The 55569-nt window shown below is 74.0% G+C and carries 55 protein-coding genes (1 of these 55 only partly in view); 29 read left to right on the top strand and 26 right to left on the bottom strand.

Annotated elements, in window-relative coordinates:
* The 4 genes from ABT014_RS08270 to ABT014_RS08255 form a co-directional block, all read right to left on the bottom strand.
* Positions 1-476 carry the start of an NAD-dependent epimerase/dehydratase family protein gene (locus ABT014_RS08270; RefSeq protein ID WP_350637859.1) on the bottom strand. It extends 478 nt beyond the left edge of the window, so only the first 476 of its 954 coding nucleotides appear in the window; the start codon lies at positions 474-476; the stop codon falls past the left edge of the window.
* Complete coding sequence (locus ABT014_RS08265; protein WP_350637858.1) at positions 473-1642, bottom strand: hypothetical protein; 1170 nt, start codon at positions 1640-1642, stop codon at positions 473-475. The genes ABT014_RS08270 and ABT014_RS08265 overlap by 4 nt, the downstream gene beginning before the upstream one ends.
* Positions 1642-3255: a DUF3492 domain-containing protein gene (locus ABT014_RS08260; protein WP_350637857.1), complete on the bottom strand. Its 1614-nt coding sequence runs from the start codon at positions 3253-3255 to the stop codon at positions 1642-1644. Before ABT014_RS08260 ends, ABT014_RS08265 begins: the two co-directional genes overlap by 1 nt.
* 381 nt (positions 3256-3636) lie before the next feature.
* The gene (locus ABT014_RS08255) at positions 3637-4545 is read right to left on the bottom strand and encodes an alpha/beta fold hydrolase (protein WP_350637856.1); all 909 of its coding nucleotides are present in this window, start codon (positions 4543-4545) and stop codon (positions 3637-3639) included.
* Between the two features lie 208 nt (positions 4546-4753).
* Between ABT014_RS08255 and ABT014_RS08250 the strand changes: the two genes are divergently transcribed.
* The 3 genes from ABT014_RS08250 (at position 4754) to ABT014_RS08240 (ending at position 6208) form a co-directional block, all read left to right on the top strand.
* Positions 4754-5425, top strand: coding sequence for a TetR/AcrR family transcriptional regulator (locus tag ABT014_RS08250; RefSeq protein ID WP_350637855.1), 672 nt, complete (start codon positions 4754-4756; stop codon positions 5423-5425).
* 122 nt (positions 5426-5547) lie between these two features.
* Positions 5548-5775, top strand: coding sequence for a DUF3107 domain-containing protein (locus ABT014_RS08245; RefSeq protein WP_350637854.1), 228 nt, complete (start codon positions 5548-5550; stop codon positions 5773-5775).
* Between the two features lie 148 nt (positions 5776-5923).
* The gene (locus tag ABT014_RS08240) at positions 5924-6208 is read left to right on the top strand and encodes a hypothetical protein (protein ID WP_350637853.1); all 285 of its coding nucleotides are present in this window, start codon (positions 5924-5926) and stop codon (positions 6206-6208) included.
* A 13-nt stretch (positions 6209-6221) separates the two neighbouring features.
* On the opposite strand, the gene ABT014_RS08235 is transcribed toward ABT014_RS08240, so the two are convergent.
* Positions 6222-6974, bottom strand: coding sequence for a ferritin-like fold-containing protein (locus ABT014_RS08235; RefSeq protein ID WP_350637852.1), 753 nt, complete (start codon positions 6972-6974; stop codon positions 6222-6224).
* A gap of 648 nt (positions 6975-7622) precedes the next feature.
* Between ABT014_RS08235 and ABT014_RS08230 the strand changes: the two genes are divergently transcribed.
* The 6 genes from ABT014_RS08230 to ABT014_RS08205 all read left to right on the top strand — a co-directional run bounded on the left by ABT014_RS08230 (position 7623) and on the right by ABT014_RS08205 (position 13819).
* Positions 7623-9542 (top strand): DEAD/DEAH box helicase, encoded by a 1920-nt coding sequence (locus ABT014_RS08230; protein ID WP_350637851.1) that lies wholly within the window; start codon positions 7623-7625, stop codon positions 9540-9542.
* Between the two features lie 185 nt (positions 9543-9727).
* A complete protein-coding gene (locus ABT014_RS08225) occupies positions 9728-10591 on the top strand; it encodes an alpha/beta fold hydrolase (protein WP_350637850.1) in 864 nt (287 codons plus the stop codon).
* Between the two features lie 489 nt (positions 10592-11080).
* Positions 11081-11227 (top strand): DUF8834 family protein, encoded by a 147-nt coding sequence (locus ABT014_RS08220; RefSeq protein WP_350637849.1) that lies wholly within the window; start codon positions 11081-11083, stop codon positions 11225-11227.
* Between the two features lie 256 nt (positions 11228-11483).
* A complete protein-coding gene (locus tag ABT014_RS08215; RefSeq protein WP_350637848.1) occupies positions 11484-12122 on the top strand; it encodes a DUF6758 family protein in 639 nt (212 codons plus the stop codon).
* 37 nt (positions 12123-12159) lie between these two features.
* Positions 12160-13008: a PHP domain-containing protein gene (locus ABT014_RS08210; protein ID WP_350637847.1), complete on the top strand. Its 849-nt coding sequence runs from the start codon at positions 12160-12162 to the stop codon at positions 13006-13008.
* Between the two features lie 196 nt (positions 13009-13204).
* Positions 13205-13819: a MarC family protein gene (locus ABT014_RS08205; protein ID WP_350637846.1), complete on the top strand. Its 615-nt coding sequence runs from the start codon at positions 13205-13207 to the stop codon at positions 13817-13819.
* A gap of 32 nt (positions 13820-13851) precedes the next feature.
* On the opposite strand, the gene ABT014_RS08200 is transcribed toward ABT014_RS08205, so the two are convergent.
* Positions 13852-14496, bottom strand: a complete 645-nt coding sequence (locus ABT014_RS08200) for a suppressor of fused domain protein (protein ID WP_350637845.1) — start codon at positions 14494-14496, stop codon at positions 13852-13854.
* Between the two features lie 419 nt (positions 14497-14915).
* On the opposite strand from ABT014_RS08200, the gene corA reads away from it, so the two are divergent.
* A complete protein-coding gene (gene corA / locus ABT014_RS08195; RefSeq protein ID WP_350637844.1) occupies positions 14916-16028 on the top strand; it encodes a magnesium/cobalt transporter CorA in 1113 nt (370 codons plus the stop codon).
* Positions 16029-16089: 61 nt separating this feature from the next.
* Here the strand turns inward: corA and ABT014_RS08190 are convergent, their stop codons facing one another.
* Positions 16090-17028: a DMT family transporter gene (locus ABT014_RS08190; protein ID WP_502894898.1), complete on the bottom strand. Its 939-nt coding sequence runs from the start codon at positions 17026-17028 to the stop codon at positions 16090-16092.
* A 120-nt stretch (positions 17029-17148) separates the two neighbouring features.
* Here ABT014_RS08190 and ABT014_RS08185 point away from each other — a divergent pair, with 120 nt between their 5' ends.
* The 4 genes from ABT014_RS08185 (at position 17149) to ABT014_RS08170 (ending at position 20978) form a co-directional block, all read left to right on the top strand.
* Positions 17149-17688 (top strand): pyridoxamine 5'-phosphate oxidase family protein, encoded by a 540-nt coding sequence (locus tag ABT014_RS08185; RefSeq protein WP_350637843.1) that lies wholly within the window; start codon positions 17149-17151, stop codon positions 17686-17688.
* A gap of 167 nt (positions 17689-17855) precedes the next feature.
* The gene (locus ABT014_RS08180) at positions 17856-19145 is read left to right on the top strand and encodes a magnesium transporter MgtE N-terminal domain-containing protein (protein ID WP_350637842.1); all 1290 of its coding nucleotides are present in this window, start codon (positions 17856-17858) and stop codon (positions 19143-19145) included.
* Positions 19146-19242: 97 nt separating this feature from the next.
* Positions 19243-19761, top strand: coding sequence for a DUF1003 domain-containing protein (locus tag ABT014_RS08175; protein WP_350638095.1), 519 nt, complete (start codon positions 19243-19245; stop codon positions 19759-19761).
* A gap of 56 nt (positions 19762-19817) precedes the next feature.
* The gene (locus ABT014_RS08170; protein WP_350637841.1) at positions 19818-20978 is read left to right on the top strand and encodes an Mrp/NBP35 family ATP-binding protein; all 1161 of its coding nucleotides are present in this window, start codon (positions 19818-19820) and stop codon (positions 20976-20978) included.
* A 24-nt stretch (positions 20979-21002) separates the two neighbouring features.
* Here ABT014_RS08170 and ABT014_RS08165 read toward each other — a convergent pair whose 3' ends face one another.
* The 5 genes from ABT014_RS08165 to sigE form a co-directional block, all read right to left on the bottom strand.
* Entirely contained in the window at positions 21003-21407 is a 405-nt protein-coding gene (locus ABT014_RS08165) for a hypothetical protein (RefSeq protein WP_350637840.1), read from the bottom strand.
* 114 nt (positions 21408-21521) lie between these two features.
* Complete coding sequence (locus ABT014_RS08160) at positions 21522-22232, bottom strand: hypothetical protein (RefSeq protein ID WP_350637839.1); 711 nt, start codon at positions 22230-22232, stop codon at positions 21522-21524.
* Positions 22233-22370: 138 nt separating this feature from the next.
* On the bottom strand, positions 22371-22796 hold the full coding sequence (locus ABT014_RS08155) for a sec-independent translocase (RefSeq protein ID WP_350637838.1): 426 nt from the start codon (positions 22794-22796) through the stop codon (positions 22371-22373).
* A gap of 151 nt (positions 22797-22947) precedes the next feature.
* Positions 22948-23886: a zf-HC2 domain-containing protein gene (locus ABT014_RS08150; protein ID WP_350637837.1), complete on the bottom strand. Its 939-nt coding sequence runs from the start codon at positions 23884-23886 to the stop codon at positions 22948-22950.
* Entirely contained in the window at positions 23883-24593 is a 711-nt protein-coding gene (gene sigE / locus ABT014_RS08145) for an RNA polymerase sigma factor SigE (RefSeq protein ID WP_502894897.1), read from the bottom strand. Before sigE ends, ABT014_RS08150 begins: the two co-directional genes overlap by 4 nt.
* Positions 24594-24881: 288 nt before the next feature.
* On the opposite strand from sigE, the gene ABT014_RS08140 reads away from it, so the two are divergent.
* On the top strand, positions 24882-25550 hold the full coding sequence (locus tag ABT014_RS08140) for an O-methyltransferase (RefSeq protein ID WP_502894909.1): 669 nt from the start codon (positions 24882-24884) through the stop codon (positions 25548-25550).
* Between the two features lie 112 nt (positions 25551-25662).
* Here ABT014_RS08140 and ABT014_RS08135 read toward each other — a convergent pair whose 3' ends face one another.
* On the bottom strand, positions 25663-25830 hold the full coding sequence (locus ABT014_RS08135; protein WP_350637835.1) for a DUF3117 domain-containing protein: 168 nt from the start codon (positions 25828-25830) through the stop codon (positions 25663-25665).
* Between the two features lie 303 nt (positions 25831-26133).
* On the opposite strand from ABT014_RS08135, the gene ABT014_RS08130 reads away from it, so the two are divergent.
* Positions 26134-26934, top strand: a complete 801-nt coding sequence (locus tag ABT014_RS08130) for an enoyl-CoA hydratase-related protein (protein ID WP_350637834.1) — start codon at positions 26134-26136, stop codon at positions 26932-26934.
* Between the two features lie 61 nt (positions 26935-26995).
* On the opposite strand, the gene ABT014_RS08125 is transcribed toward ABT014_RS08130, so the two are convergent.
* Complete coding sequence (locus ABT014_RS08125; RefSeq protein ID WP_350637833.1) at positions 26996-27598, bottom strand: DNA-3-methyladenine glycosylase I; 603 nt, start codon at positions 27596-27598, stop codon at positions 26996-26998.
* Positions 27595-28023: a DivIVA domain-containing protein gene (locus ABT014_RS08120; RefSeq protein ID WP_350637832.1), complete on the bottom strand. Its 429-nt coding sequence runs from the start codon at positions 28021-28023 to the stop codon at positions 27595-27597. The genes ABT014_RS08125 and ABT014_RS08120 overlap by 4 nt, the downstream gene beginning before the upstream one ends.
* A gap of 157 nt (positions 28024-28180) precedes the next feature.
* Between ABT014_RS08120 and folP the strand changes: the two genes are divergently transcribed.
* Positions 28181-28993: a dihydropteroate synthase gene (gene folP, locus ABT014_RS08115; RefSeq protein WP_350638093.1), complete on the top strand. Its 813-nt coding sequence runs from the start codon at positions 28181-28183 to the stop codon at positions 28991-28993.
* A 33-nt stretch (positions 28994-29026) separates the two neighbouring features.
* On the opposite strand, the gene ABT014_RS08110 is transcribed toward folP, so the two are convergent.
* Together ABT014_RS08110 and dapE are read right to left on the bottom strand one after the other, a co-directional pair.
* Complete coding sequence (locus ABT014_RS08110) at positions 29027-29839, bottom strand: LOG family protein (protein ID WP_350637831.1); 813 nt, start codon at positions 29837-29839, stop codon at positions 29027-29029.
* Between the two features lie 102 nt (positions 29840-29941).
* Positions 29942-31012: a succinyl-diaminopimelate desuccinylase gene (gene dapE / locus ABT014_RS08105; RefSeq protein ID WP_350637830.1), complete on the bottom strand. Its 1071-nt coding sequence runs from the start codon at positions 31010-31012 to the stop codon at positions 29942-29944.
* Positions 31013-31223: 211 nt separating this feature from the next.
* On the opposite strand from dapE, the gene ABT014_RS08100 reads away from it, so the two are divergent.
* The gene (locus ABT014_RS08100) at positions 31224-32252 is read left to right on the top strand and encodes a VldE C-terminal domain-containing protein (protein ID WP_350637829.1); all 1029 of its coding nucleotides are present in this window, start codon (positions 31224-31226) and stop codon (positions 32250-32252) included.
* A 360-nt stretch (positions 32253-32612) separates the two neighbouring features.
* Positions 32613-33350 carry a hypothetical protein gene (locus ABT014_RS08095; RefSeq protein ID WP_350637828.1) on the top strand — a complete coding sequence of 246 codons (738 nt, stop codon included), beginning with the start codon at positions 32613-32615 and terminating at the stop codon, positions 33348-33350.
* A gap of 98 nt (positions 33351-33448) precedes the next feature.
* On the opposite strand, the gene dapC is transcribed toward ABT014_RS08095, so the two are convergent.
* The gene (gene dapC / locus ABT014_RS08090) at positions 33449-34594 is read right to left on the bottom strand and encodes a succinyldiaminopimelate transaminase (protein ID WP_350637827.1); all 1146 of its coding nucleotides are present in this window, start codon (positions 34592-34594) and stop codon (positions 33449-33451) included.
* Between the two features lie 17 nt (positions 34595-34611).
* Positions 34612-34938 carry a ferredoxin gene (gene fdxA, locus ABT014_RS08085; protein WP_350637826.1) on the bottom strand — a complete coding sequence of 109 codons (327 nt, stop codon included), beginning with the start codon at positions 34936-34938 and terminating at the stop codon, positions 34612-34614.
* Between the two features lie 128 nt (positions 34939-35066).
* On the opposite strand from fdxA, the gene ABT014_RS08080 reads away from it, so the two are divergent.
* Both ABT014_RS08080 and ABT014_RS08075 read left to right on the top strand, forming a co-directional pair.
* The gene (locus ABT014_RS08080; protein WP_350637825.1) at positions 35067-36080 is read left to right on the top strand and encodes a GNAT family N-acetyltransferase; all 1014 of its coding nucleotides are present in this window, start codon (positions 35067-35069) and stop codon (positions 36078-36080) included.
* A 123-nt stretch (positions 36081-36203) separates the two neighbouring features.
* Positions 36204-37082 carry a transglutaminase family protein gene (locus tag ABT014_RS08075; protein ID WP_350637824.1) on the top strand — a complete coding sequence of 293 codons (879 nt, stop codon included), beginning with the start codon at positions 36204-36206 and terminating at the stop codon, positions 37080-37082.
* An 18-nt stretch (positions 37083-37100) separates the two neighbouring features.
* Here the strand turns inward: ABT014_RS08075 and ABT014_RS08070 are convergent, their stop codons facing one another.
* The 5 genes from ABT014_RS08070 to ABT014_RS08050 all read right to left on the bottom strand — a co-directional run bounded on the left by ABT014_RS08070 (position 37101) and on the right by ABT014_RS08050 (position 42952).
* Complete coding sequence (locus tag ABT014_RS08070; protein WP_502894908.1) at positions 37101-37673, bottom strand: response regulator transcription factor; 573 nt, start codon at positions 37671-37673, stop codon at positions 37101-37103.
* Positions 37674-37702: 29 nt separating this feature from the next.
* Positions 37703-38959: a sensor histidine kinase gene (locus ABT014_RS08065; RefSeq protein WP_350637822.1), complete on the bottom strand. Its 1257-nt coding sequence runs from the start codon at positions 38957-38959 to the stop codon at positions 37703-37705.
* Positions 38960-38967: 8 nt separating this feature from the next.
* Positions 38968-39690 carry an ABC transporter permease gene (locus tag ABT014_RS08060; RefSeq protein WP_350637821.1) on the bottom strand — a complete coding sequence of 241 codons (723 nt, stop codon included), beginning with the start codon at positions 39688-39690 and terminating at the stop codon, positions 38968-38970.
* Positions 39687-40658, bottom strand: coding sequence for an ABC transporter ATP-binding protein (locus tag ABT014_RS08055; RefSeq protein WP_502894896.1), 972 nt, complete (start codon positions 40656-40658; stop codon positions 39687-39689). The genes ABT014_RS08060 and ABT014_RS08055 overlap by 4 nt, the downstream gene beginning before the upstream one ends.
* A gap of 173 nt (positions 40659-40831) precedes the next feature.
* The gene (locus ABT014_RS08050) at positions 40832-42952 is read right to left on the bottom strand and encodes a S9 family peptidase (protein ID WP_350637819.1); all 2121 of its coding nucleotides are present in this window, start codon (positions 42950-42952) and stop codon (positions 40832-40834) included.
* A gap of 303 nt (positions 42953-43255) precedes the next feature.
* Between ABT014_RS08050 and ABT014_RS08045 the strand changes: the two genes are divergently transcribed.
* From ABT014_RS08045 to ABT014_RS08010, 8 genes are all read left to right on the top strand, one after another.
* A complete protein-coding gene (locus tag ABT014_RS08045) occupies positions 43256-43450 on the top strand; it encodes a DUF2304 domain-containing protein (RefSeq protein WP_350637818.1) in 195 nt (64 codons plus the stop codon).
* A 29-nt stretch (positions 43451-43479) separates the two neighbouring features.
* Positions 43480-44379, top strand: coding sequence for an N-acetyl-1-D-myo-inositol-2-amino-2-deoxy-alpha-D-glucopyranoside deacetylase (mshB, locus tag ABT014_RS08040; RefSeq protein WP_350637817.1), 900 nt, complete (start codon positions 43480-43482; stop codon positions 44377-44379).
* Positions 44376-44837, top strand: coding sequence for a DUF6113 family protein (locus ABT014_RS08035; RefSeq protein ID WP_350637816.1), 462 nt, complete (start codon positions 44376-44378; stop codon positions 44835-44837). The genes mshB and ABT014_RS08035 overlap by 4 nt, the downstream gene beginning before the upstream one ends.
* 303 nt (positions 44838-45140) lie before the next feature.
* The gene (locus ABT014_RS08030; RefSeq protein ID WP_350637815.1) at positions 45141-47384 is read left to right on the top strand and encodes a hypothetical protein; all 2244 of its coding nucleotides are present in this window, start codon (positions 45141-45143) and stop codon (positions 47382-47384) included.
* Positions 47385-48009: 625 nt separating this feature from the next.
* Positions 48010-48975, top strand: a complete 966-nt coding sequence (locus ABT014_RS08025; protein WP_350637814.1) for an ABC transporter permease — start codon at positions 48010-48012, stop codon at positions 48973-48975.
* A 49-nt stretch (positions 48976-49024) separates the two neighbouring features.
* On the top strand, positions 49025-50095 hold the full coding sequence (locus ABT014_RS08020) for an ABC transporter permease (RefSeq protein WP_350637813.1): 1071 nt from the start codon (positions 49025-49027) through the stop codon (positions 50093-50095).
* 65 nt (positions 50096-50160) lie between these two features.
* Positions 50161-52245, top strand: a complete 2085-nt coding sequence (locus ABT014_RS08015) for an ABC transporter ATP-binding protein (protein WP_350637812.1) — start codon at positions 50161-50163, stop codon at positions 52243-52245.
* Positions 52246-52380: 135 nt separating this feature from the next.
* Entirely contained in the window at positions 52381-54081 is a 1701-nt protein-coding gene (locus tag ABT014_RS08010) for an ABC transporter family substrate-binding protein (RefSeq protein ID WP_350637811.1), read from the top strand.
* 179 nt (positions 54082-54260) lie between these two features.
* On the opposite strand, the gene ABT014_RS08005 is transcribed toward ABT014_RS08010, so the two are convergent.
* Both ABT014_RS08005 and ABT014_RS08000 read right to left on the bottom strand, forming a co-directional pair.
* Positions 54261-55277 carry an ABC transporter ATP-binding protein gene (locus ABT014_RS08005; protein WP_350637810.1) on the bottom strand — a complete coding sequence of 339 codons (1017 nt, stop codon included), beginning with the start codon at positions 55275-55277 and terminating at the stop codon, positions 54261-54263.
* Positions 55270-55569: oligopeptide/dipeptide ABC transporter ATP-binding protein (locus tag ABT014_RS08000; protein ID WP_350637809.1), on the bottom strand; the 300-nt coding region annotated here is incomplete at its 5' end. The genes ABT014_RS08000 and ABT014_RS08005, both read right to left, overlap by 8 nt.

Here is a 55569-nt window from a genome sequence, read left to right as displayed (position 1 = left end):
CCGACCACGTCGAAGATCCGCAGCACCAGCGCGTCCAGCCCGGAGGCGAGCACCAGCTCCGTCCCGGCCAGCTTGGAGACACCGTACGGGCCGACCGGCCGCGGCTCGGTGGTCTCCGGGATCGGGCCGCCCGCCTGCACCGGCCCGTACTCCGCGGCCGAGCCGATGTGCACCAGCCGGGCCGGCTCCCGGCTGCGCCGGATCGCCTCGCAGACGGTCGCCACCGCCAGCGTGTTGGCCTGGATCAGCAGCCGCGAGGTGCCGTACGTCGCCCCCGCGCAGTTCACCACCACCTGCGGGGCCACCGCGTCCAGGAACCGGGCCAGCGCGCCGGGGCTGCCCGCCGTCAGGTCGAACCGGATGTCGGCCGAGTCCCGGCGGCCGAGCACGGTGACCTGCATGCCCGGATCGGCCAGCAGTCGCTCGGCGACGCGGCGGCCGATGAAGCCGTCCGCGCCCAACAGCAGCACCCTCATCGGGGGTGTCCTTCCCTGAAGCCCGGGGCGCGCACGCCGCGGGCGGTTTCTCTCGGACCACGGCCGTGCGGCCGTGGTCCGGTGGCTCGGCCGGGCGGGCCCGGCCGGTAGGAACCCGGGCGGCCGGAGGCCACCCAGGCGTACGGGAGGAGCAGCAGCCCGACCGTGCCGCAGGCCGCCAGCCGGGCCGCGGCGGCCGGGAACGCCCCGGTGAGCAGCAGGGCCGCCACGCCCGCCACCGGCAGGGCCACCGCGGCGGGCGCCGGGTGTTCACCCCGCAGCAGGGCGGTGGCCAGCACCAGCAGCAGCGCGACCGCGGCCTGGGCGGCCCACTGGGTCGCGCCCGCCCGGTGCGCGGCGCCGTGCAGCAGCCCCCCGGCGGGGCCCGGCCCCGGTGCCAGGGCGGAGGCGGCGGCCAGCGCACCGAAGGTCAGCACCGCGAGCACGGCCAGGTGCAGCAGCACGGCGACCGGCAGCACCGGCCGCATCCGGCCCCGGAACTCCGCCATCGTGCGGGCCGAGCCGAGATGGCCCCGGCCCGTCCGGCGCAGCCAGTCGGCCGACCAGGCCGCCGACCCCAGAGCCAGCACCGCGACCGCCGCCAGCAGGGCGTCCGCACCACCGGCGCCGGTGACCGTCGGAGCCAGCAGCAGGGCGATCCCCAGCCCGTACCCGCAGCGCACGGCCCGGCTGCCGGCCGGGGCGGACCGGGACAGCGGCACGGCGGCGAGCAGCAGCAGGGCGAGGGCGACCGGCCGGCCGAGGCCGGGCAGCGCCGACCCGACGAGCAGGAGCAGCGCGGCCGGCAGGCCGTGCCGGACGGCGGCGCCGGTGGCCCGGCCCCAGCTGCGGGCCCAGGGCGCGGGGCGCTCGGCCGGGGCCGGCTCCGGCGGGCGGCGCGGCACCCGGGCGTACAGCTCCTCGGCCAACCCGAAGACGTCCGCGTGCCGGTAGTGGCCGGCCGTCCCGGCGCCGATCCCGGCGTCCTCCAGGGCGGCGGCGATCTCCAGCGGGTCCACGGCCTGCTCGCACACCGCGCGGTGCCGGGCGATCAGCTCGCGCACCGGGTCGGCGGGCGGGGTCCCGGTGGCGGGATCGGGCGCTCCGCCGGGCGGGCCCGTGGCCGGGCGGGCGGGCGCGCCGGCCCTCGGCGGTGGTCCGGGCATCAGAGCGCCTCGGCCAGGGCCCCGGGCGCGGCCGCGTCGTCCGCGGGCCGCTCCCGGCCGCCGTCGGGCGCGGCCTCGGGCGGCTCGGGCTCGGCGCCCGCGCCGGCCACCCAGTACTCGGCGGGCCGGGCGAAGGGTTGCAGCCGCTCGCCCGCCCCGGCCGGGAAGGCGGGCCAGCGCGAGACCAGCTCCAGGTAGATGTCCCGGAAGGCGGTGATCACCGGCTCGACCGCGAACCGTTCCTGCGCGCGCAGCCGGCCCGCCAGGCCGAGTCTGGCCCGGCGCTCCTCGTCGCCGAGCAGTGCCAGGCAGGCGCCCGCCAGCGCCTGCGGGCTGCGCGGCGGCACCAGCAGGCCGGTCGGCCCGACCACCTCGCGGGCCACCCCGACATCGGTGGCGACCACGGCCCGGCCGCTGAGCATGGCGTCCGCCAGCAGGCGGGGGCTGCGCTGGGCGAGCGCCGAGAAGACCACCACCCGGCCGGCCTGCCAGGCCTCGGCCGGCGTGCCCGGGCGCCCCTCGAAGGTGACCGCACCGGCGACGCCGAGCCGCTCGGCGATCTCCTCGCAGTGCAGGCGGTACCCCGGCACCCCCTCCTCGCCGTACATCCGCAGCACCGCGCCGGGCAGCTCGGCCCGGACCTGGGCGAACGCGTGCAGCATCAACTCCGGGTCGCGGCCCGGCTCCAGGGCCCCGGCCCAGACCAGCGCGGGCTCCGGCGGCTCGGCGCCGGCGACCTCCCGGGCGACCGCGGGGGTGCCCTCGTGCACCACCCTGATCCGGGCCGGATCGGCGCCGCAGCGCTGCTGCCACTGCTGGTCGTAGGAGCTGCCCGGGGTGAGCACCGCGGCCTGCCGGTAGGTCTCCTCGGTGAGCAGCCGGAAGAAGGTCAGCAGCAGCGCCCGGACCGGCCAGCGGTAGGGCGCGGTGCGGTAGCTGCGGTACTGCTCGCGCAGGTGCAGCCCGTGCTCGGTGACCACGAACGGGATGCCGTGCAGCTGCTTGGCGACCAGCGCGGGCAGCGCGGCCGGGCCGCCGCCCACCACGTGGCACAGGTCGGCCGAGCCGAGCGCGCCGGGCCCGGTGCCGTACCAGTCGGCCGACAGCGGGCGCAGGCACTGCTCCAGCAGGTCGGCGGCGACCAGGACGTCGCGCACCAGCGGCTGGCCGGCCGCGGTGTCCGCGCCGGGCGAGCGCCAGACCTGCTCCAGCACCCGCTGGGCGGCCCCGGAGGCGAGGAAGGCGGGCAGCGCGCCGTCCGCCCCGGCCAGCTCGGCCAGCCGGTACAGCCCGGGGCCGAAGGAGGCCCGCTCGCCCGGCAGCACCAGGGCGCGCACCAGCTGCTCGTACGCTTTGCGGTACGACCGGCGGCGGTGCGCCGAGGGCCCGCGGCCGGCCGGGCGGCGGCCCCACATCGGCAGCTCGTGCACCGCGGCCAGCCCGCGCACCGGCGGCCGGACGGGGCCGGGCTCCGGCTCCTCGGCGCGGGCGCCGCGGGCCAGCAGGTAGAGCTGGAACTCGTGCTCGACCAGCCCGTCGGCCAGCCGGCCGCACCAGCTGTCACCACGCTTCGCGTTCGAATAGGTGCTCTCGGTGAGCAGAGCGATGCGCACGACGCCTCCAGAGCAGAGCGTTCGACCTGGGTTCAACGACTACGACACAGGGAGCCTGATCAACCAGCGACACCAATGCTCAGCAAGGAAACGGCCCCGGGCGGCGCCGCGACCACTCCCCGTGGCCCCGGCTCCCGGCTCCGCTGTTCAGCCCCCTCGGACCCCGACCGGGCCCCGACGGTCACTGCTCCCCCACACCTGTTCGGTCTGACACCACGAAGGTAGAACGACCCGCCGCCCGCACCTCGCTCACCTGCCTGGTAGCCACCTGAACGAGTGAACAAGCGTGACCGCGGACCGCCTGCGGCGTTCACCCGGACCGGCGGACACCCGCCACGGGCGGCCGTTCCCGCCCCGACCGGGCCCCGCCCGGCGCCCCGCTCAGGCCTCCGCCAGCAGCTCCCGGACGGCCCGGCCGACCCGCTCCGGGTGCTCCATCATCGCCACGTGCCCGGAGTCCGGCAGCACCAGCAGCCGGGCGTCCGCGAACGCCTCGCAGGCCCGCCGGGCGCACCGGTACGAGACCAGCTTGTCCTTCAGCCCGTACACCAGCAGCACCGGCACCCGCACCTGCGCGGCCTGCCGCCACAGCGACTGCTCGCCGCGCTCGGTGTACGCCGACACCACCCCGCGGGCCGAACCGGCCAGCACCGCCAGCGCGTACGGCAGCGCCATCCGCCGCCGGTACTCCTCGACCGCCCGCGCCCGCTGTGCGGCCGGTATGGCCGACGGGTCCGCGTACACCAGCCGCAGCAGGCTGTCGGTGGCCGCCTCGACGCTGCGCCGGCGGTCCGGGGCGCGGCCGAGCAGCGCGGGCAGGCCGGGCACCGCGAGCAGGCCGGTCGGCCAGGCGCTGCGCTGCGGGGGCAGTTCGGGCAGGGCCGGCGAGATCAGGGTCAGGCTGCGCACCAGGTCCGGCCGCAGCGCGGCGACCCGGACCGAGACCGCCCCGCCGAGCGAGTTGCCGAACAGGTGGACCGGCCCGCGGCCGGCGTGCTCCAGGTACCCGATCACCGCCCGGGCGTGCCCGGAGACCGAGAGGTTGCCGTCCTGCGGCGGGGTGGACCAGCCGAACCCGGGCAGGTCCAGCGCCTCGCCCGCGACCACCCCGGACAGCTCGGCCATCAGCGCGGCCCAGTTGTCCGCCGAGCCGCCGAGACCGTGCACGTAGAGCGCCGGCGGCAGCCCGTCCGGGGTGCCCCGCAGCGGGCCGCGGACCGCCAGCTCGGCCCCGGGCACCCGTACGGTTCGGAACGATTCGGCCTCGGTCTCCAGCTGTTCGGCGCTCATGGAGCACGATGGTAGTAAGCCGGTACCCGGCCCCACCGGCCGCCGGGCCGGATCTCACCCTGTGGACAGCGCGGATCCGGACCGTATTGTGGGCTCCCGACAAGGCCGTTTCTACGTTTTACTCGGCTCTGCCGGGAGCGGACCCGGTTACCCAAAAGTAGAATCAATGGCTCTGCCAGCCATGTCCGACCGTGAAGTGAGGAGCGCCGTGACGGCCATCCAGGAGGCGCAGGAGCGCCCGCGCGGTGCTCGCCTGCCGCGAAGCGCCCGCCGTGAACAACTGCTCGGCGCGGCCCAGGAGGTGTTCGTCGCCCAGGGCTACCACTCGGCCGCCATGGACGACATCGCCGACCGGGCCGGGGTCAGCAAGCCGGTGCTCTACCAGCACTTCCCGGGCAAGCTGGAGCTCTACCTCGCCCTGCTCGACAAGCACTGCGACGCCCTGGTCGACGCGACCCGCGAGGCGCTCGCGGCGACCACCGACAACAAGCAGCGGGTCGCGGCCACCATGGAGGCGTACTTCCACTACGTCTCCAGCGAGTCCGGCGCGTTCCGGCTGGTCTTCGAGTCCGACCTGACCAACGAGCCCGCCGTGCGCGAGCGGGTGGAGCGCGCCAGCGACCTGAGCGCCACCCTGGTCAGCAAGGTGATCGCCGAGGACACCGACCTCCCCGAGGCGGAGGCCAAGCTGCTGGCCGCCGGCGTCTGCGGCCTGGCCCAGATCACCGCCCGCTACTGGCTCTCGCAGGGCCAGGAGATCCCGCGGGACGAGGCCGTCCGGCTGGTCGCCAGCCTGGCCTGGCGCGGGCTCAAGGGATTCCCGATGCACCCGAACGACCAGGACCCGGACCAGGACGACGAGTCGCCCGCGGACAGCTGATCAGCGGACCTTCGCCGCACGGCCCGAGCCGTGCTCTAAGGTGAAGCCGTACGGCGCAAGGACCGCGGACACCCGTTCGAGGTGGTGCGCAAGGCTGTTGCAACCCCGGAGGGATGGAAGCCGTGGAGGTCAAGATCGGCGTGCAGAACACGCCCCGAGAGATCGTGCTCGAGAGCTCGCTCAGCGCGGACGAGGTCGCGAGCGCGGTCGCCAAGGCGCTGGAGGGCACCGAGAAGCTCCTCTCCCTCACCGACGAGCACGGCCGCCGCATCCTCGTCCCGGCCGAGCGCCTGGCGTACGTGGAGATCGGCGAGCAGGCCGCGCGCAAGGTGGGCTTCGGCACCCTCTGAGGCGCCCCGCGGGCGCCCAGGTCGAACGGCGGTGGCCGTCCCCCGAGCGGGGGGCGGCCACCGCCGTTCGCACGTCCGGGGCGTACCCCGGCCGCGCACGGGGTAGGGCGAGTACGGCACCCACCGCGCGAACCCCGGGAGGCAGCCCGTGTACGTCGAGACGATCGCCTACGCCCTGATCGGCCTGACCGTCGGCATCGGCGCCGTGGTGCTGCTGCCGAGCTGGTTCCCCACCGCCCGGGCCGTCACCGTCTCGACCGCGCTGGTCGCCGCCCTGCTCGGCGGGGTGATCTCCCGGTACGCCTTCGACGGGCGGCTCCCGGCCGCCGCCCTCGCCGTCTCCGCGGTCAGCGCGGTGCTCCTGGTCTCGGTGCCGGCCCGGCCGGACCGGCCCCGGCGGCGGTCCGGCAGCCACCGCCGCCGGCCCGCCTGATCGGTCGCGGGCCTCAGGAGGCCAGGCCGAGCGCCGCCATCCGCCGGGTGTGGGCCTCGGTGATCCGGTTGAACATCTTGCCGACCTCGACCAGGTCGAAGCCCTGCACCTGGGCGCCGCCCACCAGCAGGTTGGACAGCGCGTCGCGCTCGGCGACCACCCGCTGCGCCTGGCTGAGCGCCTCGCCCATCAGCCGGCGGCCCCAGAGCGCGAGGCGGCCGCCCACCCGGGGCTCGTCCTCGATCGCCTGCCGCACCCGGTCGACCGCGAAGGCCGCGTGCCCGGTCTCGGCCATCACCCGCAGCACCAGGTCCCGGGTGTCGTCGTCCAGCCGGACGGCCACCTCGCGGTAGAAGTCGGTCGCGATGGCGTCCCCCACGTACGCCTTGACCAGGCCCTCCAGCCAGTCGGAGGGAGCGGTCAGCCGGTGGAAGGCCTCCAGCGGCTCGACGAACGGCGTCATCACCTCGGTCGGGTCCGCCCCGACCTCGGCGATCCGGTCGTGCAGCAGCTGGTAGTGGTGGAACTCGGCCGAGGCCATCCGGGCCAGCGCGGCCTTGTCGACCAGGCCGGGGGCGAACTTGGCGTCCTCCGCGAGCCGCTCGAAGGCGCTCAGCTCGCCGTACGCGAGCGCGCCGAGCAGGTCGAGCACGGCCGCCCGGTAGCTCGGGTCCGCCGCGCAGCTCGCCCAGTCGCCGATCGAGCCGGCCCGCTGCGGGGTGGTCGGGTCGGTCGGGGTGCCCTCGCCAGATTCCTGAGTCTCCATGGCACGTCACCTTAGACCGCCGGACCGCCCGCCACCGGCCCGGCCGCCCGGCCGGACCCCCGCCCACCAGCCCGAGTAAGCCGCGTCACGTGTTCGAGTCGGCGCTGGACTGTATGGTGGTAGTGAGGCCTGGTGTACTCGCGCGGCCCGTCCTGCCGGACAGGCCGCGCAGACGTGCTCCGTGCAGACGTTTCTGCGCGGGGGCAGGCACTCACGTACGCGGATGCCCGGTCGGAGACCCGATCGGCTCCGACCATGGCCTGGACTTCGGGCCTTGGCACCGCATCAGTGGCCGAGCGAGGGCCGCCGCGGACCGCGCCACGGCGCAGGTCCCGCGCCGACCCCTCACGGGAATCCTCCCCCACGCCGCCGGACGACGCGCCCTTCACCGGGCCGCGCGGGTCAGCAGGCAGCAGGGACCGGCGCGGTGTGCGACCCACAGCTGTGAACCGTGGCCCTTCGACGGCCCGCCGCAGCGGTATGGCCGCCCGCCGCCCTCTCGCTCTCGGCCCCCCATATGGAAGAGGCAGCACCCTGTCCACCACCGCTGAACCCATCAAGACGACGTTCCGGGACCTCGGGATCCTCCCGGAGACCGCCGAGGCCCTGGAGGCCGTCGGCATCGTCCATCCCTTCCCCATCCAGGAGATGACCCTCCCGGTCGCGCTGACCGGGCACGACGTCATCGGCCAGGCCAAGACCGGCACCGGCAAGACGCTCGGCTTCGGCCTCCCGCTGATCGAGCGGGTCGTGGTCCGGGCCGACATCGACGCCGGCCGCGCCACCGAGGACCAGCTCTCCGACAGCCCGCAGGCCCTGATCGTGGTCCCGACCCGCGAGCTGTGCACCCAGGTCACCAACGACCTGCAGACCGCCGGCAAGGTCCGCAACGTCCGGGTCCTCGCGATCTACGGCGGCCGGGCCTACGAGCCGCAGGTGGAGGCGCTCCGCAAGGGCGTCGACATCATCGTCGGCACCCCGGGCCGGCTGCTCGACCTGGCCGGTCAACGCAAGCTGGACCTCTCGCAGGTCCGCGCGCTGGTGCTGGACGAGGCCGACGAGATGCTCGACCTGGGCTTCCTGCCGGACGTCGAGAAGATCATCACGATGCTGCCGGCCAAGCGGCAGACCCTGCTGTTCTCGGCCACCATGCCGGGCCAGGTGATCAGCCTCGCCCGCCGGTACATGAGCCAGCCGACCCACATCCGGGCCGCGGCGCCGGACGACACCGGCCACACCGTGGCCAACACCACCCAGCACATCTTCCGCGCGCACTCGCTCGACAAGGTCGAGATGGTCTCGCGGATCATGCAGGCCGAGGGCCGCGGTCTCGCGATGATCTTCTGCCGCACCAAGCGCACCGCGGCGGACGTCTCCGAGCAGCTGACCAAGCGCGGCTTCGCGGCCGGCGCCGTCCACGGCGACCTCGGCCAGGGCGCCCGCGAGCAGGCCCTGCGGGCCTTCCGCAGCGGCAAGGTCGACGTCCTGGTCTGCACCGACGTCGCCGCCCGCGGCATCGACGTCGAGGGCGTGACGCACGTCATCAACTACCAGTGCCCCGAGGACGAGAAGACCTACCTGCACCGGATCGGCCGCACCGGCCGGGCCGGCGCCTCCGGCACCGCCGTCACCCTGGTCGACTGGGACGACATCCCGCGCTGGCAGCTGATCAACAAGGCGCTGGACCTGAAGTTCCCGGAGCCCGAGGAGACCTACTCGACCTCGCCGCACCTGTACGAGCTGCTGAAGATCGCCCCGGGCACGACCGGCGTGCTGCCGCGCTCCGAGCGCACCCGGGCCGGCCTGAACGCCGAAGAGGTCGAGGACCTCGGCGAGACCGGTGGCCGCGGCGCCCGTGGCGGCAGCGGCGGCAGCGGCGCGGGCGGTCGCTCGCGCGGCGGTCGCGGCGGTGCCCCGGCGGTGGCCGCGGAGCCGGAGGCCACCGAGCGTCCGGCCCGCAAGCAGCGCGAGCGCCGCCGCACCCGCGGCGCCGCCCGCGGTACCGAGGCGGCGGTCACCACCGACGCTGCGGTGTCCGACACCGTGGCGGCCGCGGCCGCGCCGGCCGTCCAGGCCCCTGCCGAGGAGGCCCCGCGCCGCGCCCGGACCCGGACCCGGAAGGCCGCGGAGCCCAAGGCCGAAGCCGTGGTCGAGGCCCCGGTGGCCGAGGCGGTCGAGGCGGTCGAGACCCCGGCCCCGCGCCGCACCCGGACCCGCAAGACCGCCGCCGCCGCGACGGCCGCGGAGGCCGTCGCCGAGGTGGCAGCCGCCGCCCCGGCCGTCGAGGGGGAGCCCGCCGAGGCCGCCCCGCGCCGCCGCACCCGCGCCCGCAAGGCCGCGGAGCCCAAGGCCGAAGCCGTGGTCGAGGCCCCGGTGGCCGAGGCGGTCGAGGCGGTCGAGACCCCGGCCCCGCGCCGCACCCGGGCCCGCAAGACCGCCGCCGCGCCGGCCGCGGACGCCGTGGTGTCCATCCCCGCGCAGGAGGGGGAGCCCACCGAGGCCGCCCCGCGCCGCCGTACCCGCGCCCGCAAGGTCGCGGAGCCGGTCGAGGTGACGCCGGAGGGCTGAGCCCCCACCCGCAGGACCGCCCCGGGCGGGCCGGATCACCGATCCGGCCCGCCCGGCGGCGTTCCCCCCGGCGGCCGGCGCCCCCGCCCCACCTGCGGCGTTTCCACCGCCCCGGCGGCCTTCCGGCGGGCGCCCGCGCCGTAAGCTCGGACCACCCGATCCCGGTACCGGAGGAGCCCGCCCCGATGAGCACCCCGCCGTTCCTGACCCTGCCCGGCTGCGCCCGGGCCCTGCGGCTGCCGACCGCGCGCGGGGAGTTCGCCGCGCTGGTGGCCGAGCCGGCCGGCGCGGCCCGCGGCACGGCGCTGCTGGTGCCCGGCTTCACCGGCAGCAAGGAGGACTTCATCGCCCTGCTGGAGCCGCTGGCGGCAGCCGGCCACCGGGTGGTGGCGGTGGACCAGCGCGGCCAGTACGAGACCGGCGGGCCGGCCGACCCCGCCGCGTACGCGGTGGCGGAGCTGGGCCGGGACGTCCGGGCCCTGGCCGAGGCCCTGACCGAGACCCTGACCGACGGTGGTCCGCTGCACCTGCTGGGCCACTCCTTCGGCGGCCAGGTGGCCCGGGAGGCCGTACTGGCGGCCGAGGGCCCGCTGCCCTGGGCCTCGCTGACCCTGCTGTCGACCGGGCCCGGCCCGATCGACCCGGCCGAGGCCGCCCGGACCAAGCTGCTGGTCGACGCGCTCGTCACCATGGAGCTGGAGCCGATCTGGCAGGTCATGCAGCAGATGGAGAAGGCCCCGGCCGAGCCGTTGGCGGCGCCGGTCGCCGAGTTCCTGCACCGCCGCTGGCTGGCCAACGTGCCGCAGGCGCTGTCGACCATGGGCAGCCACCTGGTGTCCGCACCGGACCGGGTGGGCGAGCTGGCCGAGGTCCGGCTGCCCAAGCTGGTGGTGTCCGGGGTCCAGGACTACGCCTGGCCGGTCGAGGAGCAGGCCCGGATGGCGGAGCGCCTCGGCGCCCGGCTGGTGGTCGTCGAGGGCGCCGGCCACTCCCCCAACGCCGAGCAGCCGGCCGCCACGGCCGCCGCCCTGGCGGCGTTCTGGGGCTGAGCCCGCCCCGCCCGTCGACCCGCGGACCGGCGTAGCCCGGCCGCGGTCCTTCGTACCCCACCACACCCGCCCGCACCCCGCGCCGGCAGCGGTCCGCCGCAGCCGGTTCACCGGGGCGTCACAAGTCACGCGACAAAAGTCGTTAGCTCGGGTAATATTTGATTCTGTCCGGGAATCAGTACGCCCGCCCACCCCTGTCGACCGCCCCTGCCCGGGGCCGATCCGCGCTGCCTCGCCGACGAGGTCACCCGAAACCGGGATGTGACGGCCGGGCAATCGACCGGAAGCACCGATCCGGCACCGTCGTGATCGAGGCTCCGCCACCGCACCCGGTGCTCCAGGGCTCCGACGCACGGCCGCCGGAGCACCACCGCCGACGGGGGAGCGATGCGGGCACCCGCAGCGACGACCGGACAACCGCCCGCACCAGGGCCGAGCCAGCCTCGGCCGACGACGCCCCGGACACCGGGGCCAGGAAGGGAGAGGCCCATGCGCTTCGAGATCCTCCGCCTGGACGGCGCCCAGGGCGCCACCACCGACCGCCTGATCGCCGACGCGGAGACCGTCCGCGAGTACCTCAAGGCCGCCGAACTGACCGGCGAACGCCTCTACATCCGCCCGTGCAAGGCGATCTGACCGGAGCCGGACCGGCCGACGCCGCGTCCGACCCTCCGATACCCGACTGACGCCCCGCCTCCACCTCGTGGACGACGGGGCGTCGGTGCGTCCGGGCACGGCCCCCCACCAGCCCGGTGTTTGGCACCGCGACTCCCGGGACATGCCCTACCTCGGCCGCACCCGCCACCGGCCGCACCCGGCCGACTGGCGCGACGCACCACGTACGGGTGACCGTCCTTGACGCGGCGGACCGGAGGGAGGACCGTTGTCGGCTATGAGGGGCGAGCCAAGCTGCCCGAGGTGCGCCGGTCGGGTCCGCGCCCCAGGCCTCTTCTCCGACACCTGGCAGTGTGACCAGCACGGCGGCGTCTACCCGATGCAGCCGGTGCTGCCCCCCAGCGTGGAAGCCCTGAGCGTGGCCGTGGCCCGCTCCCAGGTGCCCGTCTGGCTGCCCTGGCCGCTGCCGGTCGGCTGGCTGTTCACCGGCATCTCGCACGCGGGTGACGACCTCTCGGGCGCCCGCGCCACCGCGGTCGCCTGCTCGGGCCCGGCCCCGCTGGGCGGGTTCGGTGAGCTGATGCTGGTCGCCGAGGAGCTCGGCGTCGGCCTCGGCGCCCGGTACGCGGGGCTGCCCGGCCCGGATCCGGGCGATTCGGTCTCGCTCTACAAGCCCGCCGACGCCAAGCTGATGGCGGCCGGCCGGCCCACCCCGATGTTCCACGTGCCGGAGGCGCCGCCGGACCGCGCGGTGTACGTCGGCGAGGCCCGCGGCCTGTGGCTCTGGGCGATCGCCTGGCCCGAGCAGTCCGCCCTGCTGATGCACGACGAGCTGGTCATCACCGACCTGCGGGACGCGGGCGCCGAGCTCGGCCTGCTCCCCTGCGGAGCCCTCTCCCCACGCCTGCTCGGCTGACTATCCTGGGGCCACCCGACCCACAGGAGCCCCGCCCGTGCGCATCGACCTGCACGCCCACAGCAACGCCTCCGACGGCACCGACACCCCGGCCGAACTGGTCGCGGCAGCGGTGGCCGCCGGGCTGGACGTGGTCGCGCTGACCGACCACGACACGGTGGCCGGGCACGCCGAGGCCGCCGCGGCGCTCACCGACACCGGGCTGACCCTGGTGCCGGGCGCGGAGCTGTCCTGCCACACCGATGGGATCAGCCTGCACCTGCTGGCGTACCTCTTCGACCCCGCGGAGCCGGCCTTCGCCGCCGAGCGGGAGCTGGTGCGCACCGACCGGTTCCGGCGCGGGCGGGCGGTGGTCGAGCGCTGCCGCGAGCTGGGGGCGCCGATCACCTGGGAGCAGGTGCAGCGGATCGCCGGCGACGGCTCGGTGGGCCGCCCGCACATCGCCAGCGCGCTGGTCGAGGCGGGGGTGGTGGCCACCGTCTCGGACGCCTTCACCGCCGAGTGGCTGGCCAACGGCGGGCGGGCCGACGTCCGCAAGCACGAGACCGACCCGGTGACGGCCGTCCGGCTGGTCCGGGCCGCCGGCGGCGTGCCGGTGTTCGCCCACCCCGGCGCGTCCAAGCGCGGTGACACCGTCTCCGACCAGGTGATCGCCGAGCTGGCCGAAGCCGGCCTGGCCGCGCTGGAGGTGGACCACACCGACCACGACGAGCCGACCCGGGCCCGGCTGCGCGGCCTGGCGGCCGAACTCGGCCTGCTCACCACGGGATCCAGCGACTACCACGGGCACCGCAAGACGGTCCGGCTCGGCGAGTGGACCACCGATCCGGCGGTGTACGAGGCGCTGGTCGCCCAGGCCACCGGGGCCCGCCCGCTCACCGGCTGAGCGCCGGCGGCACCACCGGCCCGCACCACCGCCCGTCACCACCGGACGCCCCACCCGCTGCCCGCTGCCCGGCCCGCCGCCGATCCGTCAGGCGGCCGAAATCGTGCATCTCATGACAGACTCGGACAATCCTCCCCATGGTCCTCCGAGTCGAGAGCCGCGAGATGAGCGAGCAGCAGCAGGGCCGGGCCGACCGGTGAGCCTCTTCGACACCACCGTGTTCGGCTCGCTCTTCGTCACCCTCTTCGTGATCATGGATCCGCCGGGGACCATCCCGATCTTCCTCGCGCTGACCTCCGGCCGGGCCGCCCGGGTGCAGCGCAAGATGGCCTGGCAGGCGGCCGCGGTGGCGCTCGGCGTGATCACCTGCTTCGGCCTGTTCGGCCAGCAGATCCTGGACTACCTGCACGTCTCGATCCCCGCGCTGCAGGTCTCCGGCGGGATCCTGCTGCTGCTGATCGCCCTCGACCTGCTGACCGGCAAGATCGAGGAGCCGACCCAGACCAAGGACGTCAACGTCGCGCTGGTGCCGCTCGGCACCCCGCTGCTGGCCGGCCCGGGCGCGATCGTCGCGGTGATCCTGGCGGTGCAGAAGGCGGACGGCGGCGCCGAGTACGCGGCCGTGTGGACGGCGATCGTCGCGATGCACGTGGTGTTGTGGCTGACCATGCGCTTCTCGCTGGTGATCATCCGGATCATCAAGGAGGGCGGTGTGGTGTTGATCACCCGACTCTCCGGGCTGCTGCTCTCCGCGATCGCCGTCCAGCTGGTGGCCAGCGGGGTGTTCGCGTTCATCAAGTCCTACGACTGACCCGCCCCCGGGGCGGTCCGGGTGGCGGCGGGTCAGTCCAGCGGCACCGCGCGCCGCTGCGGGTCGCGCAGGTCGGTGCCGTGCCGCAGCCAGCGCTCCTCCAGGGCGGCGGCGCCCTGCACCCGCTTGAATGCGGCCTCGTTGGGGGTCATCGGCAGCAGCGGCAGGAAGCGCACCGGGTCCGCCGGGTCGGCCAGCTCCAGGTCAGCCACCAGGCCGCCCGGCTCGGCCACCAGGACCGAGGTGAACGGCGCGCCCGGCCACAGCGGGTCGCCCACGTCCAGCGATCCTCCCGGGGCCACCACCAGGCCCTCGACCTGCGGGGTGGCGGCGAAGGTGGCCAGCGTGCGGAGCACCTCGTCGCGCCCCCCACGGACGCTGAGCACCAACTCGGCCCGCGGCCCGCGGACCGGATCGGCGACCACCGCGGACGGGTCCGCCATCGGCGCCGCCGCCATGCCCAGCGTCGCGTACCGGACCAGCCCGTCGCCGTCCGGGCCGAAGCGCAGCACCTCGATCCGGTCGGCCCCCAGGAAGGTGACGGAGGCCCGGCCGGCCGGCTCGCCGAAGGTGGTCAGCAGCCGCGCCTCGACGGCCGCGAGCACCGCCGCGCGCGAGAGGTCCGACGGCTCGTCAGGGGAGGAGAAATCACCGAACAGCGGGAAATCGTGCGACATGCAGGCGACCTTAGCGCCCGGCCGCGCGGGCAGGTTCGGGCACACTCCAACACGGCCGCACTCATAGCTGTTAGTGTGAGGAGATGGCTACCCGGGTCTTCTGACGCCCGGAGCCGCGGCATGAAGGAGGTGGTTGCGGTGGATACCAGCCGACCATGCAGTACCGGCAGCTCTGCCCGACCTGCTCGCCTCCTGCGCCGCCAGCGTTGATCTCGCGGTAGACAGGCCGGCGTACGCGCGGTCGGGAGAGCACCTTCCCCGGAGCCGAACCGTCCAAACTCCGCCCCTGGCAGGTTTCCTGGACACCCCGCAGCCTGCCCGCTGCACACCGGCCCCGGCATCCACCGGTGTTCCCGCCGTCGCATCCGGCCCTTCCCAGCACCGCCGTGCGACGGCCCCTGCCCAAGGAGCCTGCTGCCATGTCGATGATCAACAGCCTGCGCGCCGCCGTCCGTCCGGGCCGCCGCCGGACGGACCCGTACGACCCGATGCACCCCGGCAACCCCACCTCGGCGGTCGTCGACTGCGCGGTCTACCAGCACGGCAAGCGGGCCGGCGAGGCCTGCAGCCCGCGCGAGGCGGCGCGACTGGTCAAGCTGTTCCGGCAGGAGGACGAGGGCTCGTTCAGCTGGATCGGCCTGCACGAGCCCACCGAGGCCGAGTTCGAGGGCATCGCCCAGCGGTTCGGCCTGCACCCGCTGGCCGTCGAGGACGCGGTGCACGCGCACCAGCGCCCGAAGGTCGAGCGCTACGACAACGTGCTCTTCGCGGTGTTCAAGACCATCCGCTACGTCGACCACGACCAGCTGACCCCGACCAGCGAGGTGGTCGAGACCGGCGAGCTGATGGTCTTCGCCGGCCGGGACTTCGTGATCACCGTCCGGCACGGCGGGCACAGCTCGCTGCACGAGCTGCGGCACCGGCTGGAGGCCGACGCCGACGGTTCCGGGCTGCTCGCCAAGGGGCCGGCCGCGGTGCTGCACGCGATCGCGGACCAGGTGGTCGACAACTACCTGCTGGTCGCCGACCGCCTGCAGACCGACGTGGACGAGATCGAGTTCGACGTCTTCGCCAACAAGGGCGGCCGCGGCGCCGACGTCGGCCGGGTCTACCAACTCAAGCGCGAGGTGCTGGAGTTCAAGCGCGCGGTGGCGCCGCTGCTGCGGCCGATGCAGCTGCTCTCCGACCCGCTCCAGCGGCTGGTCGACCCGGACATCCAGAAGTACTTCCGGGACGTCGCCGACCACCTGGCCCGGGTGACCGAGCAGGTGCACGGCTTCGACGAGCTGCTCAACTCGCTGCTCCAGGCCAACCTCGCCCAGGTGTCGGTCGCGCAGAACGAGGACATGCGCAAGATCACCGCGTGGGCGGCGATCTTCGCGGTGCCCACCATGATCACCGGCATCTACGGCATGAACTTCGACTACATGCCGGAGCTGCACCACAAGTACGGCTACCCGCTGGTGCTCGGCAGCGTGCTGGTGATCTGCGTCGGGATGTACCGGGGCTTCCGCCGCAACGGCTGGCTGTAGCGGCGGGCCCGGTCCGGCCGGTGCGGCAACGGGGCCGGGCGGATCGGCCCGGCCGCCGTGGTCAGCGGCGGCCGCCGCGGGCGACCAGCACCAGGCCGACCAGGATCAGCCCGACCGCCGGGTAGGCCGCCACCGGCGGCCACTGGCCCAGCCAGAACGCGGCGATCAGGGCCGCGCCCGGCGTCTCCAGCAGGATCGCGGTCGAGGTGACCGAGGGGCCGAGCGTGCGGACCACCCGGTTGCTCAGCGAGTGGCCGAGCAGCTGGGCGGCGACCATCAGCAGGGCGATCTGCCACCAGACCCCGGCCGACCAGCCGGACAGCCCGATCCCGGTCAGCAGGCAGGTGCCGAGCAGCACCACGGCGGTGGTGGCGTAGCAGATCAGCGTGTACGCGGTGGTGCTGACGGTCCGCCGGACCTCGGCGCCGAGCAGCATGTAGCCGGCCGCGGCGAGGCCGGCGAGGAGTGCCAGCGCGTCGCCGCGCAGCGCGCGCGGGGAGAGCGACAGGTCGACCCCGGTCAGCACCAGCACGCCGAGGAAGGCCACGCAGGTGCCGAGCCAGACCAGCCGGGGCGGGCGGTGGCCGAGCAGCCGCAGCAGCAGGATGGTCCACAGCGGGGTGGTGGTCACCAGGGCGGTGGCGGAGGCCACCGAGGTCATCCGCAGGCTCGGCATCCAGAGCCCGAAGTGCAGCGCCAGCAGCGCCCCGGCGGCCATCGCGAGCAGCAGCGCCCGCCGGCCGATCCCGCGCAGCTCGGCCCGGTGGCGCAGCAGCGCGTACGGCCCGAGGACGCCGACCGCCATGACGTTGCGCCAGAACGCGATGGCCAGCGCCGGGGCGGCGGTGGCGCTGATCAGCGGGGCCGAGAGCGAGATGCCCCCGACCGAGACGGCGAGCAGCAGCAGGTCGACGCGGGGCAGCGCGGGCGGCCGACCGGCGGCGTCGCCGGCCCGGGCCGGGGCGGCTGCGGTGACCTCGTCGGTCGGGGCGGCAGGCACAGCTCTCCTCGGGAGGGGAGGGACGGAACCCGACCACGGTAAGGCCTCTCACCGCCCCATGGCACTGACGTCCTGCCCGGTGAGACGGGTGGTGGACGCCCAGGCCGTACGCTGTCCGCCATGGAGCCTTCGACCACCACGGCAGCCGACCTCCTCGACCGCGCTCTGCTGGAGGAGGCCGCGAAGAAGTCCGGCCTGCTCTGGGTGCGGGCCGAGGGGCAGCAGCAGGCGCGTGCCGTCTGGCACGCCTGGCACGACGGCGCGGTGGTGGTGGTCGGCGACGGTGCCGAGCAGCCGCTGCACGGTCTGGCCGCCGGGTCCACCGCCACGGTGACCGTGCGCAGCAAGGACAAGTGGGGCCGGCTCACCAGCTGGCCGGCCACCGTCGGCGAGCTGGCACCGGGCAGCGAGGCCTGGCAGGGCGCGGTGGAGGAGCTCAAGGGCAAGCGGCTGAACGCCCCGGACACCGACACCATCGGCGAGCGCTGGGCCCGCGAGTGCCGGGTGCTGCGGCTGGCCCCGGCCGGCCCGCTCGGCGAGCAGCCCGGGGCGATGCCGGACGGCTCGCTGGTGGCCGAGCCGATGCCGTCCCCGGCGACCACCCGGCTGGCGATCCCGGCGGGGCTGCCCAAGCTGCTGCTGAAGCGCCGCAAGCGCTGAGCCGCGGGCGGGTCGGGGCCGTCCCCGGTGGCGGCCCGTCACACCCCGCCGCTGGTCGGCGGGCTGCCCGGTGGCCGCGCGGGTAGCCTGGGCCCGTCAGGCCGCCGCGCCGGTGCGGGTCCGGGCGAGGCGGTACGGGTCCGAGCGGGTCGGAGAGGGGAGCAGCCATGGCGGGGCCGGGCAGCCGGGTCTTCATCTCCCACCTCTCCGGGGTCGCGGTCTTCGACCCCAACGGCGACCAGGTCGGCCGGGTGCGCGACGTGGTGGTGTCGCTGCGGATCGGCGGACGCCCGCCGCGGGTGCTCGGCATGGTGGTCGAGGTGGTCGGCCGCCGCCGGATCTTCCTGCCGATGACCCGGGTCACCAGCCTGGAGTCCGGCCAGGTGCTCACCACCGGCGTGATCAACATGCGCCGGTTCGAACAGCGCCCCTCCGAGACGCTGGTGCTGGCCGAACTGCTGGACCGCACCGTCACCCGGGTGAAGAGCCGCGAAGAGGTCACCGTCCTGGACGTGGCGATGGTCCAGACCCGGGTCCGCGAGTGGGAGATCAGCAAGGTCTTCGTGCAGGTCGGCAAGGTCGGCCGGCTGCGCAAGGCGAAGGGCGAGACGCTCACCCTGGACTGGTCGGCCGTCACCGGCTTCTCGCTCGCCGAGGAGGGCCAGGGCGCGGCCAACCTGCTCGCCACCTTCGAACAGCTGCGTCCGGCGGACCTGGCCAACGTGATGCACCACCTGTCCGCCAAGCGCCGGGCCGAGGTGGCCGCCGCCCTCGACGACGACCGGCTGGCCGACGTCCTGGAGGAGCTGCCCGAGGACGACCAGGTCGAGATCATCGGCAAGCTCAAGGACGAGCGGGCCGCCGACGTGCTGGAGGCGATGGACCCGGACGACGCCGCCGACCTGCTCTCCGACCTCCCCGAGGAGGCCGCCGAGCGGCTGCTGCGGCTGATGGAGCCGGAGGACGCCGCCTCGGTGCGCCGGCTGCTGTCGTACGAGGAGGACACCGCGGGCGGGCTGATGACCACCGAGCCGATCGTGCTGGAGCCGGACTCCACCGTGGCGGAGGCGCTGGCCCGGGTCCGGATCTCCGACAACAAGCCGGCGCTGGCGGCCCAGGTGTACGTCTGCCGGCCGCCCACCGAGACCCCCACCGGCAAGTACCTCGGCACCGTGCACTTCCAGCGCCTGCTGCGGGAGCCGCCGTACACCCTGGTCGGCTCGATCGTCGACGACGACCTCGACCCGCTGCCCGCCGCCACCCCGCTGCCGCTCATCACCAGCTACCTGGCCGCCTACAACCTGGTCGCCGCCCCGGTGGTCGACGAGGCGGACCACCTGCTCGGCGCCGTGACGGTGGACGACGTGCTCGACCACCTGCTCCCCGACGACTGGCGCGAGGCGGCGCTGCACGGCGACACCCACGAGCACGAGAGCGAGGCGGCCGGTGGACGCTGACCGGAAGCGGCGCGAGGACGGCCCGCGCCAGCGGCTCCAGGGCGACCTGCGGCAGCTGCGGCAGCTGCGCGAGCTGCGGGTGCGCGAGGGCACCCGGATGCAGCGCACCGAGAGCCCGAGCGGCAGCGCCCGGATCCGGCTCGACCAGCCGCGCACCGGCCGGCCCGGCCTGATCAGCCTGCCGGCGTACGACCCGGAGGCCTTCGGCCAGCTCTCCGAGCGGATCGCGCGCTTCCTGGGCACCGGGCGGTTCATCGTCTGGATGACGGTGGTGGTGCTGGTCTGGGTGGTCTGGAACACCCTGCTGCCGGACAGCGTGCACTTCGACGACTACCCGTTCATCTTCCTCACCCTGATGCTCTCGCTCCAGGCGTCCTACGCGGCCCCGCTGATCCTGCTGGCGCAGAACCGGCAGGCCGACCGGGACCGGGTCAACATGGAGCAGGACCGGGCCCGCAGCGACCGCAACATCGCCGACACCGAGTACCTGACCCGGGAGGTCGCGGCGCTGCGGCAGGGCCTCGGCGAGGTCGCCACCCGGGACTTCCTGCGCTCGGAACTCCAGGGACTGCTCAAGGAGCTGGACGAGCGCCGGGGCGCCCCCGAGGTGCTGTGACCGTCGGCACGTTACCGGGGGGTCGGGGGCCCGGCCGGGCGCCGTACCATCAAGGCATGGCCAACGAGACAGAGGTTGCGGCCGGCGTGACGGAGGAGTCCGTACGCAAGGCCCTGGCGACGGTGCACGACCCGGAGATCAACCGTCCGATCACCGAGATCGGGATGGTGAAATCCGTCGAGATCGCCGACGGCGGCGCGGTCCGCGTCGCGGTGTACCTGACCGTCTCCGGCTGCCCGATGCGCGAGACCATCACCAACCGGGTCACCGAGGCCGTCGGCCGGGTGCCCGGGGTGAGCGGGGTCGAGGTCGATCTGGACGTGATGAGTGACGAGCAGCGCAAGGAGCTCTCCCAGCTGCTGCGCGGCGGTGCCCCCGAGCGGGAGATCGCCTTCGCCAAGCCCGGCACCCTGACCCGGGTGTACGCGGTCGCCTCCGGCAAGGGCGGGGTCGGCAAGTCCTCGGTGACGGTCAACCTGGCCGCCGCGTTGGCCGCCGACGGCCTCAAGGTCGGCGTGGTCGACGCCGACATCTACGGACACAGCGTGCCCCGGATGCTGGGCGTGGACGGCCGTCCCACCCAGGTCCAGGACATGATCATGCCGCCGGCCGCGCACGGCGTGAAGGTCATCTCGATCGGCATGTTCACCCCGGGCAACGCCCCGGTGGTGTGGCGCGGCCCGATGCTGCACCGCGCCCTCCAGCAGTTCCTGGCGGACGTCTACTGGGGCGACCTGGACGTGCTGCTGCTCGACCTGCCGCCGGGCACCGGTGACATCGCCATCTCGGTCGCCCAGCTGGTCCCGAACGCCGAGATCCTGATCGTCACCACCCCGCAGATGGCCGCCGCCGAGGTGGCCGAGCGGGCCGGCACGATCGCGCTGCAGACCCACCAGAAGATCGTCGGCGTGATCGAGAACATGTCGGGCATGCCCTGCCCGCACTGCGACGAGCTGATCGACGTCTTCGGCACCGGCGGCGGCCAGACCGTCGCCGACGCGCTGACCCGCTCGGTCGGCGCCAGCGTCCCGGTGCTGGGGTCGATCCCGATCGACGTCCGGCTGCGCGAGGGCGGCGACGACGGCCGCCCGGTCGTGCTCGCCGCCCCCGACTCCCCCGCCGGCGCCGCCCTGCGCACCATCGCGGGCAAGCTCGGCGGCCGCCAGCGCGGCCTGTCAGGCCTCTCCCTCGGGCTCACGCCCAAGAACAAGTTCTGAGCCGCCTGGCCACCGGCCCGCGGGTCAGGCGGCCAGTTGCTCGACGGTGGGACGGGGCGGTTCCGGGGCGTGTCCCGGGGCCGCCCCGCGCTTGCGTGGGCGGGGCGCCGTGAGCGGGGTGGGGCGGGCGGCGCTCCGGTGCGGTGCGGCGGCGGGCGCGGTGGTACGGCCGCGGGCCACGCAGAGCATCACGTAGCAGGTGCGGACGGCGCCCAGCGCGAAGGCTGCCCCGAGCCCGGCCCACAGGAGCGGACCCCGGGTCAGCGCGTACCCCGCGAACAGCGCGTAGGTCGCCAGGTTGACCGTGAGCAGGGGCCAGCCCGAGTCGGTCCTGGCCCGGTCCAGGCGTTGCCAGGTCGTGCGCGGCCCGCCCAGGGGGTACGGGCCGAACCGCTGCTTGAGCGTGGGTCGTTGAGGTCGCTGCGCCATGGCACCCATGACACCGCCGGCCCGCGGGCCCGCGCAACGAACCGGCCGATGGTTTGGCAGGTGTCGGCGCGCGGGCCGGTCGGGCGCGATACGGCGGGCGGCGCCGGCGGGCGCTCAGCGGCCGCGGTAGACCCCGAGGTCCGCCACCGCGCCGAACCCCACGCCGTACGCGCTGACACCCCGCCCGTAGGCGCCGAGCAGGACGCCCGGGGCCTCGCCCGCCAGCACCCAGCCGTACTCCGACTCGCGGTAGCGGAACGGCTGCGGCAGGCCGCTCACCGGCAGGGTGAGCGAGGACCAGCCGGGGCCGTCGAGGTCGTCGGCGAGGTCCCAGGCGAGGGCGGACTGCTGGTCCATCCAGTCCTGGCGCAGCGCCCGGTCGAGCTGCCCCGGCCAGGTCGCGGCGAGCAGGCCGGAGCCGGCCAGCCAGGCCGCCGAGGAGGCCGAGGTGGCCTCCAGCGTCCCGGTGTTGTCGGCGCTGCGGCGCCCGGGTCTGCGGGCGACGGTGACCACCACGGCGAACCGGCGGACGTCGCGGGCCTCCGGCTGCTTGGCCGGCTCGTCGCCGTGGCCCAGCGTGCCGTAGTCCGCGCCCGCGTCCTGCTGCGGGGTGCGGATCCCCGGTCCGGCGCCGACCTGGCCGAGCCAGCGCCGGCCGGTCCAGCCGTCGTCCAGCCCGTACCAGGGGAAGTCGGCCGCCTGGTAGGGCGCCATCGGGTCCACCGGCTCGGCCGGCTTCCTGCCGCCCGTCACCGGGTGCTCCGGCCCGGGCGCACCGGGCGCCCCCGCCGGGGCCGTCCCCACCGTACGACTCGTCGCGTCCATCCGGCCGCCTCCTCCACACAGGTCTCCGTCCCGCGGCGCGCTCCGGATCGGCGCCCCCCGCGGCATTCAGCACAATAGCGGCGGACACGGCTGCGCCCCGCTCAGCCGGGTGGCCGGGCGGGGCGCGGAGAGCGCTTCTCAGGTGGCGTCGAGGTCGTACGGCGGCCGCTCGTCGGCGGCCAGCGGGGTGGCCGGGCTCTTGGTCAGGTTGGTGGCCGGGGCGGCTGCCGCGGCGGCCGTGGCGGCGCCGGCGGGCTCGTCGTTCAGCACCGACTTGAGGTCCAGGCCGTCCTTGAGCTCCTTGAAGCCCAGCGGGTCCTCGGTGCTGCCGAGCAGCTGCTTGCGGACGAAGGTCTTCGGGTGCAGGTCCTGGAACTCGAAGTCCTGGAACTCCGGGCCGAGCTCGTTGCGGATGTCCTCCTTGGCGCTGTCCGCGAACGACCGGATCTTGCGGACGAAGCCCATGGTGTCCTGGATCAGCTTGGGGAGCTTGTCCGGACCGAAGATCACCACGGCCATCACGAGCAGGGTGATGACCTCGAGTGGGCCTATGTCAGTGAACACGTAAGCTCCCCAGCTCCTGATGACGAACCCGATGAGCTCTGCGGACAACGGTCAGTACAGCGTAATGGCCACCGGCCGATCCGTGCCCCTTCGCACGATGAAGCGGTGGTGAAGAGCTTCCCCGCTGCCCGCCGGCCACTGCCCGGGCGGCTCAGCGCAGCAGCTGGTTGGGGTATCCCACCGGGGTGGCGGCCGGCTGCGCGGGCGGCTGGGCGGCCCGCGGCGGCTGCTGGCCGGTGTCCGGGGAGGGGGACGCGGCGCGGTACCGCACCGGGTAGTCCACCGGCATCTCGGCGGTGACCGGCAGGACGGCTCCGCTGCCGGGGCCGCGGACCGGGGTGACGGTGGTGCTGTGCTGCTCGTCGCCGACGCCGGCGCCGACACCGCCGAGCGTGACGGCGGCCACCGAGAAGGCCCCGGCGGCGGCGAAGACCAGGCGGCGCCCGCGCGGGGCGGCCGGGCGCAGCAGCGGGACCTCGGTGGCGGCGGCCAGCGGGCGCACCGAGGGCAGCAGGCCGCGCCGGCCGGTGCCGAAGGGCTGCGGACCGGGGCGCTCGGCCCGGGGGTCGACGCCGGGTATCGGCGCCTCGGCCCCGAGCGCTCCGCCGCCGAAGGAGGAGCCCGCGCCACGCCCGAAGGAGCCGCCGGTCAGCCGGCTGCCGCCGAAGGTGCCCGCGGCGGCCTCGGCGGCCGCCGGCGGCACGCTCTCGCCGCCGCCCGGGCCGTCGCGGTGCTCGTCGTCCGGCAGGGCGGCGACCGCCATCAGCCGGGACATCAGCAGCGAGGAGGGTGCGGGGGTGCCGGTACGGGTCAGCAGGTGCTTGACGGCGCGGCCCTCGTCGGCCTCGGCCAGGCACTCGGGGCAGGTCGCCAGGTGGGCCTGGACGCGCTCGCGGGAGTCGTGGCCGAGCTCGCCGTCGAGGTAGGCGGAGAGGCGGTCACCGAGGTGGTGCTCGTCGGCGGCCGGTTCGGGCGGGCGGCCCGGGCCGGGGCGCAGCCCGACCGTGCCCTCCTCGCTGCGCCGGCCCAGCTGGAGCCGGCCCGGCCCGCGCCGGGCGCGGCCGGACTCGGCCGGACCGCCGCCGCTCACGAGCCCCCCCGGTCGCTCTCACCGGTCGGCACGGCGCCGACCGGCAGCGGCTCCTCGGAGCCGCCGCGCCGGGCGCGGCCGGGCACGGTGCCGGGGGCGCGGTGCTTGAGCGCGGCGCGCAGGTGCGAGCGGCCGCGGTGGATCCGGCTGCGGACGGTCCCGAGCTTGACGCCCAGGGTGGCCGCGATCTCCTCGTACGACAGGCCCTCGATGTCGCAGAGCACCACGGCGGCCCGGAACTCCGGCGCGAGGGTGTCCAGCGCCTGCTGGACGTCGGCGTCGAAGTGGGTGTCGCTGAAGTGCTGGGCGGGGCTGGGCTCGCGGCTCGGCAGCCGCTCGGCCGCGTCGTCGCCGAGGGCGTCGAAGCGGATCCGCTGCCGTCGGCGGACCATGTCGAGGAAGAGGTTGGTGGTGATCCGGTGCAGCCAGCCCTCGAAGGTGCCGGGGGTGTAGGTCGACAGCGAGCGGAAGACCCGGACGAAGACCTCCTGGGTCAGGTCCTCGGCGTCGTGCTGGTTGCCCGTCAGCCGGTAGGCCAGGCGGTAGACCCGGGCGCTGTGCGCCTCGACGATCTCCTCCCAGCTGGGCGGCGTCCAGCCCTGCGCGTCGGGCCCCTCTGCGAAGGTCGCGCGCGTGGCGGCGACCTCGGCCACCGGGTGGTCGGCTGCGGTCGACGTGTCCAGGGGGGTTTGCACAGACTGGTTCATCACGGGCTTCGGCGTACGGGCCGACGTGGTGCCGCGGAAGTGCCGCCGCACAGGGACGTCGCCCTCGGCCACACCTCCTCGGTCGGCTCTTCTGCCCAGCAGGGCCACCACCATATCCACCTCACCCGTCGGATCCGGATAAGAGCGCTCGAGTACCACCTGACCGGGCGGGCCCGCGGCCCGCGCGGGGTCGGTGCGCACCCGGATCGCCGCTCCCGTGAGGTGACAACGGCCGGTCGCCGAACGCGGTTCCCGCCCGGCCAGTAGTGTGTGGCTGAAAATGTCGACATCAGGTCGGCATCCGCCGCTCGGGGAGAGGCAGCCATCACCGACTTCGGGCCCGCGCGCGCGGCCCTCGCGGACACCTACGTGGGCGAGGACGCGGTGCTGACCTACGCCCGGTCCCTGTCCGCGCGGACCGGCATCCGGGCGATCGGCCCGAGCGGCGGGGCGTGCCTGCGGCTGCTGGCCGCGGCACTGGACGCCAAGGCGGTGGCGGAGATCGGCACCGGCACCGGCGTCTCCGGGGTCTACCTGCTGCGCGGCATGCGGCCGGACGGCGTGCTCACCACCGTCGACTCGGAACCGGTGCGCCAGCAGTACGCCCGCGAGGCGTACCACGCGGCCGGCTTCGCGGCGAACCGGTCCCGGTTCATCCCCGGCCGGGCGCTGGACGTGCTGCCCCGGCTCGCGGACGGCCAGTACGACCTGGTGTTCTGCGACGGCGACCCCGCCGAATCCCAGCAGTACCTTGCAGAATCGTTGCGGCTGCTGCGGCACGGCGGGATGGTCTGCTTCGAAGGGGTGTTCCAGGAGGGCCGGCTGGCCGAGCCCGACCAGCACGACCCGCAGACGCACGCCGTGCGGGAGCTGGTCCGCGAGGTCCGGGAGAGCGAGCTGCTGCTGCCCGCGCTGCTCCCGGTCAGCGACGGGCTGCTGTGCGCCGTCAAGCGCTGACCCCGGACCGGCACCGGCGAAGCCGCCGGCCCCGGGCATGCGAAGGGCCCGCGTCCTGCTCGGACGCGGGCCCCGCACACAGCTCCGGGAGACGAGGGCAGCTCCCGCTAGGTCAGTCGCAGACCTTCTTCAGCGCCTCGCCCAGCTCCTCGGCCTCCTGAGGGGTGAGTTCCACCACCAGGCGCCCACCGCCTTCCAGCGGAACGCGCATGATGATGCCTCGCCCCTCTTTGGTGACCTCGAGCGGGCCGTCGCCCGTCCGCGGCTTCATGGCCGCCATGCTCGTTCCCCTTCCTGCAACCGCGCAGCTCCGTACCGGAAGTCCGTCCACCGCCGGTATCGAACGCATTGATCGGAAGCCATTATCCCGCATGCGGCGCCCCGATGACCAACATCGCCCTCGCCAGCGGGCCCGGCAGGCCCTCCGGAGGCGTCCGCGGGCGGGGTCCCGGGCGCCCCGGGCGGTGTTCGACACGCTGTCGCGGGGTGCGATACCTCACACTCCCCAGGGCGCCCCGGCCTCCGTCATGCTGGCCTGGATCCGTGCAAGGACCGCCCCACGACTCCCGGGAGCCCTCAGCCCATGACCGACTCCGTGCTGTACGACATCGACCGCGGCCTGGCCGTCATCACGATCAACCGGCCGGAGGCGATGAACGCCCTGGACGTGCCCACCAAGGTCGCGCTGCGGGACGCCGTGACGGCGGCCGGCGAGGACCCGGCGGTCCGCGCGGTGCTGCTGACCGGCGCCGGGGACCGGGCGTTCTGCGTCGGGCAGGACCTCAAGGAGCACCTGGGTCTGCTCAAGCAGGCCGAGGAGACCGGCTCGGCGCCGCTGAAGACCGTCTCGGAGCACTACAACCCGCTGGTGCGGGCGCTGACCGGGATGCGCAAGCCCACGGTGGCGGCGGTCGGCGGAGTGGCGGCCGGCGCCGGCGCCTCGCTCGCCTTCGCCTGCGACTTCCGGATCGTGGCCGACACCGCCGGGTTCAACACCGCGTTCGCCGGGATCGCGCTCACCGCCGACTCCGGCGCCTCCTGGACGCTGCCCCGGCTGGTCGGCCACGCCCGGGCCACCGAGCTGCTGATGTTCCCGCGCACCGTGAAGGCGGCGGAGGCGTTCGACCTCGGGCTCGCCACCCGGGTCGTCCCGGCCGCGGAACTCGCCTCCGTCGCGCTGGAGTTCGCCCGGGAGCTGGCCGAGGGTCCGACCGTGGCGTACGGGGCGATCAAGGAGTCGCTGGCCTACGGCGCCGACCACTCGCTGAGCGAACTGCTCGACAAGGAGGACGAGTTGCAGACCCTCGCGGGCGACAGCGAGGACCACCGGATCGCGGTGCGGGCCTTCCTGGCCAAGGAGAAGCCGGTCTACCTGGGCCGCTGACCCGCGCCCCGGGCGGGGCACCGCCCCCGCTCCCGCGCCCCGGCCGCCGCCCGGGCCCGGCTCAGGCCCCGGCGGCCTCGGGGTGCGGCGGGCGGTCCGTGCGCACGTGGCAGTCGACCAGGTGGTCGTCGACCAGCCCGCAGGCCTGCATCAGCGCGTACGCGGTGGTCGGGCCGACGAAGCGGAAGCCGTTCTTCTTCAACTCCTTGGCCAGCGCCGTCGACTCCGGCGTGACGGCCGGCACCTCCGCGAGCGTGCGGGGGGCCGGCCGGTCCGGACCGGCGGCGAAGCGCCAGACCAACGCGTCCAGGCCGCCGTCGAGTTCGCGGGCGGCCCGGGCGTTGGCGATGGTCGCCTCGATCTTCGCCCGGTTGCGGATGATGCCCTCGTCCTGCAGCAGCCGCTCGGCGTCGGCCGGTCCGAACTCCGCGACCTCGGCGATCCGGAAGCCCGCGAACGCCGCCCGGAAGCCCTCCCGGCGGCGCAGGATGGTGATCCAGGACAGCCCGGACTGGAAGGCCTCCAGGCTGATCCGCTCGAACAGCGGGTCCTCGCCGTGCACCGGCCGGCCCCACTCGGTGTCGTGGTAGACCCGGTAGTCGTCGGCCGACTCGCCCCAGGGGCAGCGCAGCAGCCCGTCGGGCCCGGGCACCGCCCCGCTCAACGCTCGCCCGACCGCTCGCCCGACCGGTCGGCCGGCTGCCGGCCGGCGGCCTCGGCGCCGCCCACCACCTTGGCGAAGTCCTCCAGCCCCGGCAGCGGTTCCGCGCCCGGCTCGCCCTCGGCGCCGGCCTCGACCGCGCCGCGGACCACCGCGGCCGCCTCCAGCTCGGCGATCCGCTCGTCGCGGTGCGCCAGCTCGGCGGCCAGCCGGTCGAGCACGTCGTCCACCTCGTCCATCCGGTAGCCGCGCAGCGCCATCGGCAGCCGCAGGCCGTCCACGTCGAACCGGTTCAGCGGGCGGTCCTGCGGGAACCTGACCGTCATCCGGTCGTGCTCCGCCTCCGGCAGCGTGCCACCGCCGCCCAGCGCCACCAGCGCGGCGCCGCCGACCACCACGGCCATCGCCACCACGATCACCCAGAACACGAGCTGTCCTCCAGAGTTCCCGGTCGGCCTCGACAGAGGTGGGATCATGGACCCCGGTAGGCCGGGGCCCATCATTGCACCCGGAGAAGCTGTGGAGGAGACACCGGTGGCACTGCGCCTTGGGCCGCGAGAGTTCGGCGACGACGAACTGGTGATCATGGCCATCGTCAACCGGACCCCGGACTCCTTCTTCGACCGGGGCGCGACCTTCGCCGACGAGGCCGCCTTCGCCGCGGCCGACCGCGCGGTGGCCGAGGGCGCGGCCATCCTCGACATCGGCGGGGTCAAGGCCGGGCCGGGCGAGGAGGTCACCGTCGAGGAGGAGCTGCGCCGCACCGTGCCGTTCGTGGCGCAGCTGCGCGAGCGCCACCCGGCGGCCGTGATCAGCGTGGACACCTGGCGCCACGAGGTCGGCGAGGCGGTCTGCGAGGTGGGCGCGGACCTGCTGAACGACGCCTGGGGCGGGGCCGACCCGAAGCTCGCGGAGGTCGCCGCCCGGTACGACGTGGGGCTGGTCTGCACCCACGCGGGCGGCGCCGAGCCGCGGACCCGGCCGCACCGCACCGGCTACCCGGACGTGATGGCCGACATCCTGGAGGTCACCGTGGGGCTGGCCGAGCGGGCCGCCGCGCTCGGGGTCCGCCGGGACGCGCTGATCATCGACCCGGGGCACGACTTCGGCAAGAACACCCGGCACTCGCTGGAGGCCACCCGGCGGCTGCCGGAGATGACGGCGACCGGCTTCCCGGTGCTGGTCTCGCTCTCCAACAAGGACTTCGTCGGCGAGACCCTGGACCGCCCGGTCGACCAGCGGTTGCTGGGCACGCTGGCCACCACCGCGGTCTCCGCCTGGCTGGGGGCCCGGATCTACCGGGCGCACCAGGTCGCGGAGACCCGGCAGGTGCTCGACATGGTGGCCTCGATCCGCGGCACCCGGCCGCCGGCGGTCGCCCGGCGCGGGCTGGCGTGAGCGCCGGCGGCCGGCCCCGGTCGGCGGCCGGTCTCAGGCCGGGGTGCCGTTCGGCCGGCGGGTCGCTTCCAGGATCTTGAGCACGTCGTCGATCTCGTCGGTGACGTGGAACAGCTCCAGGTCCGCGGCCGAGGCCTTGCCCTGGGCGACCAGGGTGTCGCGCAGCCAGTCGACCAGGCCGCCCCAGTAGGCGGTGCCGAAGAGGATCACCGGGAACCGGGTCACCTTCTTGGTCTGCACGAGGGTCAGCGCCTCGAACAGCTCGTCCAGCGTGCCCAGGCCGCCGGGGAGCACCACGAAGCCCTGCGAGTACTTCACGAACATCGTCTTGCGGACGAAGAAGTACCGGAAGTTCAGGCCGAGGTCGACGAACTCGTTCAGCCCCTGCTCGAACGGCAGCTCGATGCCGAGGCCGACGCTCAGCCCGCCGGCGTCCGAGGCGCCGCGGTTGGCCGCCTCCATGGCGCCCGGCCCGCCGCCGGTGATCACCGCGTAGCCGGCCTCGGAGAGCGCCCGGCCGATGGCCACGCCGGCCGCGTACTCGGGCGAGTCCACCGGGGTCCGGGCCGAGCCGAAGACGCTGATCGCGGCCGGGAGTTCGGCGAGCGCGCCGAAGCCCTCGACGAACTCGGAGGTGATCCGCCAGACCCGCCACGGGTCGGTGTGCAGCCAGTCGGTCGGGCCGGTGGTGTCCAGCAGGCGCTGGTCCGTGGTGCTGGTGCCGACCTGGTCACGGCGCAGCAGCACCGGGCCCTTCTGCTTCTCCGGCCAGGGCTTCTTGCGCTCGGGCGCGCCGAACTCCTCCGGCCCGGTCCCGTCGTTCGTGTCATCTCCTGTGGCTGTCATGACGAAACCCTACGCCTGCGATGACGTCTTTTCGGGAAACGCCGGAGGGCGTCCGGTGAAACCGCCGGCCGCGCCCCGTACGCCCCGTGAGCCCCGCCGGACTCAGCCCAGCCAGCCGCGCAGCCGCTCCTCGACCTCGGCGATCGCGGTCAGCGAGCAGTGCTCGTCGCGCTTGTGGGCGAGGTTGGGGTCGCCGGGGCCGTAGTTGACGGCCGGGACGCCGAGGGCGGTGAACCGGGCCACGTCCGTCCAGCCGTACTTGGCCCGGGGCCGGCCGCCGACCGCGGCCAGGAAGTCCTGGGCGGCGGGCCGGCCGAGGCCGGGCAGCGCGCCGGGCGCGGAGTCGGTGACGGTGACCTGGTAGCCCTCGAACACCTCGCGGACGTGGGCCTGCGCCTCTTCCTGCGAACGGTCGGGCGCGTAGCGGAAGTTGACGGTCACCACGCACTCGTCGGGGATCACGTTGCCGGCCACCCCGCCGTCGATCCGGACGGCGTTCAGGCCCTCGCGGTACTCCAGCCCGTCGATCTCCACCGTGCGCGCCCGGTACCGGTCGAGCCGGGTGAGCACCTCGGCGGCATGGTGGATGGCGTTGTCGCCGAGCCAGCTGCGGGCCGAGTGGGCCCGGGTCCCGGTGAGCGTGACCTGCACCCGCAGGGTGCCCTGGCAGCCGCCCTCGACCACGGCGCCGCTGGGCTCCAGCAGGACCGCGAAGTCGGCCTCCAGCCAGTCGGGCCGGTGCGTGGCGAGGTGGCCGAGGCCGTTGCGGGAGGCCTCGATCTCCTCGCAGTCGTAGAAGACGTAGGTGAGGTCGCGGTTGGGCTCGCTCAGCGTGGCGGCCAGCCGCAGCTGCACCGCGACGCCGGACTTCATGTCGGAGGTGCCGCAGCCGTAGAGCAGGTCGCCGTCCACGTACGAGGGCAGGTTGTCGGCGATCGGCACGGTGTCCAGGTGGCCGGCCAGCAGCACCCGCTCGGTGCGGCCCAGCGTGGTGCGGGCGACCACGTTGTTGCCGTACCGCTCGACGGTCAGGTGCGGGAAGGCGCGCAGGGCCTCCTCGACCGCGTCGGCGAGCGGCTGCTCGTCGCCGCTGACGGACGGGAAGTCGACCAGCTGCGCGGTCAGGGCGCCGCCGTCGAGGGTCAGGTCGAGGCGCGGGTTCGGGCTGCTCATGGTCGCCCAGCCTATCGGTGGCCGCCCGCCCGGGGCCCGACCGCCCGGGCCCGGCGCGGGCGGGGTGGCGGGCCGGGTGAGAGCGCGGTGGCGGGCCCGCGCCGGCCGTCGGTGCGCAGGTCGGCGGGGTGGTCCGGCAACCGGGGCGGGGCACCCGGGCGTCCGACTGGGTACGGTGTGCGGGCGGTGTGATCGGACGAGAGGAGCTCAGGTGTCCGAGGAGACGGGCGGCGGACCGGGCGGCTCCGGGCGCAAGCGGCGGCGCGGCCGGCCGCTGCGGCGGCTGGCGACCGGGTTCGTGGCCCTGCTGGTGGTGGCCGGACTGGTGCTGTACCTCAACCGGGACAAGCTCTCCGCGCCGCCGGAGGGCTGCCGGATCGACACCGCCGCCGGCTCCGGCACGCTGGACCTGGTGCAGGCCGCCAACGCCGCGACGATCACCGCGGTGGCGCTCTCCCGCGGGCTGCCGGAGCGCGCGGTGACCATCGCGCTGGCCACCGCGATGCAGGAATCCAAGATCCACAACCTGGACGGCGGCGACCGCGACTCGGTCGGCCTGTTCCAGCAGCGCCCGTCCCAGGGATGGGGCACGGCGGCCCAGATCAAGGACCCGGTCTACGCCACCAACAAGTTCCTGGACAGCCTGGTCAAGGTGCCCGGGTACGCCCGGCTGCCGCTCACCGACGCGGCCCAGCAGGTGCAGAAGAGCGGATTCCCGCAGGCGTACGCCAAGCACGAGACCAATGCGACGCTGGTGGCCGCCGCGCTGACCGGACGCGAGCCGGCCGCGCTGACCTGCGTGGTGCACGAGCTCTCCGGCCCGGCGCCGGCCGCCCCGACCTCCTCGCCGCCGGCCTCCGCCGCGGCCCCGGCCGCCGCGAGCGCCTCCCCCGCCGCCGGCCAGCAGCCGGTCGGGCTGACCGACCGGGTGCGCCGGGAGTTCGGCCGGGCGGTCTCGGTGGCCCCCGCCCCGAAGGCCGGCAAGGACCCGCGCGAGATGCTGGCGCTCACCCCGCAGCCGACCGCGACCGCCGACTCCGGGCCGAACGCGACCCGGCAGGCCGGCTGGGCGGTCGCCCAGTGGGCGGTGGCGCAGGCCCAGGACCTCGGGATCGGCAGCGTGGTCTACGACGGCAAGGTCTGGCGGGTGGACCGGCCCAAGGACGGCTGGAAGGCGCAGACCGAGAGCTCGGGCACCGACCAGGTGCTGGTCGGGCTCGGAGCCCCGGCCAAGAAGTGACCGGGAGCCCGCGGACGGCTTGACGGACTGGTGAGCGGGTTACCGCCCAACGGGTGATTCGCGTCAATCCAGGGTTACCGCCGAGGAGCGCCGGGCCGGGTGGCGCACCGGGCCCGGCGGCGGCTTGCGCCGACCTGTCGCACCAAGGGGAGTGACGATTCTTCGGCCACGCTCGACCGGGTCGATTTGTCCCGAATGCCAGAAAGCGGATCGTCCGATCTTTAGGTCCCCTTTACCTTGACGGCCCGAAACCTTCTCGCTCCTGCGGCGGTAATCACGTCGTCCGCCCGACGGACACCCGTCGCCACCGGCACCCGTCGCCGGGGGCCGCGCCGGGCATCCTCACCTCTTAGGAGCACCATGTCTCACCCCCTCAAGCGCCGGATCGCCCAGGCCGCGCTGCTGGTCGCAGCAGCCGGTGCGGCGCCCATGGCAGTCGCCGGGAGCGCGTCCGCCGCCGACCTGGTGCCGCAGACGGACCTGGGGGCCGGCCTGACGTCCACGCTCGACAACGCGCCCAGCTCCTCCGCGACGGTGCAGGACACGGCCCACGAGTTCGGCCAGGTCGCCGGCGCGACCGGCGCGGAGACCGTCGCGACCGGCGTCCCGCTGGCCGCCGACGCGGCCGGCAAGACCGTGGCGCACGCGCTGCCGGACACCAACCAGTCGCTCGGCAAGGTGACCTCCCCGGCCGCCAGCACGGCCGCCGCGGCCGGCACGGTCACCAAGCTGGCTGCCGTGGCGGGCCCCGCCCTGGTCGAGCGGGTCGGCCCGGCGCTGACCGACAAGGTCGCGCCCGCCGTCACCGACAAGGTGGTCCCGGCCACCACCCGCAGCGCCTCCGCCGCCAGCTCCCCGCTCGGTGCGGCGAGCGGCCTGCTGCCCACCAGCGGCCTGCCGGGCACCGACGCGCTCACCGGCCTGACCCACGCCGTCCCCGGCGCCGACGGCCTGACCTCGCTGGCCCACCCGGCCGCCGAGAACCGGCTGGGCGGCGTCCCCGGCCTCGGCAGCACCCCGCTGGACGGGCTGACCGGCGGCCTCGGCCCGATCGGCGGCCTGCTCGGCGGCATCGGCGGCGGCGGCCTGGGCGGCTGACCGCAGCCCCGGCAGACACCGGCCCCGGGGCAGGACGGCCCGGGGCACGCCGAGGGGGCGGGCGCACACCGTGCGCCCGCCCCCTCGGCACGTCGCCGTCAGGCGGTCAGCCGCTCCACCGCCGCCGCCACCCGCTCGTCGGTGGCGGTGAACGCCACCCGCACGAACCGGTCACCGGCCGGGCCGTAGAAGTCGCCGGGCGCCACCAGGATGCCCAGCCCGGCGAGTTCCGCCACGCTCTCCCAGCACGGCCGGTCCTGGGTCGCCCAGAGGTACAGGCTCGCCTCGGAGTGCTCGATCCGGAAGCCGTACGCCTCCAGCGCCGCCCGCAGCACCGAGCGCCGGGCGGCGTACCGCTCGCGCTGCTCGGCCACGTGGGCGTCGTCCGCCAGCGCGGCGACGGTCGCCGCCTGCACCGGCGCCGGCACGATCATCCCGCCGTGCTTGCGGATCTCCAGCAGCTCCCGCACCACCACCGGGTCGCCGGCCACGAAGGAGGCGCGGTAGCCCGCCAGGTTGGAGCGCTTGGAGAGCGAGTGGACCACCAGCAGGCCCTCGTGGTCGTCGCCGCACACCTCGGGGTGCAGCACCGACACCGGGTCGGCCTCCCAGCCGAGCTCCAGGTAGCACTCGTCGCTGACCAGCAGCACCCGGTGCTCGCGCGCCCACTGCACCGCTCGGCGCAGCTCGGCGGCGGACAGCACCCGGCCGGTCGGGTTGGACGGCGAGTTCAGCCAGAGCAGCCGGACCCGGGAGCCGTCCAGGTCGTCCACGGAGTCGTACGCGACCGGCTCGGCGCCGCACAGCCGGGCGCCCACCTCGTAGGTCGGGTAGGCCAGCCGCGGGTACGCGACCTGGTCGCCCGGGCCGAGCCCGAGCTGGCCGGGCAGCCAGGCCACCAGCTCCTTGGAGCCGATGGTCGGCAGGACGGCCTGCGGGCCGATCCGGGCGCCGAGCCGGCGGGCCAGCCAGCCGGCGATCGCCTCGCGCAGCTCCGGCGGGCCCCACACGGTCGGGTAGCCGGGGGTGTCCGTCGAGGCGGCCAGCGCCTTCTGGATCAGCTCCGGCACCGGGTCGACCGGCGTGCCCACGGAGAAGTCGCACAGACCGCCGGGGTGGGCGAGCGCGGTCGCCTTGTACGGCTCCAGCCTGTCCCAGGGGAACACCGGCAGGAGGTCGGACACGCGGCGCGCCGCCCCCGGGTGGCCCGGGAGCGGCGCGTGCTTGCTGTTCTCGATGCTCACAGCTGTGCTGCCACCGATCAGTGCTCGGCGTTCTGCGGCGGCAGAGCGGCGATGAACGGGTGGTCGGAGTCGATCACACCGAGCTTCGAAGCACCACCGGGCGAGCCGAGGTCGTCGAAGAACTCGACGTTCGCCTTGTAGTAGTCCTTCCACTCCTCCGGGGTGTCGTCCTCGTAGAAGATCGCTTCGACCGGGCAGACCGGCTCGCACGCACCACAGTCGACACACTCATCCGGGTGGATGTAGAGAGAGCGCTGGCCCTCGTAGATGCAGTCAACCGGGCACTCTTCGATGCACGCCTTGTCCTTGACGTCGACACAAGGCTGCGCGATGACGTAGGTCACGCTGTCGTTCCTCCTCGGAAGGGCTGCCGCCCTACTGTTTACTCGGTCGCGCGGGTGAGCGCGGCGTCGTCGATGCCCGCACCTAGTATCGCGGGTCAGAGACCACAAATGCACAGGAGGTGCCCTTGATGACAGGTGGAATCCCGGCCACGGGCCGTCCGGAGGTCCGGATAGACCGTTCTGACGTGGGGCGACGGGTGTCCGTCCGCCGCCTGTCGGAGGTCGTGGACGGCCGCCCGGTGTTCCGCGACGCGATCGGGGTGCTCGAGTCCTGGAACGATCATGGGCTGACCGTGGTTCCGCGCTCCGGGGAGTCGGTCACCTTCCCGGAGGACCTGCTGGTGGCCGGCAAGGCGGTGCCGCCCTTCCCCGCCCGCCGGGCCCCGATGCCCGAGGCGACGCCGACCGAACTGCAACGGATCGCGGCGGCCGGCTGGCCCGCCGTCGAGCAGCAGCGGCTCGGCGGGTGGACGCTGCGCGCCTCCGCCGGATTCACCCGCCGGGCCAACTCGGTGCAGACCCTCGGCGACCCCGGCCTCCCGCTGCCGGCTGCACTCGACGCCGTGCGGGACTGGTACGCGGCCCGCTCGCTGCCCGCCTACGTCGAGGTGGTCACCCCCGGCTCGCCGCCCGGGCTGGCGGCCGAACTGGAGCGGGACGGCGCCGCGCAGGCCGCCACCGAGGTCCGGGTCGCACCGCTGGCCGCGCTCGCCGCGCCGACCCGCGAGCCGCAGGCCGTCCGGCTGTCCCGCACCGCCGACGCCGGCTGGCTGTCGCTCTACCGCCGGGTGAGCGGCGAGCCCGCGGTGGAGCGGGCGGCGCGGCAGGTGCTGCACGGCGGGCCGTCGGTGTGGTTCGCCGCCGCGCCGGGACCGGCCGGCGAGCCACCGCTGGCGATCGGGCGGATCACCGTGCACGGCGCCTGGGCCTGCTTCGGCGCCGTCGAGGTCGCCCCCGACGCCCGGCGCCGCGGACTGGCCACCACCGTGATGGCGGCGCTGGCCGCCCGCGCCGCCGAGGAGGGCGCCCGCGGCGGCTTCCTGCAGGTCGAGGCCGACAACGCCGCCGCTCTCGCGCTCTACGACCGGATGGGCTTCACGACCAGTCACACTTACCACTACGCCCGTCTCTCCCAGCAGTAGCGCACGGCCCGCCCGCACCACCCCACGTACCGCCCCGCACCACCCCGTACCGCCCGGCACCGCCCACGGACCGCCGGCACCGCCCCGAACCGCCCCGCCCATCCCGTACCGACGAAGGCTGCTGTGACCGAGCAGAGCAGATCCCGCTTCCGCACCGCGGCCAGGGCCGAGCACCCCGACCCGGTGCTGCTCTGCCTGCTGGCCGCCGCCGAGCACACCCTGGGCGACCTCGGCCGCCCGGAGGGCCCGGAGGAACCGCCCACCCTGGACGCCCTGCTGTCGGCCTGTCACGCCGCGCTGGACCGGCACGCCGCGGCGATCCGGCACGCCGTCCTGGAGCGCCGGCCGAGCGGGCCGGAGGAGACCGCCGCGCTGCTGGCCGCCGTGCTGGGCGGGCGCGAACGCTTCCACGGCCGGCAGGCGGACTACCGGCGGCTGGAGTCCTCGCTGCTGCCGGACGTGCTGCGGCGCCGGCGCGGGCTGCCGATCACCCTGTCGCTGGTCTGGGTCGAGGTCGCCGCCCGGGCCGGGCTCACCGTCCACGGGATCGCGCTGCCCGGCCACTTCATCGTCGCGGTCGGCGCCCCGGAGGGCGGCAACGAGTTCGTGCTGGCCGACCCGTACCACGGCGGCCGGCTGCTCGACATCGCGGACGCGGCCAAGCTGGTGCAGGCCGCCGGCCAGCGGTTCGGCACCGAACTGCTCACCCCCGCACAGCCGTTGGACATCGTGCTGCGGGTGCTCGGCAACATCCGCAGCTGGGCCGCGGACCGCCCCGAGCAGGCCAGGACCCAGCTCTGGGCGACCGAACTCGCCCTGCTGCTCCCCCGCCACCCGGCCCAGCTGCGCCTGGAACGGGCCGAACTCCTGGTCCGCACCGGCGACTTCCTCGCCGGTGCGGCCGAGATGGACTCCTACGCCGAGATCCTGGACGCCTTCGACCCGGAGGCCGCGACCCGGGTCCGGCACGAGGCCAAGGCGGCCCGGCACCGGCTCAACTGAGCGGCCCCGGGCGGGCGGTCACAGCCAGCCCTTCTCCCGGGCCACCCGGACCGCCTCCGTGCGGTTGCGCGCGGCGGTCTTCTGGATCGCCATCGACAGGTAGTTGCGCACGGTGCCCTCGGACAGGTGCAGCCGCCGGGCGATGTCCGCGTTGACCGAACCGTCGGCAGCCGCCTCCAGCACGTCCCGCTCCCGCCCGGTCAGCGGGTTGGCCCCCTCGGCCAGCGCCGCCGCGGCCAGGGTCGGATCGATCACCCGCTCCCCGCGCAGCACCCGGCGGATCGCCTCGGCCAGCTCGGCGGCCGGCGCGTCCTTCACCAGGAAGGCGTCTGCGCCCGCCTCCATGGCCCGGCGCAGGTAGCCGGGCCGGCCGAAGGTGGTGGCGATCACCACCTTGGTCGCCGGACGCTGCCGGCGCAGCTCGGCGGCCGCGTCGATCCCCGTCATCCCGGGCATCTCGATGTCCAGCACGGCCACGTCGACCTCGTGCGCCGCCGCGGCGGCCACCACCTCGTCGCCGCGCGCGACCTGCGCGACCACGTCGATGTCCCCTTCGAGTCCGAGCAGGGCGGCGAGCGCCTCCCGGACCATCCCCTGATCTTCCGCCAGCAGAACTCTGATCACTTCGGCAGACTATCGGCCGCGCCCACCGGCGCGGTCCGCAACGGCACCAGCGCCCGCATGCGGAAGCCCTTGCCGCGCGGTCCCGGCCCGCTCTCCAGGCGCCCGCCGACCAGTTGCAGCCGCTCGCTCAGGCCGGTGAGACCGTTGCCGGGCGAGGACTTGCCGGGCCCGCGGCCGTCGTCGGCGACCTCCAGCGCGGCGTAGCGTTCGCCGTCGCCGTCCCAGACCTCGTCCAGGGTGACGGTGCACACGCTCGCCCCGGTGCCGTGCCGGACGATGTTGGTGACGGCCTCGCGCAGCGCCCAGGCCAGCGCGCCCGCCCCTTCGGCGTCCAGCGCGAGCCGGCCCTCGGCCACCCCGGGGCCGGCCTCCAGGGTGATCTGGGTGGTCGCCAGCGCCGTCCGGGCGGCGGCCAGTTCGACCGGCAGGGTGGGCCGGCGGAACCCGCTGACCGCCTCACGGACGTCGATCAGCGACTGCCGGGCGACCTTCTCGATGTCGGCGACCTGCGCCCGCGCCTCGGGCTGCTTGTCCTGCTCGAGGAAGCGGCCCGCCAGCTCGCTCTTGATGGTGATCAGCGACAGCGAGTGGCCCAGCAGGTCGTGCAGGTCGCGGGCGAGGCGCAGCCGCTCCTCGGAGGCGGCCAGGTGCGCCACCGCGGCCCGGGCCTCACGCAGCTCGCGCATGGTGGAGATGAGCCGCTGCAGGCCGGTCATCGCCAGTCCGCTGAGGAAGCAGGGCAGCAGGATCGCCACCAGGGTGTCGCTCTCGGCCCGCACCAGCAGGGCGACGGCCAGCGTGAGCGCGGTGACCGCGAGCACCCCGCGCAGGCCGAGGGCGCTCGGCAGCACCGTGGCCACGCAGACCGAGGTGTAGGTGAACAGCGTCAGCCACGCCTCGCCGAGGGTGAACGAGGTGACGACCGCGATCGCCAGCATCCCGGCCACCACGACGTACTTGCCGTGCCAGCCGTCGGGCTTGGTCGAGCGGATCGCCACCAGCGCCAGGTAGGAGGCGACGAAGACCGTCAGCGCCACCGAGCCCGCCACCACGGCCGGGGTGCCGTGGCCGCCGCCGGTCAGGTCCTTCACCGGGTAGACCAGGTAAATCATCCACAGCGACATCCAGCTGAGCTTGACCAGCAGCTGGCGCCGGTTCTCCACCGGCTGCCCCGGGGCGACGGAGAAGGAGCCGGAGCCCTGCTCCGCCGCCGACGGGTCGGCGACGGGCAGGGTCCGGGAGGGCTTCGACATGGTGGCCATCATGCCGCCTGGCCGTCCTTGCGGTACAGGTAGGCCGCGGCCGCGACGAACACGGCCAGGAAGCCGGCCAGACCGGCCACCGCCACGGTGTCCAGCCCGTGCCCGGGCCGGGTGAAGGAGGCCAGCTGGTTGTAGAGGTACACCGGGTTGAAGCGGGCGAAGGCCTTCAGCGAGTCGGAGACCGGGAACCAGGTGCCGCCGAACAGCGCCATCAGCATGTAGACGATCATCACGATCGGCTGCACCGCGTCCGGCTCGGCCGCGTAGCCGAGCGCCACGCCCAGCGCGGCGAACACGAAGCTGCCCAGCCACAGGGCGAGCGCCAGGCCCAGCCACTGCCCGGCCGGGAGCCGGACCCCCTCGATCGCGCCGATCGCGAAGACCACCCCGATCGCCGGCAGCGTGGTCACGGCACAGGCCGCGATCTTGCCCAGGGTGTAGGCCCGGCCCGGCAGCGCGGTCAGCCGCAGCTGGCGCACCCAGCCGCTCTTGCGCTCCAGCGAGATCTTCTGCGCGGAGCCGGTCAGCACCGCGCCGACCGCGCCGAAGGTGGCCATCGAGACCATGAAGTAGGACTTGGCGGGGATCCCGCCGGCCACCTCACCGCCGCTGTAGGCGTTGATGAAGAAGACGTACAGCAGCGCCGGGTAGAGCAGCGTGAACATCAGGTACCGCTTGTTGCGCAGGGTGCGCACGATCTCCAGCTGGATCAGGGTGGTCATCGCGCACTCTCCTCGAGGGCCTCGTCCTGGGCGTCCTTCGCGCCGGTGATGGTCAGGAAGGCCTGTTCCAGGCCCAGGCCGGTGACCTCCAGCCCGCGCGGGTACAGGCCGGCCCGGTACAGCCCGGCGACCCCCGCGTCCGCGTCGGTGGTGCGGATCCGCACCGTACGCACACCGCCCGGCTGCCCGGTGACGTCCAGGCCGACCGTGCCCGGCAGGGCGCGCAGCACCGCCTCGTCGAACGCGCCGTCCGCGGGGTGCAGCTCGAAGCCGATCCGGCGGGCCCCGGCCCTGGCCTTGATCTCGGCCGAGGTGCCGTCCGCGATCAACCGGCCGCGGTGCAGCACCAGCACCCGGTCGGCGATCGAGTCCGCCTCCTCCAGGTAGTGGGTGGCGAACAGCACCGTGCGGCCCTCGGCGGCCTGCGCCCGCATCGCGGCCCAGAAGGCCTGCCGGACGGAGACGTCCATGCCGGTGGTCGGCTCGTCCAGCACGATCAGGTCGTTGGCGCCGGCGATCGCCAGCGCGAACCTGACCCGCTGCTCCTGCCCGCCGGAGAGCTTGTCGACCCTGCGGTCGGCCAGCTCGGTGATGCCGGCCTCGCTGAGCACCCGGTCCACCCGGTGGCCGCGCGGGTGCACGTCGCAGGCGAACTTCACCAGCTCGCGGACCTTGACGTCGGCCATCAGCCCGCCGCTCTGCAGCATCGCGCCGACCCGGCCGGCCGCCACCGCCGCCCGCGGGGTCCCGCCGAACAGCGAGACGCTGCCGTGGTCGGGATCGCGCAGGCCGAGCAGCAGGTCCAGGCTGCTGGACTTGCCGGCGCCGTTCGGCCCGAGCAGCGCCACCGTCTCCCCCGGCCGCAGCACCAGGTCGAGACCGTCGACCGCCCGGACGGGACCGTAGCTCTTGCTCACGTCCCGGAAGGCGGCGACCTCGCCCTCGCGTGTCCGTGCCACCGTGCTCATCCGTCCAGGTCCTCTCCGACGGGGCCGCCCTTCGGCCCGACCCCTCAAGAGTCCCCGGAACGCGGGTCCGCGGTCAGTGTGCGCCGTCGTGCGCTCGGTATGACGGATGTCATGGCGACGGCCGGGACCCTGGGGCCCCGGCCGTCGGACGCGAGCGCTCGCGCGGACCCGGATCAGCGGGCGAGCGACTGCTTCAGGAAGTCCACCTGGAGCAGCAGCAGGTTCTCCGCGACCTGCTCCTGCGGGGTCATGTGGGTGACCCCGGAGAGCGGCAGCACGGTGTGCTGGCGGCCCGCCGCCAGCAGCGCCGAGGACAGCCGCAGGGTGTGCGCGGCGACCACGTTGTCGTCGGCCAGCCCGTGCACGATCATCAGCGGCCGCTCCAGCTTCGGGGCGTCCTCGATCAGCGAGTTGGCGCGGTACACCTCCGGCTGCTCGGCCGGGTGGCCGAGGTAGCGCTCGGTGTAGTGGGTGTCGTACAGCTGCCAGTCCGTCACCGGCGCACCGGAGACCGCCGCGTGGAACACGTCCGGCCGGCGCAGCACCGCCAGCGCCGCCAGGTAGCCGCCGTACGACCAGCCCCGGATCGCCACCCGGTCGAGGTCCAGCGGGAACTCCTCGGCCAGCGCCTGCAGCGCCGCCACCTGGTCGTCCAGGGTGACCTCGGCCAGGTCGAGGGCGATCGCCTTCTCCCAGGCGGGGCTGCGGCCGGGGGTGCCGCGCCCGTCCGCGACCACCACCGCGAAGCCCTGGTCGGCGAACCACTGCGAGGTCAGGTGCGGGTTGTGCGCCTGGACCACCCGCTGGCCGTGCGGGCCGCCGTACGGGTCCATCAGCACCGGCAGCCGGCCGTCCCGCTCGGGCTCGTAGCCGGTGGGCAGGAACACCGCGGCCGGGATCCGCCGCTCGCCGGCGAAGCGGAACACCGGGCGGGCGGTGAGCAGCGGCGCCTCGGCGTGCGAGGCGATGGTGGCCAGCAGCTCGTCGCCGCGCAGCACCCGGACGGTCGCGCCGGGCAGCTCGGCCGAGCTGGTGGCGAGCACCGTGACGCCGCCGGCGTGCACGGCCGAGGCGGCGCCGTCGCCGTTCGGCGCGAACGGCGACACCCCGTCCGGGCCGGCCCGGAACAGCCCCTGCCAGCCGGGCGGCAGCGCGTCGTCGTCGGCGCCGGCCGAGGCGCTGAACAGCACGGCCTCGTCGGTGATCCCGAACACCGAGCGCAGGTGCAGGCCGGCGTCGGTGACCGTGCGGTCGCCGACCACCAGGGCCCGCACCCCGCCCTCGTCGCTGATCCGCACCAGCCGGCCGTCCGGGGTCCAGGCCGGGACGCCCGGGAACAGGTCGAGCCAGACCTCGTCCTGCTCGGCCAGCAGCAGTTCGGTGGCGCCGGTCGCCGGGTCGACGATCCTGATCTGCTGGCTGCGCTGGTCGCGGGCCTGCACCAGGAGCAGCGGCGCGCCGCCGGCGGACCAGTGCACCCGGGCCAGGTACGGGAACGCCTCGCGGTCCCAGCGGACCTCGGTGCGCCCGCCGTCCAGGTCGATCAGCCAGAGGCCGACCTCGGCGTTGGGGGTGCCCGCCGCCGGGTAGGCGACCTCGGCGGGCACGGTGGCCGGGTTGGCGGGGTCGGCGATCCACCAGCGCTGGACGGGCGCGTCGTCGGCCCGCGCGACCAGCAGCCGGTCGCTGCCGGGGGCCCACCAGTACCCGCGGTCGCGGTCCATCTCCTCCTGGGCGATGAACTCCGCCTGGCCCCAGGTCACCCCGGCGCGCTCCGGGGTGGCGAGCGCCCGGTCGCCGGTGCCGTCGGTGCGGGTGATCCGCAGCTCGCCGGCGGTGGTCGCGTAGGCGACGTGCACGCCGTCCGGGGAGGGCCGCGGGTCGAGCAGCGGGCCGGCCGCGGGCAGCTCGCGGGCCGTGCCGGCGGCCAGGTCGGCGGCGAACAGCCGGCCGGAGAGGGCGAAGGCGGCGAGCGCGGCGGCGCCGTCCAAGGCGTACCCGACGATGCCGGCCGAGCCCTCCCGGCTGCGTTCGCGGCGGGCCTTCTCGGCCGGCGAGAGGTGCTCCTCGCCGCCGCCGAGCAGGACGGCCGGGTCGGCGGCGACCCGCTCCTCACCGGTGGCGGTGTCCAGCGTCCGGAGCAGGTTGGCCCGGCCGGAGCCGGCGTCGGAACGGAGGAAGACGACCCGGGAGCCGTCGGGTGCGACGGCGAAGGAGCGGGGCGCGCCGACCGTGTAGCGCAGGGTGCGCGCGTACTGCCGGGGGAAGGTGTCCGCGGGGTTCTCGGTGGTCATGGCACCAGACCCTATGCGCTGGGGGCGCGGTGATCACTCGTTCGGAGCAGCCCGCCGCGGAGCTTGCGAACGGGCCCCCGGGCCCTGCGGCAGCGGCCCCGCAGCGGGCCTGCCGGGCGGCTCGCCGGGCCGGGGGCGTTCACGGAACGTCATGCGGCGGTCACCGATCGGGTATGTGTTGTCCCATCGATCCGGAGTCGGAACGTCCTGTTCCCACCGGCCCCGGAGCGACCGCAGGTCCCCGCAGGTCCCGACCGCCGCCCCGCCCGCGGGCGGCACACCCGAGAAGGGGTGTGAGCCGTCATGGCTTTGTCCATCTCCGCCGCCGTTCTGATGCTGGTCGTCGTCTGGCTGCTGATCCGCCGGTCCGGTCTGAAGCCGGTGCACGCGATCATCTGCGCGCTGCTCGGCTTCTACCTGGCCTCCAGCTCGATCGCGCCCTCGATCCAGCAGGTGACCACCAACGTCGCAGGGATGATCAATGGCCTGAAACTCTGACGGCGCCCCCGCTCGATAGGCTGCCGGGCATGACCGCTGCCGACGACCAGCCACCCCGCCGCCTGCTGCTGGTGCACGCCCACCCCGACGACGAGTCGATCGTCTCGGGCGCGACGATGGCGCGCTACGCCGCCGAGGGTGCCCGGGTCACGCTGGTGACCTGCACCCTCGGCGAGGGCGGCGAGGTGATCCCGGCCGAGCTGGCCCACCTGACCGCCGACCGGGACGGCACCCTCGGCGAGTACCGGATCGGCGAGCTGGCCGCCGCGATGCGCGAGCTCGGGGTCACCGACTTCCGCTTCCTCGGCGGCCCCGGCCGCTACCGCGACTCCGGGATGATGGGCACGGCCGAGAACGAGGACCCGGCCTGCTTCTGGCGGGCCGACGTGGACGAGGCCGCCGCCCGGCTGGCGGCGGTGGTCCGCGAGGTGCGGCCGCAGGTCCTGGTCACCTACGACGAGCAGGGCGGCTACGGGCACCCGGACCACATCCAGGCGCACCGGGTGGCGCTGCGCTCCGCCGAGCTGGCCGCCGATCCGCTGTTCCGCCCCGAGCTGGGCGCGGCCTGGCGGATCGTCAAGGTCTACTACGCCCGGATGCCCCGGTCGGTGATCGAGCAGGGCCTGCGGGAGACCGCCGCCAAGGCGCCCTTCCCCGGGGTCGCGCAGGTCGGCGACGTGCCCGGGGTGGTGGACGACGGCGTGGTGACCACCGTGCTGGACGGGACGGCGTACGCCGGGGCGAAGGCGGCCGCGATGCGGGCGCACGCCACCCAGATCACCGTGGACGGCCCGTTCTTCGCGCTCAGCAACGACCTCGGGCAGCCGCTGATCGCGACCGAGTACTACCAGCTGGTCCGCGGGGAGCTCGCGGGCGGGCGGCCGGAGACCGATCTGTTCGCCGGTGTCGAGGAGGAGGAGCAGCGGTGATCAGGCGATACGTACGGGCCCTGCTGGGCAGCCGGGCCGAGCGGCTGGCCGAGCCGCTGCCGCCGCGCGGCGGGCGGGTGACCGCCTACGTGCTGCTGTTCGTGCTGGGCGGGCTGGTCTCGCTCTGCGGAGCGTTTGTGCAGGCCTTGTGGCCGCCCGGCGGTCTGCTGCTGGCGCTGGCGGCGACCCTGGCGGTGTTCTACGGCGGGCTCCGGCTGACCGGGACCAAGCTCGGCGCGGGCATCCCGATGGCCGGCTGGTTCGCCGTGCTGCTGGTGCTGATGACCCCGCGGCCGGAGGGCGATCTGGTCATCTCCACGGCGGTGACCTCCTACCTCTACCTCTTCCTCGGCTCGGTCGGCGGTGTGGTCTGCGCGACCCTGCCGACCCGGTCGGGGTACGGGTTCGGGGTGCCGCAGAACGACGGCCAACGGGCAGTCAGGGCACCCCGCCCGTAGTCTCATACCGGAGGATTCGGACGTATCGGGTTCTTTCCGTTCCAAGTCGCCGGGTGCCAACTCCCAGTAAGGTGGTCCCGCGGCAACGGACCCGGTGCCTCCGGCGGCCGGCCGGGAAGGTACCTTCGACCCCGTTCCCGCGGTGGCCCCGGATGCCACCGCCGCAGCCCACACGTGAAGAAGCTGGTGTCGGAGGGGTCACTCCACTCCCTCGCCCGGCGGCTGACGCCGTACGGCGGGGCGGACACCCCACAACCCGCGATCGGCGCCCCGGCCCGAGCGCGAACCCGGAGCAGAGCAGCATTGAGCAGCCGCGAATCTGACAGCGCGAACCCGCAGCCCCGCCGTTCGGGCCCGGACGCCTACCCGTCGGGCACCCCGCCGTACGGCACCGGCGTGCCCGGCGGCTTCGGCGGCGACCCGTTCGGCCAGGCCGGGCAGCCCGCCGCGGCGCCCGACCTGCCGGCGGACGACGGGGTACCGAAGACCGAGACCACGCTGACCACCCGGGTGCGGATCAACATCCCCGGCTCCCGGCCGATCCCGCCGGTGGTGGTGCGCTCGCCGGTCAAGAACGAGGACGCCGCCGCCGAGCCGGAGGCCGCCGCGGGCGGCTCCTCGCCGGTGCTCGGCGTGATGGACCAGGGCGCCCGGGCCGGCGCGCAGGCCAACGTCCCGCCGCAGTGGCAGGACCGCCCGGCCGCCGCCGCCCCGGCTCCGACTCCGGCCGCGACCAGCGAGTCCGAGTCGACCGGCGAATGGTTCAAGCCCCGGCAGAAGGGCGCTCCCGCCCCGGTGCCGGCGGGCGCCCCCGCCGCGGCCGGTGGCGCCGCCCCGCAGGCGGCGCCGGCCCCCCGCCCGACCGGCGCGCCCGCCTCGCCGTTCGCCGCCGCGCAGCCCGGCCCCGGGCCCGAGGACCCGTACGCGGCCGGCCCGGCGCCGGCCCAGCCGTACGGCAACGACCCGTACGGCAACGACCCGTTCGCGACGCCGGCCCAGCGGCCGCAGGCGCCGGCGCAGAGCGACCCGTTCGGGACCGGTCCCGGCATGGGGGCGCAGCGCCGCCTCCCCGTGGAGGAGCCGGAGGACACCCAGATCGGCGGCTTCGAGCCGATCCGGGACGAGCCGCAGCAGCAGCGGCCGCAGGGGCAGCCGCAGGCACGCCGGCAGCAGCAGCAGTCCGGCGGGATAGCCGGGCCGGCCGATCCGTTCGCCCCGGCCGACCCCTTCGCCCCGGCGGACCCGTTCGGGCCGGCCGACCCGTTCGCGGCGCCGCAGCACCAGGCACCGCAGCACCAGAACCAGCAGCACCGGGCCCAGGCCCCCTCGCCGCAGGCCCAGCAGGCGCAGCAGACCCAGCAGCAGGCCCAGGCCCAGCAGCACCAGGGCCAGGCCGCACAGCAGCAGGCCCAGCAGGGCCAGCAGCCGGGCGGCGGCCGCTTCGCCGACGTCCCGTACGAGCCCGCCAAGCCCTTCCCCGGCTCTCCCCGGGCCGCCACCCCGCCCCGGGTGCCGCAGTCCCCCGACCAGGTCTCGCACCGGCCCGACGCGGCGCAGGAGCCGGATCCGCAGGAGGCGGCCGAGGAGTCGAAGCCCACCAAGGCCAAGGGCCGCGGCGGCAAGCTCGTGGTGTACGCGGTCGGCGGGCTGCTGTTCATCGGCGCCGCGGCGTACGGCACCGGCCTGATGATGAACCAGGCGGACATCCCCGAGGGCACCACGGTGCTCGGCACCGACATCGGCGGCGACACCCGCGACCAGGCGGTCAGCGCGCTGGACGGCGCGGTCGGCCCCACGGCCCAGAAGCCGGTCCAGCTCAAGGTGGCCGGGCAGACCGTCAACCTCGACCCGGCCAGCGCCGGGCTGAGCTTCGACACCACCGCGACGGTGGAGGGCCTCACCAAGCACAGCTACAACCCGGTCGTGGTGATCGGTGCGCTGGCCGGCGGCAGCAAGGCCGTCGCGCCGGAGGTCCGGGTCGACCGGGCCAAGCTGAAGGCGGCGCTGGACGGGCTGGCCTCCAGCTCCGGCCAGGGGCTCCAGGAGGGCTTCGTCCGGTTCACCGAGGCCGGGCAGACCGAGGTGGTACCGGGCAAGGCCGGGCAGACCCTGAACGCCGCCGGCGCGGTGGACAAGGTCGAGCAGGCGTTCCGCAACCGCGCGGCCGGGCAGCCCGACGGTGAGGTCGCGCTCGAGCTCACGGACGCTCAGCCGAAGGTCGGTCAGGACGCCCTCCAGGCGGCCGCCGACGGCCTCGGCAAGCAGGTCCTGGCGGGCAACGTCACGATCAACGTCGGGACCCGGAAGTTCGACTTCGGCAAGGTCACCGCGGCCAAGGCGCTCACCCTGGTCCCGGACGACACCGGCAAGATCGTGCCGAAGTGGGACCTGGACAAGCTGGGCGCCGCGATGAACAGCACCATCGGTACCGCCAAGATCCGCAAGAACGGCGCCGTGGTGACCATCACCCCGCAGGACGTCGCGGACGCCATCACCTCGGTGCTCGACAAGACCGGCAAGGACCGCGTCTTCAAGTTCACCGTCTGACCCGCCGTCGGCGCCGATCGGCGCCCCTCGGCACCACCCGGGAGGCCGGGACCGAACGTCCGGTCCCGGCCTTCCGGCGTGCCGGGCCCTGGGTGCCATGGATTCCGTACGAAGCCGTCCGAATATCGGACGGATAGCAACCAATTCAAGCCATGTTCACCTGTTGCGGACTTCGCAGCCGTTCAATCGTCAATCAAGCCGCTCACCAGCGGTCATTTGTTGGCGAATCCTCGCCATTGGCGGTATATAACCGGACATTCCAACTCAAGTGTTGCGCGACAGCGGAACCCCACGTTCCGGGGCGGCGTCGACCTGGAAAACCCCCTGTGGCCTGCGGGTCATGCCGATGAACCCATGGTCAAAACCCGCCACCACCTCAAGGATTGGATCCGGCGTTACCAATCTTTGATCCGGGGCCGGTCGACAAGTCTTCACCAGGTCAGCAAGATGTGGCAGCGAGCCGTTCCACAGCGGCGACCGACTTTCTGACCAAACGTCCGACATTCGAGACGCCCCGAGGCACTCTGTGCAGAGCCCGCCATCCTCACGGATCGCGCAGACCGGGGCCTTGTTCCGTCGGTGAGCGCGGGTCCGCACGAGGGAGAGAACCACCTTGGGTCGCTATATGCTTCGCAAGCTGGCCAATTATCTGATTCTGGTCACGCTCGCGGCATCTCTCTCCTATTTCATCGCGGGGCTCAGCCTGCACCCGCAGGCGAACTACGAGGGCCGTAACCCGCCACTGGCGAAGAGCACCATCACCAAGACGCTCGACGACGTCAACATGAACCCTGACACCCCCATCGTCAGCCGGTTCGGGACCTGGGCCAACGGCGTGGTCCACGGTGACCTCGGCAAGAACATCGACGGCGCGCCGGTCAACGACGAGGTGGGCCGCCGGCTCGGCGTCTCCACCCGACTGCTGCTGCTGGCCACGCTGCTCGGTTCGATCGGCGGCGTCGCGCTCGGCACCGTCGGCGCGATCAAGCAGTACAAGTTCTTCGACCGGGCCTCGACCCTGGCGTCGTTCTTCATCCTGGCGATGCCGACCTTCGTGCTCGGCCTGTTCCTCAAGCTGCTCACGATGAAGTTCCTGGGTGCGGGCACCATCCACTTCACCGGCGAGACCGACCCGGAGTTCGCCGGCCGCTGGGACTTCGCCGCCCTGGGCAACCGGGCCGAGCACATGCTGCTGCCGGGCCTCACCCTGATCCTCATTCAGGTCGCGCTCTACAGCCGCTACCAGCGCAGCACCATGCTCGACGTGCTCGGCAGCGACTTCCTGCGCACCGCCCGGGCCAAGGGCCTCAAGCGGCGTGCCGCGCTGGTGAAGCACGGCCTGCGGACCGCGATCCTGCCGGTCGTCCCGCTGCTGGTCTTCAACATCGTGCTGCTGTTCATCGGCGCGACCTTCACCGAGAAGACCTTCGGCTGGCACGGCATGGGCGAGCTCCTGGTCAACTCGATCACCCGCAACGACGTGAACTCGACCGCCGCGGTCGCCCTGTTCACCGCGGTCCTGGTCCTCATCGCCGGACTGCTGTCCGACCTGCTCTACGCGGCGCTCGATCCTCGGGTTCGGGTGCGCTGACGCACCGTTCCCCCGACCGAGCACCGAACACCCGTAGAGGAGAGAGAGCATGAGCGCCAACCAGCCCGCCCCGTCGAACACCTCCGCCGCCGGCGGCGAGGCGGTCGCCGCCCTGGCCACCGCCACGGCCGGCACCCCGCCGCTGCCCGGGGCCGCCAAGTCCGCGACCAAGCGGACCAGCCGCGGCCGTCTGACCCTCCGCCGCTTCACCCGCAACCGGCTGGCGCTGGTCGGGGTCGGCATCATCGTCCTGCTGTTCCTGGCGGCCTACATCGGCCCGATGTTCAGCAAGTACGACTACAAGTTCCACGACTACCTGGCCTTCACCCAGCCGCCCAGCGCCGACCACTGGTGGGGCACCAACCAGGGCGGCCAGGACCTGTTCGCGCTGACCATGCGCGGCCTGCAGAAGTCGCTGGTGATCGGCCTGCTGGTCGGTGTCATCAGCACCTTGGTCGCGTCCGTGGTGGGTGCCTTCGCCGCCTACTACGGCAGCTGGATGGACAAGACCCTGACCTGGGGCGTCGACCTGCTGCTGGTGCTGCCGAGCTTCCTGATCATCGCCGTGCTGTCCCCGCTGTTCCGGAACACCAGCTGGCTGATCTTCGTCGTCCTGCTGGCCGCGTTCAGTTGGATGATCACCGCCCGGGTGGTCCGCAGCATGACGATGACGCTCAAGGACCGCGAGTTCGTCAAGGCCGCCAAGTACATGGGCGTCCCCGGCCCGGTCATCATCTTCCGGCACATCCTGCCGAACATGGCCTCGCTGCTGATCATCGACACGGTGATCCAGATCGGCGCCGCGGTCATCGGCGAGAGTGGCCTGTCCTTCTTCGGCTTCGGCGTGCAGCCCCCGGACGTCTCGCTCGGCACGATCATCGCCGAGAACACCACCAACGCCCCGACCTTCCAGTGGCTGTTCTACTTCCCGGCCGGCTGCCTGGTGCTGATCGGCATCGCGGTCTCCTTCATCGGTGACGGCCTGCGCGACGCCTTCGACCCGAACTCCTCGGGCGCCAAGTCGAAGGGCAGGCGCCGCAAGGCGCTCGCCGAGCGCAACGAGGCCCACCTCAGGGCGTCCATGCCCAACAAGTCCAACGACGTGCTGAGCGCCTCGTGACCGCCGCGAACATCCCCTCGCAGCCCGCGGACAGCAGCCCCCGTACCAAGGAAGGACTCCGACCGGTGACCGACACCCGGCTGGACAAGTCTCAGCCCGTTCTCGAAGTGACGGACCTCCAGGTCTCCTTCCCCAGCGAGGCCGGCGAGGTGCGCGCGGTCCGCGGCGTGTCGTACGCCGTCCGCCCGGGCGAGGTGCTCGGCATCGTCGGCGAGTCCGGTTCCGGCAAGTCGGTGTCCTCGATGGCCGTGCTCGGCCTGCTGCCGGACAGCGCCGAGGTCTCGGGCTCGATCAAGCTGAACGGCCGCGAGCTGCTCGGCCTCTCGGACAACGAGCTGTCGAAGATCCGCGGCAAGGAGATCGGCATGGTCTTCCAGGACCCGCTGTCGGCGCTCACGCCCGTGTACTCGATCGGCACCCAGATCGTCGAGGCGCTGCGGATCCACCAGGACATGACCAAGGAGCAGGCCCGCACCCGGGCGATCGAACTGCTCGACGTGGTCGGCATCCCGGACCCCAAGCGCCGGGTGGACAACTTCCCGCACGAGTTCTCCGGCGGCATGCGCCAGCGCGCGATGATCGCCATGACGATCGCCAACGACCCCAAGGTGATCATCGCCGACGAGCCGACCACGGCCCTCGACGTCACCATCCAGGCCCAGGTGCTCGAGGTCCTGAAGAAGGCCCAGGACGTCACCGGCGCGGCGATCGTGATGATCACCCACGACCTCGGCGTGATCGCCGGCTTCGCCGACCGCGTCCAGGTGATGTACGCCGGCAAGCCGGTCGAGTCCGGCGCGGTCGACGAGGTCTACTACCAGCCGCGGATGCCGTACACCATCGGCCTGCTGGGCTCGATCCCGCGCCTGGACAACACCGAGCGCAAGGCGCTGACCCCGATCGAGGGCACCCCGCCGTCGATGGTCGAGCTGCCGCAGGGCTGCCCGTTCGCGGCCCGCTGCCCGATCGCGATCGACCGCTGCCGCGAGGTGGAGCCGGTGCTCTCGGTCAAGGAGGGCAACACCCACCCGACCGCCTGCCACCGCAGCCACGAGCTGGCCGGCTCGCTCGACCCGGCGACCATCTACCCCGTCCCGGAGATCCCGGTCGCCGTCGAGCTGGAGAACGTGCCGCGCGAGCAGCGCAAGACGGTGCTCGAACTCGACGGCCTGACCAAGCACTTCCCGCTCACCCAGGGCGCCGTGATCAAGCGCAAGGTGGGCGTGGTCAAGGCGGTGGACGGCATCACGCTGGACATCCGCGAGGGCGAGACGCTCGGCCTGGTCGGCGAGTCCGGCTGCGGCAAGACCACCACCCTGCTGGAGATCCTGGACCTGCCCAGCGGCCAGGCCGGCACCGTCACGGTGTTCGGCAAGGACGTCCGCGGGCTCGGCCGGGCCGACCGCAAGGCGCTGCGCCGGGACATGCAGATCGTCTTCCAGGACCCGATGGCGGCCCTGGACGCCCGGATGCCGATCGGCGACATCCTGGCCGAGCCGCTCAAGACGCACGGCTGGGACAAGGACCGGATCGCCGCCCGGGTGCCCGAGCTGCTGGAGATGGTCGGCCTCAACCCCGACCACGCCGACCGCTACCCGCAGGAGTTCTCCGGCGGCCAGCGCCAGCGCATCTCGATCGCGCGTGCCCTGGCCCTGGAGCCCAAGCTGGTCATCCTGGACGAGCCGGTCTCGGCCCTGGACGTCTCCATCCAGGCCGGCGTGCTCAACCTGCTGGACGAACTGAAGGTCAAGCTCGGCCTGAGCTACCTGTTCGTCGCCCACGACCTCTCGGTGGTCCGGCACATCGCCGACCGGATCGCCGTGATGTACCTCGGCCGGATCGTCGAGCTCGGCGACTCCGAGTCGATCTTCGACGCTCCGTCCCACCCGTACACCCAGGCCCTGCTGTCCGCCGTGCCGCTCCCGGACCCGCGCCGGGAGCGCGAGCGGACCCGCATCCTGCTCACCGGTGACCTGCCCAGCCCGGCCAACGTGCCGAGCGGATGCCGGTTCCGCAACCGCTGCCCGAAGTACCTGACCCTCTCCGAGGGCGAGCAGCAGCGCTGCCACGACGAGGACCCCGCGAACACCAGCCTGGCCGCGGACCACGTGGCCGCCTGCCACTTCGCGGCCGCCCTCGAAGTGATCTGACCCCCACGAGCCGCGCCGCTTGACAGGCGCTTCCCGCCCCACCCGCACGGCCGCATTGCCAACCCTCCAGCACCACCCGCTCCGGCGGCTCCGCTGGGCTCTACTCACCCAATCCGTCACCACAGGGGGACTCCCTTGAAGCACACCCGGATCCCGGTCGCGCTGGTCGCCACCATCGCCGCCGCGTCGCTCTCGCTGACCGCCTGCTCGAGCAGCAAGTCCAACGACTCGGCCGCCCCGGCCAAGTCCGAGGCCCCGAAGATGACCCAGCGGGCCATCAACGAGAAGGACCGCGGCGACCTGAAGCAGGGCGGCACCCTCAACTGGGCGATCGACCAGCTCTCCACCCAGTGGAGCCCGCTGGAGGCGGACGGCAACGAGGTCTCCACCACCGATGTCATGAAGGCGCTCATGCCGACCTTCTGGCGTTCGGACGCCGGTGGCACCCAGACCCCGAACAAGGACTACCTGCTCGACGCCAAGTCGGAGACCAAGGACGGCAAGCAGGTCGTCACCTGGACCCTGAACCCGAAGGCGAAGTGGTCGGACGGCACCCCGATCACCTGGCAGGACATCGAGGCCAACTGGAAGTCCCAGAACGGCAGCAACCCGGACTTCAAGGCCACCTCGACCACCGGTTTCGACCAGGTCGAGAGCGTCGTCAAGGGCGCCGACGACTACCAGGCCGTCATGACCTTCAAGACGCCGTTCTCGGAGTGGCAGGCGCTGTTCAACAACGCCGCCAACGCGCCGCTGTTCCCGGCCAAGTACGTCGCCACCCCGGACGTCTTCAACACCGCCTACGCGGACAAGATCCCGGTCACCGCCGGTCCGTTCAAGCTGGACAAGATCGACCAGACCGCGAAGACCGTCACCGTGGTGGCCGACCCCAACTGGTGGGGCCAGAAGCCGCTGCTGGACAAGATCGTCTACAAGGCCATGGACACCAACACCATGCCGCAGGCGTTCCAGAACGGTGAGATCGACTTCTACAACAACGGTCCGGACGCCTCGGGCTACAAGCAGATCCTGGCCACCCCGGACGGCGAGGTCCGCGAGGCCGGCGGCCCGAACTTCCGCCACTTCATGTTCAACGGCAAGTCCCCGATGCTGACGGACGTCAAGGTCCGCCAGGCCATCTTCAAGGCGATCGACCGCGACACCATCGCCAAGTCGGACCTGAACGGCCTGGGCTGGCCGGCCGAGGCCATGAACAACCACTTCCTGGTGCCGAACCAGAACGGCTACAAGGACAACTCGGACGGTCTGAGCAAGTTCGACCCCGAGGCCGCCAAGAAGATGCTGGACGAGGCCGGCTGGAAGATGGACGGCGACGTCCGCAAGAAGGACGGCAAGGAGCTCGCGCTCAAGTTCGTCATCCCGGCGGGCGTGACCGTGGCCACCAACGAGGGCTCGATGCTCACCCAGATGCTGCAGCAGGTCGGCGTCAAGGTGAACATCTTCACCGCCCCGTCGAACGAGTTCTTCGACAAGTACATCTACAAGTTCGACTTCGACATGACGGCGTTCTCGCTGATCGGCACCCCGTTCCCGGCCAGCTCCTCGACCGCGAACTTCAAGACCGACGGTGGCGCCAACTACAGCCAGGTCGGCAGCCCCGAGCTGGACAAGGCGATGGCCGACGCCGCCGCCGCCCAGTCCGTCGACGCCGAGTTCGCCGCGATCAACAAGGCCGACGCGGAGGCCTGGAAGGTCGCCGGTCTGATCACCCTGTACCAGCGCCCCGCCATCTTCGGTGTGAAGAAGTCGGTCGCCAACCTGGGTGCCCCGGGCCTGTCGGACTACATCTACGAGAACATCGGCTTCACCAAGTGACGACCTGCCGGGTCTGATCGGACAGCTGACGGGGCGGGCCCCGGGGATCATCTCCCCGGGGCCCGCCCCGCTGCCGTCCCCGGCCCCGCTGGGGCCCTCTGGGGCCCGCTGCGGCGCAGCGCGAGGGCGGGCCCCGGGGTGCGTCCCCGGGGCCCGCCCGACGGTGCTGCCGGCGGCGCTCAGGCCGCCGTCGGCTGCCTGACCTCAGCGAAGTGGCAGGCCGACTCGTGCGCGGCCGGGCCGCTCAGCACCTGCGGCACGGCGAGCAGCGGCACCTCGCTCGCGCACCGGTCCTCGGCCTTCCAGCAGCGGGTGCGGAAGCGGCAGCCCGAGGGCGGGTTGGCCGGCGAGGGCACGTCGCCGACCAGCACGATCCGGTCCCGGGTCTCCCGGCCGGTCGGGTCCGGCACCGGCACCGCGGACAGCAGCGCCTGGGTGTACGGGTGGGTGGCGTGCTCGTAGATCTGCTCCTCGGTGCCGATCTCCACCAGCTTGCCGAGGTACATCACGCCGACCCGGTCGGAGATGTGCCGCACGATCGAGAGGTCGTGCGCGATGAACATGTACGACAGCTCGAACTCGCTCTGCAACTGGTCCAGCAGGTTGATCACCTGGGCCTGCACCGACACGTCGAGCGCGGAGACCGGCTCGTCGCAGATGATGATCTCCGGCTTGAGCGCCAGCCCCCGGGCGATGCCGATGCGCTGGCGCTGGCCGCCGGAGAACTGGTGCGGGTACCGGTTGATGTACTCCGGGTTCAGCCCGACCACGTCCAGCAGGTCCTGGACGGCCTTGCGGCGGTCACCCTTCGGCGCCACCTCCGGGTGGATCTCGTACGGCTCCCCGATGATGTCGCCCACCGTCATGCGGGGGTTCAGCGAGGTGTACGGGTCCTGGAACACCATCTGGATGTTGCGCCGCACGGCCCGCAGCGCACGGCCGCTCAGCCGGCTGATGTCCTCGCCCTTGAACAGCACCTCGCCGGCGGTGGCCCGCTCCAGGTTCATCAGCACCTTGGCCAGCGTCGACTTGCCGCAGCCCGACTCGCCGACGATGCCCAGCGTCTCGCCCCGGTGCAGGGTCAGCGTGACGCCGTCGACCGCCCGCACCGCGCCCACCTGCTTCTTGAACAGGATGCCCTGGGTCAGCGGGAAGTGCTTGACCAGGTTGCGGACCTCCAGGATGGGCTCAGCCATGGAGGGTCTCCTTCCAGAAGTGGCAGGCGCTGCGCCGGCCGGTCAGCTCGGCACCGTCCGCGTCCAGGACGGGCTGCAGGAGCGGGCGGTCCGACCGGCAGAGGTCGGTGGCCCGGTCGCAGCGGGGGTTGAAGGAGCAGCCCGCGGGCAGCTGCAGCAGGCTCGGCGGCAGGCCCTGGATGGCGTACAGGTCCTGCCCCTTCTGGTCCAGGCGCGGGATCGAGCGCAGCAGCCCCTTGGTGTACGGGTGCGCCGGGTTGGCGTACAGCTCGTGGACGGGGGCGGTCTCGAC

It is taken from the genome of Kitasatospora sp. NPDC094015 (assembly GCF_040304075.1).
Taxonomy (GTDB): domain Bacteria; phylum Actinomycetota; class Actinomycetes; order Streptomycetales; family Streptomycetaceae; genus Kitasatospora.
This window is presented reverse-complemented; position numbering and strand designations above follow the sequence as displayed.

Coding starts and splice junctions, on each gene's coding strand:
- ABT014_RS08265 (WP_350637858.1), bottom strand. CDS start 1,642: ATGCCCGGACCACCGCCGAGGGCCGGCGCGCCCGCCCGCCCGGCCACG.
- ABT014_RS08255 (WP_350637856.1), bottom strand. CDS start 4,545: ATGAGCGCCGAACAGCTGGAGACCGAGGCCGAATCGTTCCGAACCGTA.
- ABT014_RS08235 (WP_350637852.1), bottom strand. CDS start 6,974: ATGGAGACTCAGGAATCTGGCGAGGGCACCCCGACCGACCCGACCACC.
- ABT014_RS08230 (WP_350637851.1), top strand. CDS start 7,623: ATGACCCTCCCGGTCGCGCTGACCGGGCACGACGTCATCGGCCAGGCC.
- ABT014_RS08225 (WP_350637850.1), top strand. CDS start 9,728: ATGAGCACCCCGCCGTTCCTGACCCTGCCCGGCTGCGCCCGGGCCCTG.
- ABT014_RS08220 (WP_350637849.1), top strand. CDS start 11,081: ATGCGCTTCGAGATCCTCCGCCTGGACGGCGCCCAGGGCGCCACCACC.
- ABT014_RS08215 (WP_350637848.1), top strand. CDS start 11,484: ATGAGGGGCGAGCCAAGCTGCCCGAGGTGCGCCGGTCGGGTCCGCGCC.
- ABT014_RS08200 (WP_350637845.1), bottom strand. CDS start 14,496: ATGTCGCACGATTTCCCGCTGTTCGGTGATTTCTCCTCCCCTGACGAG.
- corA (WP_350637844.1), top strand. CDS start 14,916: ATGTCGATGATCAACAGCCTGCGCGCCGCCGTCCGTCCGGGCCGCCGC.
- ABT014_RS08185 (WP_350637843.1), top strand. CDS start 17,149: ATGGAGCCTTCGACCACCACGGCAGCCGACCTCCTCGACCGCGCTCTG.
- ABT014_RS08180 (WP_350637842.1), top strand. CDS start 17,856: ATGGCGGGGCCGGGCAGCCGGGTCTTCATCTCCCACCTCTCCGGGGTC.
- ABT014_RS08175 (WP_350638095.1), top strand. CDS start 19,243: ATGCAGCGCACCGAGAGCCCGAGCGGCAGCGCCCGGATCCGGCTCGAC.
- ABT014_RS08170 (WP_350637841.1), top strand. CDS start 19,818: ATGGCCAACGAGACAGAGGTTGCGGCCGGCGTGACGGAGGAGTCCGTA.
- ABT014_RS08165 (WP_350637840.1), bottom strand. CDS start 21,407: ATGGCGCAGCGACCTCAACGACCCACGCTCAAGCAGCGGTTCGGCCCG.
- ABT014_RS08160 (WP_350637839.1), bottom strand. CDS start 22,232: ATGGACGCGACGAGTCGTACGGTGGGGACGGCCCCGGCGGGGGCGCCC.
- sigE (WP_502894897.1), bottom strand. CDS start 24,593: ATGAACCAGTCTGTGCAAACCCCCCTGGACACGTCGACCGCAGCCGAC.
- ABT014_RS08135 (WP_350637835.1), bottom strand. CDS start 25,830: ATGGCGGCCATGAAGCCGCGGACGGGCGACGGCCCGCTCGAGGTCACC.
- ABT014_RS08130 (WP_350637834.1), top strand. CDS start 26,134: ATGACCGACTCCGTGCTGTACGACATCGACCGCGGCCTGGCCGTCATC.
- folP (WP_350638093.1), top strand. CDS start 28,181: ATGGCCATCGTCAACCGGACCCCGGACTCCTTCTTCGACCGGGGCGCG.
- ABT014_RS08110 (WP_350637831.1), bottom strand. CDS start 29,839: ATGACAGCCACAGGAGATGACACGAACGACGGGACCGGGCCGGAGGAG.
- dapE (WP_350637830.1), bottom strand. CDS start 31,012: ATGAGCAGCCCGAACCCGCGCCTCGACCTGACCCTCGACGGCGGCGCC.
- ABT014_RS08095 (WP_350637828.1), top strand. CDS start 32,613: ATGTCTCACCCCCTCAAGCGCCGGATCGCCCAGGCCGCGCTGCTGGTC.
- ABT014_RS08080 (WP_350637825.1), top strand. CDS start 35,067: ATGACAGGTGGAATCCCGGCCACGGGCCGTCCGGAGGTCCGGATAGAC.
- ABT014_RS08070 (WP_502894908.1), bottom strand. CDS start 37,673: ATGGTCCGGGAGGCGCTCGCCGCCCTGCTCGGACTCGAAGGGGACATC.
- ABT014_RS08065 (WP_350637822.1), bottom strand. CDS start 38,959: ATGTCGAAGCCCTCCCGGACCCTGCCCGTCGCCGACCCGTCGGCGGCG.
- ABT014_RS08060 (WP_350637821.1), bottom strand. CDS start 39,690: ATGACCACCCTGATCCAGCTGGAGATCGTGCGCACCCTGCGCAACAAG.
- ABT014_RS08055 (WP_502894896.1), bottom strand. CDS start 40,658: ATGAGCACGGTGGCACGGACACGCGAGGGCGAGGTCGCCGCCTTCCGG.
- ABT014_RS08050 (WP_350637819.1), bottom strand. CDS start 42,952: ATGACCACCGAGAACCCCGCGGACACCTTCCCCCGGCAGTACGCGCGC.
- ABT014_RS08045 (WP_350637818.1), top strand. CDS start 43,256: ATGGCTTTGTCCATCTCCGCCGCCGTTCTGATGCTGGTCGTCGTCTGG.
- mshB (WP_350637817.1), top strand. CDS start 43,480: ATGACCGCTGCCGACGACCAGCCACCCCGCCGCCTGCTGCTGGTGCAC.
- ABT014_RS08025 (WP_350637814.1), top strand. CDS start 48,010: ATGCTTCGCAAGCTGGCCAATTATCTGATTCTGGTCACGCTCGCGGCA.
- ABT014_RS08020 (WP_350637813.1), top strand. CDS start 49,025: ATGAGCGCCAACCAGCCCGCCCCGTCGAACACCTCCGCCGCCGGCGGC.
- ABT014_RS08005 (WP_350637810.1), bottom strand. CDS start 55,277: ATGGCTGAGCCCATCCTGGAGGTCCGCAACCTGGTCAAGCACTTCCCG.